This window comes from Geothrix campi (genome assembly GCF_024609265.1).
Taxonomy (GTDB): Bacteria; Acidobacteriota; Holophagae; order Holophagales; family Holophagaceae; genus Geothrix; species Geothrix campi.
This window is the reverse complement of record NZ_JANHMP010000003.1, coordinates 281197-334796: the sequence shown is the minus strand read 5'-3', so window position 1 is coordinate 334796 and position 53600 is coordinate 281197. Positions and strand designations below refer to the sequence as shown.

Below are 53600 nucleotides of genomic sequence, written 5' to 3'. Positions count from 1 at the left end.
TTCGGAGGGCTCATCCTGGACCGAGGCCGGGACCTGGACCTGGTGCCCGATCAGGGCGTGCTCGTGCCTGAGGGCATCGTGGGGCGCCTCTGGTCCGTGGGGCCCACCCAGGCCAAGGTGCTGCCCGCGGACGCGCCCAATGCCTCCGTGGCCGTGATGCTCATGCGGAGCCGCGCGACAGGCGTGCTTCAGGGCCTGGGCTCCGGGCGCGCCATGATCCGCTACATCAGCAACCAGGAAGTGGTGCAGGTGGGCGAGGCCGTGCTCACCTCGGGGCTGGATCGCGTGTTCCCGCGGGGCCTCCTGGTGGGGTACGTGGCAGAGGTGGCTCCCGGGGACCTGGAATTGCGGGTGCTCGTGAACCTGTCCGCCCCGCTGGATCGGATCTCCACGGTGCTCCTGCTGCCCTCTCAGCCGCCGCTGGAGGTGCAGGCGCCGTTCGTGGCGCCAGAGCAAAAACCGTCACGCAAGCGGGGAACGCCATGAGGATCCTCGCCCCTTCCGCCATCCGGCAGAACCTTCTCTGCGCCGCCGCCCTGGGCCTGGTGTTCCTCTCCGCCCCCTTCCCGCGGCTCCAGATCGTGATCCATGTCCTGCTGGTGCTGGCCCTGGCGCCCCGCGCCGGGTCTCCACTCTCCGGCGCCCTCTGGGCCGGGGCGGCGGGCTGGGCGCTGGAAGGATCCCTGCGGCTCTATCCCCACCTGGGGGGCACGGCCTGGGCCGACATGACCCTGACCCTGCTGGCCGGCTGGATGGCCGGCCGGTGGCCCCTGGAGGGCGTGAAGAGCTGGCTCGCGCGGCTGGCGGGACTGCTCGTGGCGCACACCCTTCTGGTCCACTTGGCGGTGCGCCTCGCTTCGGGACCGCACGCCTGGGGCTTCGGCTGGCTCTGGTCCCTGCTCAGCCTGCCCGTATGGGGCTGGGCCGTCTGGCGCCTGATGTACACCGGGCCCTCCCCCCGGCTGGGCTGATGGATCCCCGGCAGCGCCCCCTCCTGCACCGCCGCCTCGGGGTGTTCAAGGCCCTGAGCTGGAGCCTGGTGGCCACGTTGATCCTGATCTACGCCTGGCTCCAGTTGGTGCGGCACGGGGAATTCAGGCAGCTCGCCATGCAGCAGGCGGTGAAGGTGCGTCCCATCGCCGCTCCCCGGGGGCTGGTGCTGGACCGCAACGGCTACCGTCTGGTGGACAACCGCCGGGCCCTGCACCTCGTCATCCAGCGTGAGGATCTGCCCACCCGCCCCGAGGTGGTGCACGCCCTGGCCATGGCCCTGGAGCTGGAGCCGGCCGCCCTGGCGCGGAAGATCCAGAGCTACCGCATCGCGGGCAAGGGCCGCCCCCTGGTGTTGAAGGAGAACCTGGACGACGCGGGGATCGCCCTGGCGGAGCGGGTTCGGGCCCGGTTCCCCTTCCTCAGCGTGGATGTCGCGCCTCGGCGGGTCTACCTCGGCGACGAGCTGGCGGGCCACGTGCTGGGCTATGTCGGCGAGGTGGATGAGGAGTTGATGAAGGCCAAGCCGGGGGTCTTCCGGCTGGGCGAGACCATCGGCAAGGAGGGCTTCGAAGCCAGCGGCAACGACAAGCTCAAGGGCGTGGATGGCCAGAAGCGCATCCTGGTGGACCAGCTGGGCACCGAAGTCGCCAACTTCGGCCAGACCGACGCCACCTCGGGTCGCAGCCTCTACCTGACCCTGGATGCGGGTCTCCAGAAGGTGATGCAGGACGCCTACGGGGAGGAGGCCGGCGCGGCGGTGGTGCTGGATCTGCGGGATGGCGGCATCCTGGCCATGTACTCCAGCCCCTCGTACGATCCGAATCTGTTCCTCAACCGGCTCAGCCAGGAGATGGTGGACCGCTACCTGAACAACCCAACGCGGCCCATGCTCAATCGGGCCATCCAGGGCATCTACGCGCCCGGCTCCACCTTCAAGCTGCTGGTGGCGCTGGCGGGCCTGGAGAAGGGCGTCATCACGCCGCAGACCGTCATCTATTGCGCGGGGAAGAAAAACTTCTACGGCCGTGATTTCCGCTGCGACAAGCCCACGGGCCATGGTGGTCTGAACCTGGTGCAGGCCATCGCCCAGAGCTGTGACGTCTACTTCTACGAAGTGGCTTCGCGCCTGGACATCGATGACCTCTATGCCACGGCCGAGAAATACGGGTTCACGGATCGCACCGGCGTGGACCTGCCGCAGGAGAAGCGCACCCGCATCCCCAGCCGCGCCTGGAAGCGCAAGGCCTCGCCCCGGGACCCCAAGTGGTACGCCGGCGAAACCATCAGCGTGGGCATCGGCCAGGGCGCCGTGGGCGTCACCCCCCTCGGCCTGGCGCGCTTCTACGCACTGCTGGCCACCAAGGGGAAGGTTCTCACCCCCCATTTCTTTTATGGCTTCCGCAACGATCAGAGCAACGAGCTGGAACTCGCCCCGGTGCCGCCACCCAGAGACACGCCCCTGGATCCGAAGATCTGGTCGGTCCTTGATGAAGGGCTCTTCGAGGTGGTGCAGAGCGGGACGGCCGCGGCCAATCCCTTCATACGGGAGATCGCGCGGGAAGCTCCCTTCGTCGGCAAGACCGGCACGGCCCAGGTGGCCACCTTCGTGGACAAGAGCCACTACGCCCGCCAGGCCAAGCACCTGAAGGACCATGCCCTCTTCGCGGGCTACGCGCCCCGCGACAAGCCGCAGATCGCCTTCGCCGTGGTGGTGGAGAACGCGGGCTTCGGCTCCACCGCCGCCGCGCCCATCGCGGCCAAGCTCGTGAAGTACTGGTTCGTGGACCGCATGAAGAATCCTCTGCCGCCGCCGCGCGGCCGCATGGTGGATCCCTTCGCGCCCCCTCCGGAGGCGGCCGAATGAAGGATCGCGTCAGAGCCATGGATTCCCGGCTGCTGTGGGTCATTCTGGCCCTGGTGGTCCTGGGCACCCTGACCCTCTATTCCGCCGGACGGAATACGCCCCAGGCCAGTATCTGGATCAAGCAGAGCGTCTGGAACCTCATGGGCCTGGGGCTGATGCTCCTGCTGGCGGCCACGGACCCCCGCCGCATCCTCCGCTACAGTTTTCCCGCCTACCTGCTGGGCCTCGTGGCCCTGGCCGCCGTGCTGGTGGTGGGCAAGAAGATCGGCGGCGCCACGCGCTGGTTCGTCGTCGCCGGGCAGACCTTCCAGCCCTCGGAGCTCATGAAGTGGGTGACGCTGCTGTACGTGTCCCATCGCCTGGGGTCGCGGCCGGCGGACACCATCGGCCGTCTCGAGCTCTTCGGCGCCGTGGGACTGGTGGTCTTCCCCATGCTGCTCATCCAGCGCCAGCCCGACCTTGGCATGGCCCTGAGCTTCCTGCCCATCCTGCTGATCATCCCTCTCATGAAGGGGCTGCGGGTGCGCTGGGTGATCGCGCTGCTCCTGCTCGTCACCGTGGGCGGCCTCGGGGCCTGGAAGTTCGCCCTCAAGCCCTACCAGAAACAACGGGTGATGATCTTCCTGGATCCCTCCAGCGATCTCCAGGGCAAGGGCTACCAGGTGAACCAGAGCCGCATCGCCATCGGGGCGGGGGGACTCATCGGCCGGGGCTTCACCAGTGGCTCCCAGACTCAGCTGAATTTCCTCCCCGTGAAGACCACCGACTTCGCCTTCAGCGTGTGGGCGGAAGAGCGGGGCTTCCTGGGTGTGCTGCTCGTCCTCGGCCTGTTCGGCCTGCTGCTGAGTCGGATCCTCGACGCCGCCAAGGCCGCCCACACGAACGCCGAAGCCTACTTCTGCGCCGGGGCCACGGGCATCTTCGCCCTTCACCTGATGGTGAACGTGGGCATGGTGGCGGGGGCTTTGCCCAACAAGGGCATGGTGCTGCCCTTCTTCAGCGCCGGGGGGAGCAGCACGCTGAGCTTCTTCCTCGCGCTGGGCCTCATCATGGGAATCCTGTACCGGTCGAGGGTGAAGTGATGGACCTGCGGCAGCGCATGAAGGATCTGGCCGACGCGGTGCGGATGCATCGCCACCGCTACTACGTGCTGGACCAGCCCGCGGTCTCCGACGCCGAGTATGACGCTCTGGAGCGGGAACTGCGCGACCTGGAGGCGGCCCATCCCGAGCTCGCCGATCCGAACAGCCCCACCCTGCGCGTGGGCGCGCCGCCCATCGACGCTTTCGAGAAGCGCCGCCACGCCGTGCCCATGCTGAGCCTGGACAACGCCTACTCCGAGGCCGAGCTGCGGGAGTGGGAGGCGAAGTGGCACAAGCTGGTCCCGGACGCCGAGCCCCGCTACGCCGCGGAGCTGAAGGTGGATGGGTTGTCCCTGTCTCTCCGCTACGAGAACCGCGAGCTGGTGGAGGCCCTCACCCGCGGCGATGGCGAGACCGGAGAGCTGGTGACGGAGAACGCGCGGACCATCGCCGACATCCCCATGCGGTTGCCGGAGGATGCCCCGACTTCGCTCACGGTGCGTGGCGAGGTGTTCCTGTCCCGCAAGCGCTGGGAAGAGCTGAACCGGCAGCGGGACGCCCGGGGCGAGGCGCGCTTCGCCAATCCCCGCAATGCCGCCAGCGGCACCATGAAGCTGCTGGACAGCCGGGAGGTGGCCGCCCGCGGCCTCTCCTTCCTGCCCTGGCAGGCCCTCTGGAACGGCGGCGTGGCCGAGGATCACGCCCGCTCCATGACCCACCTCGGTGCCTGGGGATTCGGGGTCATGCCCGCCCATGCCAGCGGGGATCTGGAAGCCCTGCTGGCCTTCATTTCGACCCAGGCCGAGGCCCGCCTGAAGCTGCCCTTCGATACAGATGGCGTGGTGTTGAAGATCCTGGATGCCGCGCTCCAGCAGCGCCTCGGCGCCACGGATCGTGTGCCGCGCTGGGCCATCGCCTTCAAGTATCCGGCCACCCAGGTGACGACCACGGTGCTGGGCATCACCTGGCAGGTGGGCCGGACCGGGAAGCTGACGCCGGTGGCCGAGCTGGAGGCGGTGGAAGTGGCCGGCTCCACGGTCCGCCGCGCGACGCTGCACAACGCCGACGAACTGGGTCGTCTGGGCCTCAGCGTGGGCCATCGCGTGTTCATCGAGAAGGGCGGCGAGGTGATCCCCAAGGTGGTGGCCCTGGTGCCCGGCGAAGAGGAGCGCGGCCTGCCCCTGCCCGTCATCCCCACGACCTGCCCCGTGTGCAGGGGCGAGGTGGGCAAGGCAGACGATGCGGAAGTGGCCATCCGTTGCCTGAACCCCGAGTGCCCGGCCAAGCTGGTGGCCCGTCTGTTGCACTTCGGCGGCCGGGCGGCCCTGGACATCGAAGGCATGGGCGAGGCCCTGGTCGAGCAGCTCGTGGCCTCGGGGCGCTTCGAACAGCCCTGGGAGATCTTCTCGTTGCTGGGGGAACCCCTGCAGGGCCTGGCCTACTTGTCGGGTCTGGAGCGCATGGCCGAGAAGTCGGCCCAGAACCTCATGGATGCGCTGGCGGCAGCCCGCACCAAGCCGTTGTCCAGATGGATCCACGCCCTGGGCATTCCCATGGTGGGGGCCCGCACGGCGGAGCTGCTGGCGGAGGCGTACCCCGGCCTGGAGGCCCTGTGGGTGGCTGATGAAGGCCGCCTCCAGGCCGTGGAGGAGGTTGGCCCCAAGGTCGCCGCGGCCCTCCGGGCCTTTGCCGCGCTGCATCCGGACCTGCCGGCCCGGCTGACCGCCCTGGGCGTGCACCCGGCCTTGCCGGAACCCAGGGATCGGAGCGGCCTGCCCCTGTCCGGCCACGTGGCCGTGGTGACCGGCACCCTGCCCACCCTGTCCCGGGAGGAGGCGGAGACGCTGCTGAAGCGGCTGGGCGCGAAAGTCACCAACAGTGTCTCGGCGAAAACCACGCTCCTGGTGGCGGGAGAGAAGGCCGGGTCCAAGCTCGCCAAGGCGGAGGCGCTGGGCATCCCCGTCCAGGACGAGGCCTGGCTGCTCGGGCAGGGGGCCGACAAAGGCCTGGACGGGGACTCCGCGACCACCCCATGATCTAGGCCCGCATCCCTGGAAAGGTCCGTGCTGACGCGCCTCGGCAAGTTCGACATCATCCGGCTGCTGGCTCAGGGCAGCATGGGTGACGTCTACGTGGGCCGGGATCCGATCATCGGCCGCGAGGTGGCCATCAAGGTCATCCAGGCTTCGGCCGCCGCGGGGCCCGAGGCCCGGGAACGATTCGCCCGGGAGGCGCGGGCCGCCGGGGCGCTGAACCACCCCAACATCGTGACCATTCACGAGATGGGGGAGGAGCAGGGCGTGCTCTACCTCGCCATGGAGCTGGTGAAGGGGGAGGATCTGGGCACGCTCATCCGGGCCGGCACCCTCAGTCCCCGCGACATCCTCGAGGTCCTCGCCCAGGTCTGCGACGGACTGGCCGTGGCCCACCGACACCAGGTGCTGCACCGGGACATCAAGCCGTCCAACATCCGAGTGCTGTGGGATGGGAAATCCCTCCAGGCCAAGGTGCTGGATTTCGGCGTGGCCAAGATCTTCAACTCCGACACCACGGATGAGGGCACGGTGTTCGGCACCGTGAACTACATGGCGCCGGAGTACCTCCAGAGCGGACGTCCCGATGCCCGCAGCGATCTCTTCGCCGTGGGGGTGATCCTCTACGAGGCCCTGACGGGCATCCCGCCCTTCGACGGGCCCAACCCCGGCTCCGTGATCTACCGGTTGCTGCACGAAACACCGCCGCCGCTGCTCCCAACGGCCTTCCGGGACATCAGCCGGGATGTGCAGAGCCTCCTGAATTGCGCGCTGGCCAAGGATCCGGCACACCGGTTCCAGATCGCCGAGGATCTAGCCGCCGCCCTGCGGTCGGCCAAGGATCCCGCCTGGCGCTGGAGCCAGGAACGCCTCACCGCGACGCCCCAGGTCCCCCGGCCCGTCGGTGGCCCGCCCGTCAGCCCCACCAGCAACCCCCTGGGCCATCCTCAAGGCAGTCTCTCGAACCCGCCGCCAAAGGCCGAGCCTCCCGCGACTCCGCAGCGGGGTGGGGCGGCGCCCAGCCCCCGGAAAACCACACCGGCCATGGACCCGGTGCGAGAGGCCTCGGGCCCGCGCAGGGCGCCGGGCTCCGGCGAGTTCCTCCGCCCCGAGGGGTTCATCCGTCCGCCCACCGATGAGGCCCCACCCCCCAGGGAGGGTTCGGCCGGTCGGGCGGAGGTCCGCAAGGATGTCCTGGAGACCACCCGGCGGCAACTGCTCCAGGCCATCGCCATCGACCCCGGCAATGGCAGGGCCCATGCGCTGCTGCTGGTCACGCTCTACCGCCTGGGCTGGATGGACGCCATGATGCAGAGCCTGCGCCGGGCACGGAACGGCGGTATCCCCGCCCCGGTCCTGCTGGCGATCCCCCGCTGCGCGCAGCTCGTGGATGAGGAGGCCCGCGCCTGCCGGCTTCCGCTGGAGCTGCACCAGGAGTTCATGGCGTACCTGGGGGATTGAAGCCCCCCCGTTCAGCGTTCCTGGAGCTCCAGGAGCCGCCAGTCGCCACCCGCCTTCCGCCAGCGCAGCCCGAAGGAGCGCCGGGAGGCGTCCTGGGGAAGGAGGCCGCTCCGTCCCGTGAGGATCAGGTCCACCTCCTGAAGGGCCTCGTTCCCCCGCACGGCGACCTCGTTGCGGACCACGGTCACGCCCACCTTCTCCTGCCGGAGGATCCCCATGAGGAAGAGGCGCGCGGCCGCCTTGTCCATGCCTTCGGGCCCCCGGAAGGCGGCATCCAGGGGTTCGGCGGCGGCCGCGGGGTCACCGGCCTCCACGGCGGTCACGCAGGCACTGAAGGCCTTCCGCACCTGGTTCTCGGGTTTGTCGGATCGGCAAGCCAGGAGGGCCAGAACCATAGAAACCGAAGCGATGCTTTTCCTCATGGCGGCTCCCCCTCACACTGGTGGATCACGAAGGATGGTCCCATGAACTCCGAAGGCCGTTTCGACACCCGCTGCATCCACGCCGGCCAGTCGCCGGATCCCACCAGCGGCGCCATCATGACGCCGGTCTTCTTCACCAGCACCTATGTGCAGGAGGGCCTGGGCCAGAACAAGGGCTTCGACTACGCCCGTGTGCGCAATCCCACCCGCGACGCCCTGGAAGGCAACCTGGCCGCGCTGGAAGGCGGGGCCCACGGTATGGCCTTCGGTTCGGGCATGGCGGCGGTGCAGGCCATCTTCGAGCAGCTCTCCAGCGGCGATCACGTGGTGCTGGGCGACAACGTCTACGGCGGCACCTTCCGGCTGCTGGACAAGGTGATGACCCGCTTCGGCCTTACCTACACCCAGGTGGACACGGCCGACCTGGCGGCCTTCAAGGCGGCGCTGCGTCCCAACACCAAGCTGGTGATGCTGGAGACGCCCACCAATCCCATGCTGGGGATCACGGACATTCCCGGCGTCCGCCAGGTCATGACGCTGATGGGCTGCAAGGCCGTGCTGGCCGTGGACAACACCTTCGCCACGCCCTACAACCAGCGACCCCTGGAGCTGGGGGCCGACCTGGTCTTCCATTCCACGACCAAGTACCTGAACGGCCACAGCGATTCCATCGGCGGCATCGCCATCACCAACCGCGAGGACATCGCCGAGGGCCTGCGCTTCCACCAGAAGGCCGCCGGCGGCATCCTCTCGCCCATGGAATCCTGGCTCATCCTGCGCGGCACGAAGACCCTGCACCTCCGCATGGAACGCCACAACGCCAGCGCCCTCACGGTCGCCCGCTGGCTGGAGGGCCGCAAGGACCTGAAGGCGGTCTACTACCCCGGCCTGGAGTCCCATCCCCAGCACGCCCTCGCCAAGCAGCAGATGAAGGGCTTCTCCGGCATCGTGAGCTTCGATACCGGGGATGCCGAGCGCACCCGGCGGATGGCCTCCTCGTTCAAGGTGTTTTCACTCGCCGAAAGCCTGGGCGGCGTGGAAAGCCTCGTCTGCCACCCCGCGAGCATGACCCACGGCAGCGTGCCCGAAGCCGACCGCCAGCGTCTCGGCATCAACGACAATCTCCTGCGCCTCAGCGTCGGCGTGGAAGATGTGCAGGACCTCATCGAGGACCTGGAGCAGGTCCTGAAGGTCTAGCCCAGCCTGTGGGCCTCGTACAGCTCGGGATAGCTGCGGGGCTCGGCGCGGTCGGTGGCGAGGCCCAAGCCCTCCATGGCGGCGCGGATGGCCTGGGGGTCGCCTTCCAGCTCCAGGTAGCAGCCGAAGGGGGTCTCGTCGAGGCAGGCCTCGAGCTCGGCGCGCTCCCACACGGCGCGCACCTTCTCCATGCGCAGCACAGGCTCGTAGCCCAGGGCGCGGAGGATGGCCTCCAGAGCCTCCCCATCTTCGATGCCGGTTTCGTGCTCCGGGCGGATCTTGAGCATGGGGTCCGGGACCTTGGGGCCCTTCCAGGTCAGGCGGAAGCTCCCGGCGAAATGCCGCGTCCGCAGCGCGGAACCCGCGGCCCGCAACTCCCCCTCCCGGTCCCAGAGCACGCTCGTTTCTCCCTGCGCGGGGATGGTCTCGTGGAAGCCGAGGGCCTCCAGAAGGGGGCGGTAGGGCCCTGTGGCCGGGATGCGCAGTTTCAGCTCGGTTTCCACGGCGGGTTTGTGCTTCATCGCGGCGCGTCTCCAATCGGTCATGATGGTGCTTCCCTGCGGTACCATCGTGATCCCACAACGCTACATCATCGCCAGCCTCTTCATCGCCGCCATGCTGCTGCTCTTCGCGGTGGTGCAGGCGCCGCGTCCCGTGAGCGCGGGCGGCGTGTCCGCCGTGGATGTGCCGGCGGTCATGAACCTCGGCAGCTACGAGTCCCTGGCGGAATTGCGGCTGGAGGAGGGTTGGGCCCCCCGCTTCCAGGGGACTCTGGATCCGGACCAGTCCGACCCCTGGCCCTTCGAAGGGGGCTTCGGCACACCCTGGGAACCGGCTTCACCCTACCTCGGAGACCAGGGACTGGCCTTGAACGGGCCCCAGGGGCGCAGCGAGGTCGTGTTGTGGCGCGGCCTGGAATGGCGCCGCTACCGGTTCGATGCCCCCCTCGCCTCGGCACGGCTGGATCCCGCGAAGGGCAACCGCCTGCTGGTGACCCTCCAGATGGGGGACGGCCACTTCGAGACCCGGCTGCTGGAGGTCCCCGAGGGCCGCGTGATCTGGTCGACGGAATCCGGCCCGTGGAGCCGCTTCAGCTGGGATGGGAAGGCTGTACTGCTGGGCTTTTTCGAAAAGGTGGAGCCCAAAGGGGAATCCCGTCTTCTGGTCAGTGCCCTCCCGCTGGAGGCCGATTCGGGTGAGCCCACCCTCGCTGCCTGGGACGAGCCGGGCCTGCCGCCTCCGCCCCGCGGGCTGGCGACGAAGGTGGAGGCCTTGTCGGACGATGGCCGGGATCTTCCCGGGGCCCGCCTCGAACTGCCGTGGCACGAGGGGGACCGGCTCTGGTTCCCCCGGGCGGACCACCTCTGGTACGGCGGCGCCCAGGGCTGGTCGGCCTGGAGCCTGCAGGGTGGCCGGTGGCGCCGCGATGCGGCGGGCCCAGGCCTGCTGACCGCCCATCCACCCCTGAGCATGGCCCTGGTGTCACCCCTCCCGGACGAAGGCATGACCCGGCGCACCAGTCCGGTAACGGCGGTCGAGTGGACGCCTGTTCCCGAAGGGACGCTGCCCTGGCCCGCTTGGGATGCCGCCTGGGCCTGGCGCGGGAACGGGGCCTTCGATGCCTGGGACCAGCGCTGGAACGAAAGTGCCCTGCCACCGGAGCGTCAGCGCCAGGCCTTGTTCGAGGCCTACCGTCCGGAGTGGCGCACCGCCACGAACTTGCGGGTCTCCGTGAAGGGCTGGCTACCCGGGGGCCCTGAAGTCGCTCTGCGGGAGCCCCTCGCCACGGCGTGGATCTGGGTGGGGGACCGCGTGCTGCTGGTGCGACTGGTGGAAGCCGAACGGGTACGGCTCTTGAAGAAGCTGTTGCGCTAGGGTCGGATTCCAGACACCTCCCGATCCCAATCCATTACGTTGGAAGTGCACATTTCTGGTAGCGTTGTGCCCAGCCACTCTTTCTTCCTCCCGGCCTCCCGAGGTACCCAGATGCCCCGCCTCCTCCTCGTGGACGACAACCCCAGCATCCACCGCATCGCTGAATCCCTGCTGGCCCCCACGGATGTGGAACTGGTCTGCGTCGACTCCGCCGCGGAGGCCCTGGACCGGTTCGGCCGGGGAGAGCACTTCGATGTGGCCCTGGTGGATACAGCCATGCCCGGCATGGACGGGTGGACCTTGTTGGCCCGGCTGCGGGAGATGGAGGCGACCGCCCACCTGCCCATCGCCCTGATGGCCGGTGTGCTGGATCCGGTCGACCCGGTGAGGCTGGCCAAGGCGCCGATCCAGGGTTTCCTGAAGAAGCCCATCGAACTGCGTGAGCTGGGGGATCGTGTGAGAGCCCTGTTGGCCACGCCCGTAGCCACCGCGCCGTCAACCATCACCCCCGCGGCACCAACCATCGCCCCGGAGGCGCCAGCCTTCACCGCCATGCCCGCCCCGGTCGCGGATCTCGCCCGGACGGCCGAAATGGCCATGCCCCAGTTCACGCCGGAGGTCCCGCCTGTTGAAGCGGTCGAGGCCCTCCCCCCGCTGGATTTGACCTCCGAACCCGAGCCGCCGGGAACCGAGGATGACCTGCTGATGCTTTCCGCCGAGGATCTCTGGCCCGAGGAAGGCTTGGCCGAGGCTCCCGCAGGCTCTGCCGAGCAGCCCGCCGTAGTGACGACGGACGTGCACCTTGAGTTGGAGGAGTTGGATCTGGATAGCCTTCACGGCTTGGCCTCCGAGCCTCTTCGTGCCGGACCTCCGCCCATCGCCCCCATGTCACCCATGGCTGAACCCCAGGCTGTCGCGCAGGAACCTCTGCCGGTGGAAGCGGCAGCCCCTGTGGCCGAGGCTCTCGCCGAGGAAAGCCTTTCCTTCACCGACCTCGAGTCCCTCGACGAGCTGGGAAGCGGCATCGAGCTGCCGCCTCTGCCCGAGCCAGCCCGTGCGGCAGAGCCCCCTTCGGGCCTTCCCGTGGCCGGCCTTGCTGCCGCGGGCCTCGCGGCCGCAGCCATCCCCCTGCTGGAGAAGTCCCGGGAAGTCCATGTCGTGCCGGCGGAAGCACCCCCGGCGGCTCTCGCGCCCGTCCCCGAACCGTCCGTAGCCGCCTGGGCGATGCCCGCTGCGGTGCCCCAGACACAGCTGGCGCCTGCCGCTCCTGGGCACGCGGATGCCGCACCCGGTCAGGCCCCGCTCACGCCCGGGCAGATCCAGGCACTTCTGGCCGATCCGTTGCTGATGGACGCCCTCGTCAAGGCCGTGGTGGCACGCATGGGCGATCAGGTGGTCCGGGAAATCGCCTGGGAAGTCATGCCTGAACTGGCGGGAAGATTGCAGAGGTAGGCCCATGACGCCCCCTGCCTCCCCGTCCTCCAGGCTCTTTCCATGATCACCGGCTACAACACGGATGTCCGCCACGGGAATCGGGTCTACCACGTGCAGACCGAGGACAAGGGCCTGTCGAACCCCAAGATCGAAACCCTCATCTACGTGGGAGGGGAGATCCTCGACAACTACCGGTCCTCGTACGAGGACCTGACCTCCGCCCCACCCATTTCCGACGGCGCCATTCAGGACCGCATGGACGAGCAGCACCGGGCGGTGATCCGTGACATCAAGAATGGCAAGTACGACCAGACGCCACCCGACCTGCTGGAGCAGCAGGCCTTCAACGAGCGTCCCCTGGACCAGGCCATCCTCGAGTTCCTCCAGGCGGAGGGCGATGTGGATACGTTGGAGTTGGTGCTGGACCAACCCATGAAGCCCGCCTTCGGGGAGCCCTTCCGGGTGCAGGTGCGCGCGCGCCTCTGCCAGAGCCAGAGTCCGGTGGCCGATGCGGAAGTCTCGGTGAAGCTGGTCTCCAGTCTGAAGAAGGCCACCAACCTCCTGTCCGGGCGCACGGGAAGCGACGGCCAGTTCGACGGGGAGGTCCAGCTGCCACCCAGCCAGCCAGGGCAGTGCGCCGTGGTGGTCAGTTGCACCTGCGATCAGGGCTTCGACGAAGTGAAGGCGTTGGTCGTCGCGCTTTAAGGCAGCGACCGGCCATCAGCGATCCACCCCCGGCTATGGGGACGCGGGGCGGTCGGGGTCCCACTGACGGCGCAGGCGGTGCAGCAGCAGACGCACTTCCAGCAGCAGGGGGCGGGCCGCCAGGAACCACAGGAAGCCGGCGAGGGGCACGGTCACCTTGAAACCGATGTGCCGGAAACCCAGCGCTCCGGTGACCCCGCCAGCCATGAAGGAGGCCAGGATCAGCAGCAGGAGGGTCAGCTTCTGGCGATTGGCGACGATGCGTTCCCGGCCGTGCCGGTGGTGGACGTTCACGTAGGCCAGGCGGCTCAGCTCGATGCCGATGTCCGTGACCGTGCCCGTGAGGTGCGTGGTGCGCACCGCGGCGCCGGAGATGATGGACGTGACCGTATTGTGCATGCCCATGATGAAGCAGAGCAGCATCACGGTGCTGGGCAGGGTGAACCGGATCTCCTGTTGGAGACGGTTGCCCATGAAGCCGAAGACCATCATCAGGACGGCCTCGAAGACCAGGGTCAGGGCGTAGCGGCTGCGCATCCGGCGGCGCTGGCCAAAGCTGATCAGGGTGGTGCAGACGAAGGCCCCGGCGAGGAAACTCAGCATCATGGCGAGGGCTGCGAGTGCAGTGGCGAGGTCGCCGTCAGCCAGCTCATCAGCCATGGAGGAGACCACCCCGGTCACGTGGGAAGTGTAGTGGCTGACGGCCAGGAACCCCCCAGCGTTCACCGCGCCCGCCACGAAGGCCATGGCCCAGGCCAACTGGCGGTTCAGCAATTCCGAGCGCAGGGCGCCTTCCCGCACCAGGAGTTTCTCCTGGATGGGCAGGGTGGCCAGGGCTGTCTCCACCGCCGCCTGCAACTGATGGCCAGACAGACGTTTTCTCAACAGCCGCCGGAGGTAGCGGCCTGCGATCATCTGGAAATAGCGGGGAATGCGGCGCATGCAGAGGTTCCAGTCTACTGGGTCGGAGCGGCCTGGTGGCCTGAGACCCGGGTGCAGACGGTAGACTCCTCCTATGCGGACGATCCTTCTCCTCCACACGGGTGGCACCCTCGGCATGATGCCCAGCGGTGATCCAGCTTCCCTGGTCCCAGGGCGCTTCCTGGATCACCTGCTGGAGCAGGTCCCGGAGCTGGGCCAGATGGCGAAGCTCTCCGTGGAGGTGCCCTTCAACCAGGATTCCTCCTGCCTGGAGCCCGAGCACATCCTGGCGTTGGCCGCCCGGGTGCGGGCCTCGGCCCAGGACTTCGACGGCTTCGTCATCATCCACGGCACGGACACCATGGCCTTCACGGCCTCCTGCCTGGGTTTCCTCCTGGCGGACCTGGGCAAGCCTGTGGTGCTCACGGGCAGCCAGCGCCCCCTGGCGTTCGTGCGCAGCGATGCCCGCAGCAACCTCGTCAACGCCGTGGACCTGGCCTGCCGGGGCATTCCCGAAGTGGGGATCTGCTTCGGCACCCACTGGATCCGTGGTGTCGCGGCGGACAAGCTGAGCGTCCACCAGTTCGAGGCCTTCCAGAGCCCGAACCTGCCGCCCCTGGCCGAGATCGGCGCGGAGATCCGCCTGCACCCCGAGGTGGGTCAGTTCGTCCGCCAGGTGCCTGCCGGCCTGGGCGAGGGTCTGGACCTGGCCATCCACACCCTGACGCCCCATCCGGGCATGGCCTGGAGCCTGGCGCCGGCCGGCGCCAGGGCCCTCCTGATCCAGGCCTTCGGCGCCGGCAACCTGCCCATGGGCCGGGCGGACCTCCGGGCGATGCTGGAGGATGCGCGCGCGCGGCGGCTGCCCGTGGTGGTGATCTCCCAGTGCCCCTATGGCGGCGTGGACCTCTCCGCCTACGAGATGGGCCGGAGGATCGAGGAGCTGGGCGCCATCTCCGGGGGCCTGCACACGCGCTGGGCCGCGCTGGCCAAGTTGGGGCTGGTGCTGGGGGCCGGCGGCGGGATCGCTGAGGTGGTGGAGGCCTTCGGAGTGCCATGGGCCGGAGAGCCCATGCCGGAGGGGGCGTGGGCCCAGGCCTGAGCTTTCCCCGTTGATGAGCTCCAAAACGCGCCACGGGCGCGTTTTGGAGCTAGGTAAACTGATTGACCGTTAGGAACACACCATGATCGACGCCAACCTCCTGCGCAACGACCTCGACGCCGTGGCGGCGCGCCTGTCCGAGCGGGGTTACGCCTTGGACCAGGGGTGCTATCAGGAGCTGGACCAGCGCCGTCGGGCCGTGCTCCAGGAGGCCGAGGCCCTGAAGGCCGAACGCAACCGCGTGAGCGACGAAGTCGGCCGCCTCAAGCGGGCCAAGGAGAACGCGGATCACCTCATCGCCCAGCAGCGCGAGGTGGGCGACCAACTCAAGACGCTGGAGGCCGCCGAGCGGGAGATCGAGGCCGCCTTCAAGGATTTCCTGGCGGACATCCCCAACCCGCCCCACGTCAGCGTGCCCTCGGGCCGCGACGAGCACGCCAACGTGGAGATCAAGCGCTGGGGCCGGATCCCGCAGATTGACGCGCCGCGGGATCATGTCGACCTGGGCACGGCCCTCGGCATTCTCGACCTGGACCGTGCGGCCAAGCTCAGCGGCGCGCGCTTCGCCGTGCTGAAGGGCCTGGGCGCCAAGCTGGAGCGATCCCTCATCAGCTTCATGCTCGATCGCCAGACCGGCGCGGGCTACACCGAGGTGATCCCTCCCTACCTGGTGAACGCGGAGAGCATGTACGGCACGGGCCAGCTGCCCAAGTTCGAGCAGGATCTGTTCAAGACCTCCCGCGGGGACGGCGGCGCGCTGTACCTCATCCCCACGGCGGAGGTGCCCGTCACCAACCTCTACCGCGACGAGATCCTGCCAGCCGAAGCGCTGCCCTTGCGCCACTGCGCCTTCACCCCTTGCTTCCGCAGCGAGGCGGGCAGCTATGGCAAGGACACCAAGGGCATCATCCGCCAGCACCAGTTCCACAAGGTGGAGCTCGTCACCTTCGCCGCCCCGGACCAGGCCGAGGCCGAGCTGGAGCGACTGACGGAGAACGCCGAGGCGATCCTCGAGGCCCTCGGCCTGCCCTACCGCCGCGTGCTGCTCTGCACGGGTGACATGGGCTTCAGCAGCCAGAAGACCTACGACCTGGAAGTGTGGTTGCCCTCCCAGAACACCTACCGGGAGATCAGCTCCTGCAGCTGGTTCGGCGACTTCCAGGCCCGCCGCGCCAACATCCGCATGAAGGGGAAGGAAGGCAAGCCCGCCTTCGTGAACACCCTGAATGGCAGCGGCCTCGCTGTGGGCCGCACCTGGGTGGCCATCCTGGAGAACTACCAGCAGGCCGACGGCAGCATCCTGGTGCCCGAGGCCCTGCGACCCTACCTCGGTGCTGAGGTGATCCGCTGAAAGCCGCTCCTCTCCTGTGCGCTGAAGGCTTGCGCCTCCAGCGCATGGGGAAGGACATCATCAGGGATGTTTCTTTTGCGATCGCCCAGGGCGAAGCCTTGGGCGTGGCCGGGGCGAGCGCCGCGGGGAAAACAACGCTGCTGAACCTGGTGCTGGGGCTCCTGGAGCCCACGGAGGGCCAGATCCTGCTCGAGGGCGCGCCCTGGTCGCCCCTGCCGGAGCGGGAGCGCCGCCTCCGCCGCCCGCGGATCCAGGCCGTGTTCCAGGATCCCCAGGCCAGCCTGCCGCCCCATCGCACGGGCTGGGAGATCCTCCAGGAGCCCCTGGAGATCTGGAATCGGGGGACGGACATGGAGCGGCGGGAGGCCGCGGCTCGCATGGCCGCGCGCGTGAAGTTCCCGGAGGCGGCCCTGGAGCAGCGCCCCTCGGCCTGGTCCGGCGGGCTGGCCCAGCGGCTCTGCCTGGGCCGGGCCCTCATGCTGGAACCGGCGCTGCTGGTGCTGGACGAGCCCTTCTCGGCCGTGGACCCCACCCTCGCAGGGCACCTGATGGCCCTGCTACTGGACTTGAAGGCCGCCGGTACGGCCCTGCTCTTCGTGAGCCACGATCTGGCTTCCGTACGGGTCCTATGTGATCGGCTGCTCGTGTTGCAGAGCGGCCGGCCCCTGTGCCAAGGGGCTGTGGAACCCCTGCTGTCGGATCCCCCGCATCCCCACCTGGGGGCGTTGATGGCCAGCAGCTCTTAGCTGCCGGCTTTCGATGCCTGAAAGCCGGCAGCCGGGACCTACTCCTCCACCGGCACCTGCACGGCATCGGCGTTCACATAGATGCCCCCGAAGTGGCCCCAGAAGCTGCTGAGGCCGGGGCGCAGGCGACCTTGCTGGTCCAGGGACTGGAGCTCGGCGGATAGGAGCTTCTGGGCCTCGGCGGTCTGGACGTCCTGGATGAGGGCCCGGCGGCCTTCGAAGTTGAGGGCCGGGGCGGGTTCCCGGGACATGATGCGGGCCACCCAGAGTTTGCCGTCCTGGGTCCAGAGCAAGGGTGTGGCCTGACCCACGGGGGTTTCGAGCAGGGCCTTGCGGATGCCGGGGTGGGCCACCAAGTCGCGCAGGCCGCTGAGGGGGGCCGCCGCCTGGTCGGTGATGGGGCCCACGGCCTGCAGGCCGCCGGACTGGAGGGCCTGCTGGGCCTTGGCCAGGGCCTGCTTCCTGGATTCCTCGAGACGATAGGCGGCCAGCACCTTGGCGCGGACCTCCTTGAAGGGCGGCACGGCCTCGGGCAGCTCCTCCTGCACGCGGAAGAGGATGTGGCGATCGGCGAAGCGCATGGGCTTGGAGACCTCGCCCACCTTCAGGCGGAAGGCCTCGCTGGCGATCTGGGGCAGCTCGGCCAGACCCTCGGACTGGGCGGCCGCCTCGTTGCTGAAGGGCTGGCTGAGCTGGGCCTGGCTGCCGAGACTCTTGGCGGCCGCGGCCAGGTCGCCGCCATTGGCGCGCTTGCGGATCTGCTCCAGCCGCTCCTGGGCGCGGGTGTTGAAGCGATCGTCCGAGATCTCCTTGGCGAGCTGGTCCTTGACGTCCTCGAAGCGCTTCTCGCGGCGGCCCTCCAGCTTGATGAGGTGCATGCCGTAGATGGTCCGCACCGGCTGGCTGATCTCGCCGGGCTTGAGGGTAGCCGCGGCCTCGGAGAAGGGCTTCTGCATCTGGGGGAAGCGGAACCAGCCCAGGTCGCCACCGTTGCCCTTGGCGCTGGGATCCTCGCTGAGCTCCTCGGCGGCCTTCGCGAAATCCTGGCCCTTCACGAGACGCTCGCGCAGCAGCTGGGCCTTGGCGGTGGCCTCCTGGATCTGGGTGTCGCCCTCGGCCTTGAAGAGGATGTGGCGGGCCTTGAATTCGATGAAGTCGTTCTTCCTGGCTTCGAAGGCGGCCTTGAGGGTGGCGTCGTCCACCTGGACCTCCTTGCCCAGGGCGGCGCGGTCCACGGCCACGTACTGGATCACGCGGCGGGGAGGCTGGAGGAACCGCTGCCCGCCGGCCTTATAGAAGGCCTCCAGGGTGCTGTCGCCGGGATCGGCCACCAGGGCGGGATCCACGGCGAGCGTGGCCTGCTGGAAGGCGACCTTTTCGTTGCGCAGGCGGTTCTCCACGCCCAGCCAGGCCTCGTCCACGGGCACCTGGAAAGCCGCCTGCTGGATGAGCTTGGTGCGCAGCAGCTCGCTGCGCAGGTTCCGCTCCTGGATGGCCGGGTTGAAGCCGGTCTCCTGGAAGATCTGTTTCAGTTCCGCCGTGGACTTCAGGTTGCCCTGGGCGTCCAGGAGGATGGGGTACTGCTTCAGGAAGGCCCGCAGGCGGGCGCCGACCTCCTCGTCGGTCACCACCACGTGGTGCCGTTCCGCCAGCTCCTCCATGAGCTTCTGGTTCATGAGGTCGCGCAGGGCCTGGGACTGGACGAAGGGCTTGAGGGCCTCCGGGCTGGCCTGCTTGCCGTAGCGCTGGTAGAGCTCCTGCATGTGCTCCGCCATGTCGCGCAGCAGCACCTCGCGGCCATAGACCCGCGCCACCACCGTATCCGGCGTGTCCACCCGGCCGGACGGGGCCAGATAGGCCACCAGGCCCAGGAGGACCACGATCATGACCGCCGCCATGGGCGTACGGTTGGATTTGAAGACCTGACGGAAAGAACGCAGCATGCGGGGCTCCGGTGGACGGACCTCCCAGATTAACAAGGGATGGGCGATGGATTACACTGGAATGCTGGAGCGTTTGCATGGCCGTCCTGCCCGTACTGACCTGGGGCGATCCCCGCCTGAAAAAGAACAGCGAGGATGTGGGGGTCTGGACCCCTGAGCTGGAACAGCTCGTGACCGACATGTTCGAGACGGCCCTGGACGAAGAGGGCGTGGGCTTGGCGGCGCCGCAGGTCGGCGTGAATGTCAATCTCGCGGTGATCGACTGCTCCTGTGGCGAAGATCCCACCCAGAAGCTCGTCCTCATCAATCCCGAGATCCTCCGGGAGGAAGGCAGCCAGGTGGGACCAGAAGGTTGCTTGTCCATTCCCGGCATCCGGGAAGTGCTGGAGCGCCCCCAGAGGGTGGCCATCCGCAACCGGGCCAAGGACGGCAGCTGGCATGAACTGGAGGGCGAGGACCTGCTGGCCCGGGCCTTCTGCCACGAGATCGATCACCTGCGGGGGCGCCTCTTCGTGGAGTATTTCGGCCCCGTGAAGCGCCAGGTCATCCAGCGCAAGTATCAGAAACAGGCCCGCGGATGACCCGCATCGCGTTTCTCGGCACTCCCCGTGCGGCCGTCCCGGCCCTGCGGGCCCTGGCTGAGGAGGGCGTCGAGGCGGTGTTCTGCAATCCGGATCGGCCCGCGGGCCGGGGCCGCCACCTGGAGGCCCCGCCGGTGAAGGTGGCGGCCCTGGACCTGGGCCTGGCCGTCCACCAGCCCCCGACCTGGAAGGCCCCCGAGGCCCGTGACCTGTGGGAGCCCCTGAAGATCGACTTGGCGATCGTGGTGGCCTACGGTCATCTGCTGCCCCGCTGGATGCTGGATTCCTGCCCCAACGGCGTCTGGAATCTGCACTTCTCCCTGCTGCCCCGCTGGCGCGGCGCCGCCCCCGTGAACCACGCCCTACTGGCGGGGGACGAGGAGACGGGCGTCAGCCTCATGAGGATCACGGAGGGGCTGGACGAGGGTCCGGTCCTCGCCCAGTGCCGCCGCCCCATCGGCCAGACGGACACGGCCGAAAGCCTGCTGGCGGCGCTCTCGAAGGACGCTGCCGACCTGCTCATGGACCAGCTGCCCCTGCTGCTCTGTGGCTGCGGCCATCCGGTGGAGCAGCGCCAGGATGGCGCCACCTATGCCTCGAAGCTCCGCAAGGACATGGGTCACCTGGACTGGCGGCACCCCGCGGCGGACCTGCACCGCCAGGTGCGCGCCCTCTGGCCCTGGCCCGGCTCCGAACTGCAACTGGATGGCCAGCCTCTCAAGGTGTGCGGCGTGGGGGCCCTCCGGGCCTGCTACCGCGATCCCGGCCAGCTGGTCTGGGGCAAGGAAGGCGCCTGGCTCACCACGCCCGATGGGGCCCTGGAGCTCACCCAGCTGCAGCGCCCCGGCAAGCCCGTCCAGCCCGCCCTCCAGGCCCTCCAGCCCTGGGGTGCCACCGGCAGCCGGACGCTGACCTAGCCCGCCGCGCACCCGAGCGAAGGCCGCGGGCGTCGGATGGGATAGAAGCCCTCGCCCGGCTCTGCCGGGCAAGGGCGCGGGGGTCCGGGGGTGTGCGCGCAGCGAAGCGGAGCGCGGGACCCCCGGAAAGTATCAGGCCAGCCGTGCGGCCACGTCGCGGTAGTCGGGATCCATGGCGTGGACGGCCTTGAACTCGGTCGCGGCGAGGGCGGCCTGCCCCTGCTGGAGGTAGATCTCGGCCAGGTCGTAGCGGAGGCCGATGCTGTCCTCGGGGGGGAAGCCAGGGGCTTCGATGCCCTGGCGCAGCCACGCCACGGCGGCGTCGAGGTCGCCCCGATCCTGCTCGCAGATGCTGAGCATGGAGCAGCATTCGAGGGTCCGCTCGGGGTCGCCCATGGCGATCTTGAACTCCTCGATGGCCGGTTCGATGAGCACCATCTCCTTGTAGGCGATGCCCAGGTTGTAGTGGGTATCGTAGTCGTCGCCCTTGACCTGCTTCTCCACGCCTTCGCGGAAGGCGCTGAAGAGTTCGTCGACGCTCTGGATCTTCTCCACCACATGGGTGGCGTCGTGCATCTCCTCGTCCTCCCCCTCGTTCATGAGGGCGGTCCCCAGCACGTCCGTGAGGTCGAAGAAGGAGTTGGCGAAGTCGCTTTCGTCGAGGGCGTTGGCCTTGGCGGCCAAGCCCAGCTTCTGGAGGGCGCTCGCGGCGCGTTCCAGACGGGCCTGCAGTTCCGGATGCCCGGGGAACTGCTGGAAAGCCGCATCGATTTCGTCCTTGGCCTCCTCGGGGCTGCCGTAGTCCAGCTGGAAGTCGATATCGCCCAGGAGGCTCACCAACTCGTCCGGGAGAGCGGGTTCCTCTGGAGGCGCCCAGGCTTCGGCCGCGGAAAGCGGCGGCAGGGCCTCGACCACTTCCGGTGAAAGGATGCCGGTGGGCATGGGAGGAAGCGGGGTGGTGGGGGCCGAGAAGGGCACCGATTCAGCCGCCAGATCCGAAAGGGTGTCATCCATCCAGCTCAGGTCGGAGGCGTCCAGGGCGGCCGGTTCCGGCAGTGAAGGAGGAACCCCGGCGGCGGGTGCGAACGGCTCCGGCAGGACGGGCTTGCCCTCGCCCAGGGGGATGGCCTCCCGTGCGGGGGGGAGAGCGGGGGCCTTGGTCGGCGGCGGCCCGGCGGCGGTGACATCCAGCTCGATGCGCGGTTCCGCTAGGCTGGGGGGCTGCGGCAGGGCGATGGGGGTGACCGGTCGGGGAGGAGGCGGGGCTGGGATGGGCGGGGCGGGCTCGGGCAGCCGGGCCCCGGGCTCGGGCAGGCCCAGGGTCCGTCGGTGGATGCGGGTGGACCCGGGGAAGAGCTGCTCCGCCATGTCCAGCAGCTGGGCGGCCTCGCGCTTCTTGCCGAGTTGGACCAGGGCCTGGGCGCTCTGCACGTACTGCATCTGCACCTTGGTCAGGTGCCCGGTGGTGCGGTGCACGGCGACGATGGCCTCGATGAGCGCCAGGTCCGACGGATCCAGCTCCAGGGCCTTCTTATAGGTTTCCACCGCGCGCTCAGTGCTGCCGCTCCGGAGCAGGGCCTCGGCCTCCCGGGAGAACTGCTCCATGCGGAGCCGCCGGATGGGATCCAGCTCGGTCTCCCCGACGCCATGCAGGGTTCCCTCCTGGATCGCAGGGGCCTGGAAGCCGCCGGAGAATCCGGGCTGGGGGAGGGCGGCGGCCGGCGGTGCCGAGGCGTCAGGCACGGCGCCCAGGGCGCGCAGCTGGCCGGAGAGATGCCCGATCAACGACTGGTCGTTGGCATGGTGGGCCAGACCGTAGGCGCTCTGGAGGGCCTGGATCTGGTCGGTCCGGTTGCCGCTCTGATGGGCGATCTCCGCGAGGAGGATCCAGGCCTCGACGCTCATGTGGTTCTGCAGGGCCCCCCGGAGGCTTCGGCCCACGGTGTCACCCGAGCCGCGTCGGGCGAGTTCCCGGGCGATGGGCGCGAACAGCCGGAGGCCTTCCTCGGCACGATCGGCGTTCACCAGGTTGCGGAGGGCCTTCTCGCAAAGCGGGAGGGACTTTTCCGGAATCTGCGCGATCTCCGTCAGCGCCTCCAGCGCCCGGTCGGGGTGGCCGCTGCGGAGCTCGATCTCCGCGAGGGCCTCCAGCAGTTCCGTGTCCCGCGGATTGCTCGCCAGGCCTTCCCGCAGGTGCTGGGCTGCGGTGGCGTAATCACCCTGGATCACTCCCAGCCGGCTCTGGGTGAGAAAGACCTGGGGCGTGGAGATCATCGCCTTGGCGCGTTCGAGGATCTGGTTGGCCTCGCCGTGCATCTGCTCCATGGCGAGGGACTCGGCCACCTCGAGGTAGATGCCCGCAGCGCGGTCCTTCATCCCCTCCTTGTTGTAGAGGTCCGCGAGCTTGACCTTCATCTTTAGGTTCTTGGGATCGAGGTCGACGACCTTGTTGAACTCCTCCAGGGCCCGCTTGATGAGGCCTTTCTTCTGGAAGTGCTCGGCCACCTGCAGGTGGACCTTCACCGCATCGGTGACCTTGTTCATCTGGCGGTAGAGGTCCGCCAGGCGCTGGGCCGCGTCGATGTCTTCGGGCGCGTTGCGCACGACCTTCTGGAAAATGGCGGCCGCACGCGCGTGGAACCCGTCCCGTTCATAGGCGGTGCCGAGCCGCTTGTGGATCTCCACACCTTCCCGGGTCCGCCCGATCTGCACATAGAGATCGCCGATCTGGTTCAGGGTGGAGTAGTCCTTGGGGTTGTCGTCGACGAGCTTGTGGAACTCCTCGATGGCCCGATCGACCTTGCCCGCCGTCAAGAGCTTGTCGGCTTCCTTCTTGACTTTGACGCGATCAATGGCCATTCACTGCCTCGGGATGCCTGCGGGGTTCGGAAAGTGTAGGCGGGGGGGGACGCCTTGGATAGATCCAGAGAACTAGGCCCTGTTTTCAAGACCGGCCCTAGCTGAAGTTGCGGCCCGTGAAGCTGTGGGGCAGCAGGTCCTCCAGGCGGTGGAGTTCGCGGGCGCCGCGGTTGGCAAGCAGGACCGGCAGGCCCTCGGCAAATTCGGCCAGAGCCTGACGACAGGCACCGCACGGCGGGGTGAGTGCCGCCACGTCGGTGACCACGACGGCCGCCACCAGGCCTCCAGGCTGCAGGCCTGCGGCCACGGCCGCGCTGAGGGCGCCCCGTTCGGCGCAGAGGGTGACGGGGTAGGCGGCGTTCTCCACATTGCAGCCCGGCACGATGTCGCCCGAGGTGGTCAGCAGGGCCGCCCCGACCAGGAAGTGGGAATAGGGGGCGTGGGCATTCGCCCGGGCCTTCCAGGCCGCCTCCAGCAGGGGCGTCCAGGCGGGGGATTGGGGATCGTCGAACACCGGCGCCTCCTGCGTGGTCTTCAGCTTAACGGAGGTTCCCCCGGGCCAGGCCGGTCCCCGGTACCCTCGGCCTGGGCCAGGGCGAGGGCTCGCCAGCAGGGGGTGTGCCCCCGCACTTCGCGGGCCGCCGCGGAGCCATGGAGTTCCAGGCTGACGTCCCGCTTCTGGAGGCGGGCCTGGAGCACGGCGCCGGAGAGCCGCTCCAGCTCCCGTTCGAAGGGGCGGCCCGGGGCCCAGGCCGCGAGGTCCAGGCGCAGGTGCAGGCCCTGGGGCCGCTCCTCCTGGAAGGTGCGCACCCAGAGTTGGCTGCGCTGGGCCGAGCGTTTCCAGTGAACCCGACCAGGAGGGTCCCCCGCCCGCCAGGGGCGTGCCCCTTCTGGGCTGCTGGTCCCCTCCTGGGTGACGGTGCGATGGCCCTCGCCCCGCCAGCCGGCAGGCGGGGCCGGCGGCGTGCGGGGGTGGGGCAGGATGAGCAGATCCTGATCCAGCTCGATGAAGCGGGCTTTCTCCACGAGGCCAAAGGGGAAGCGCGTGCGGAGTTCGAGGCGGCGCACCCGGGCCCAGCCGCGGTGTCCGGCCCGGGCATGGAGGACCACCTGGGTCTCGCCCTTTGGGTCAGTCTGGCCCAGGAAACCAGGCTCCACCTGGCCGTCATCCAGGGTGAGGTGGAGTTCCAGGCCCCGGATCCGTCGTCGTCCGCCGTCCTGGAGGCGGAGCCGGAGGCCGCCCCGCACCCGGGCGAAGAGGTTGCCCTCCTCCAGGCCCACCACCTTCAAACCCTGAAGGGCCCGGCGGCTCAGGATGCCCGACACCAGGAACAGCCCCAGCATCAGGGAGAACACCAGGTAGAGCAGGTTGTTGCCCGTGTTCACGGAAAAGGCGCCCACGGCCAGCAGGGCCAGCACGCACTGCACGCCCAGGCCCGTGAGGGACAGGCGCAGGCGGCGGTCGCTCCACAGTTGCATGGCTTCCAGCCTACCCTCCCGAGCCTGCCTGCTAGCATGGACCTTCTCCCCAAGGCCCCCATGTCGATCCGACTCTTCCGCACGAAGTCCCTGGAACAGCTGCGCGCCAGCGCCGACGAGCCGGAGCACCAGCTCAAGAAGAACCTCACGGCCTTCGACCTCACCATGTTCGGGATCGGCGCCATCATCGGCGCGGGCATCTTCTCCAGCATCGGCACGGCGGCCGCGGGGAACATGGTTGACGGTCGGCTGCCCGCCGGGCCCGGCCTGGTGCTCAGCATCCTCATCGTGGCCCTCATCTGCGGCTTCACGGCCCTGGCCTACGCCGAGCTGGCCTCCATGATCCCCGTGTCCGGCAGCGCCTACACGTACGCCTACGCGACCCTGGGCGAGCTGATGGCCTGGATCATCGGCTGGGACCTGCTGCTGGAATACGCCATCTCCAACGTGGCAGTGGCCATCTCCTGGGGCGACTACGCCCGCAGCTTCCTGTCCACGGTGCTGCACGTGGACATCCCCGGCTGGCTGGGCATGGATCCACGCTCCGCGCTGAAGCTCGTGGAAGGCGTGCCCGCCATGGAGCTCGGCGCCAAGCTGCACGCCCTGGCCCAGGCCAAGGCTGGTCTCGCCAACGGCGCCGCCACCTTCCTCAACTGGGACGTGGTGAAGGCCGCCCCCACCGTGGCCGGCTTCCCCATCACCATCAACCTCCTGGCGGTGATCATCACCGTCCTGATCACCTGGCTCTGCTACATCGGTATCAAGGAAAGCGCCCGGGTGAACAGCGTCATGGTGGTCATCAAGGTGATCATCCTGCTAGCGGTGGTGGGCCTCGGCATCCGGTTCATCAACCCCGGCAACTGGCATCCCTTCGTCCCCCACGGCTGGAAGGGCATCCAGGCGGGGGCCGCCATCATCTTCTTCGCCTTCATCGGCTTCGATGCCGTGAGCACCACGGCGGAGGAATGCCGCAATCCGGGCCGCGACCTACCCCGGGGCATCCTGGGCTCCCTGGTCATCTGCACCGTCATCTACGCCGCCGTGGCCCTGGTGGTGACGGGCATGCTGCACTACACCAAGCTGGGGGGCATCGCGGATCCCCTGGCCTACATCTTCACCCAGCACAAGATGGCCGGCATCGCGGGGGTCATCAGCTTCGGGGCCGTCATCGCCACCACCGCCGCCCTCCTCGTCTACCAGGTGGGCCAGCCCCGCATCTTCATGAGCATGAGCCGGGATGGCCTCCTGGGGCCCTGGTTCGGCAAGGTCCATGACCGCTTCAAGACCCCTTCCAACGCCACCGTGCTCACGGGCTTCCTGGTGGCCATCCCGGCGGCCCTGCTCAACATCGACGAGGTGGTGGAGCTGGCCAATATCGGCACCCTGTTCGCCTTCGTCATCGTCTGCGCCGCCGTGCTCATCCTGCGGAAGCGGCGACCGGAGGCGCCCCGGAAGTTCGTCATGCCCTTCGCCTGGCTCGTGGCGCCCCTGGGCATCCTCGGCTGTTTCTGGATCGCCAAGGGCCTGCCCGCCATCACCTGGTACCGCTTCTTCGGCTGGCTGGGCATCGGGCTGGTGATCTACTTCTTCTTCGGATCACGGAACAGCAAACTGGCGGCCCCGGCTGCGCCATGATGATCAGGACGCCTGCGAAAGGGGGTCCTCCATGTTCACCGGCCTGATCCGCCACCTCGGCACCCTCGAATCCCGGTCCTCGCGGCCCGGCGGTGCCCGGCTCCGCATCGCGGCTCCGGCGGATCTGCTGGCCCGCGCCGAGCAGGGCGCCAGCATCGCCGTGAACGGTGCCTGCCTCACCAGCGTGGCTGCGGATGGCCGGGCCTGGGAGGCGGACCTCAGCGAGGAGACGTTGCAGAAGACGACCCTGGGCCGCCTGCCGCTGGGCGCGGCCCTGCACCTGGAGCCCGCCCTGCGGGTGGGCGATCCCCTGGATGGCCACCTGGTCTCCGGCCACGTGGATGGTGTGGGGCAACTGCTGGCGCGTCCCCGCTCCCAGGCTGGCGTGGACGAGGGCATCTGGCGCTTTTCGATGCCTCCGGACCTGGCGCCCATGACCGCCGCCAAGGGCTCCGTCGCTGTGGACGGCATCTCCCTCACCGTGGTGGACTGCGGCAGCGACTGGTTCACCGTGGCTCTCATCCCCGAGACCGTCACTCGCACGGCGCTGGACGCCATGCGCCCCGGCGACCCCGTGAACCTCGAGGCCGACCCCATCGGCCGCTTCGTGGCCCGCGCCCTGGCCCTCCGGGGCAGCGACGAGAAGCTGGCCCGCTTCGCCCAGGGCGGATGGAACGGCTGATCCGCGGACGCGGTCCGGGATTGATCCTGCGGCGAGCTGGTTTTGACGGAGGCCGCTCCGCGCGCTACATTGGCCGCGACACGCCCCCACAAATCGCGCCGAGGCCCCATGCACCCTCGAGCCCTCCTACCGATGCTCTCCTTCGGCCTCGCCTTCGGGGTGGCCTGTGTCAGCCCCAGCGTCACCCAGGGAAAGATGCGGGCCTTCGAGGCTGGACTACTGGGATCCATCCAGGATGGCCAGACCACCCGCCAGGAGGTTCTGCTGCGGCTCGGCACGCCCTCCTCGGCCTTCGAGGGGGGCCGGATCCTCACGTACGATTTCGCGGCGAACCTGGGTGGGGAGTGGGAGCGGGCAGGTGGCGGCCAGGTGAGCGAGTGGGCCTATCCCCATCCGCGGGCTGCAAGCCTCGTGCTGGTGTTCGGCCCGGATGACCGCCTGGTCAGGCACAGCCTGGTGAAGCACCGGCGCCAGCCCGATCCTCCCGTCCAAGAGGCGGTCTCCCAGCCGTCGGACTAGGTTCAAAAGGAGTCTGCCTTGGGTCAGGATCTTCCGCTCGGCCCCCTTCTGGGCGCGCTTCTAGGCTTGGTGCTCTCGGTGGGCTGCACCCCGCCGATGCTGAGGCAGGCGGGGCCGGCCGAGTTGCAGGTGGAGTGGCTGGCCTTCCTGGTGGATGGGAAGACCTCGCGGGAAGACGTGCTGCTCCGGCTCGGAACGCCCAGCGCGCACCTCGAGGGGGAGCGGATCCTCACCTATGCCTTCTCGCCCAACAGGGCCGGCGCCTGGAGTCCGGCGGCGCGGCGCTGGGACCCGACCCAAAAGATCTATGTCTACTCGGGCTACCGCATCGGCAGCCTGGTGTTGGTCTTCGCCGGGGATGGCAGGCTGGTCCGCCACGGCCTCGTGGTGTCCCAGTGAGAAGCTCACCCGGACTGCTCCTGGCGGCCGTGGCCCTGTCCCTCCAGACCGGCTGCCTGATCTGGCCCTTTCCCACGGGAGACCTGCTCGCCGGGCGGGGTCGGATCACCCAGAAGTACGCCGCCCCCCTCCAGGTGGGGGTGGCCACGCGGGAGGACGTGCTGCTCCGCCTGGGAGAACCGGATGAGGTGCAGGCTGGCGGGAAGGTCCTCGTCTACCGCTGGACCGAAATGCGAGGGTTCGTCGCCGTGGGTGCCTATGGCTCGGCAGCGGCGGTTCCCCTCCGAGGTCACCGGGCGTTGAGGCTCGAGTTTGGGGACGACGCGCGCTTGGTTCACCTTGCCTTCGAGAAGGGAGCGCCTGGAACGCCGGCCGAGCCGCCCCCCGCCGAAAATCCCTGAGGCCGCGCCGGGAGCGGGCTACTCCCGCGCGCCCTTGCGGATGCGGTCCATCTCGCGCTTCTGCTCGCGCTGTTTCAGGGCCTCGCGCTTGTCGCCCACGGCCTTGCCTTCGGCCAAGGCGACCTTCACCTTGATCTTCCCCTGCTCGTTCAGGTAGATCGCGAGGGGGATGATGGTGAGGCCCTTGCGCACCACCTTGGCGGTCATCTTGGTGATCTCGGCCTTGTGCAGCAGCAGCTTGCGGGGCCTCAGCGGGTCGTGGTTGGCGTAGGTGCCGAACTCGTAGGGGGAGATGTGGGCCTGCTTCAACCACAACTCACCGGCCACCGCATCCACGTAGGCGTCCTGGAGCTGGCCCAGGCCCGCCCGCAGGGCCTTCACTTCGGTGCCTTGCAGGGCGATCCCCGCCTCCCAGGTCTCGAGGACGTGGTAGTTGTGGAAGGCCTTGCGGTTGCGGACGAGATCCTCACTCATGGGACCAGTGTAACTCCCCGTTAGACTTGTTCTTTTGGGACACAAGGGCCTGCCTTCAGACTGGGGGCGTGCCGCGCAAGGGGCGCCGCCCAAGCGAGACAAGGAGAGCGACGATGGCAATAGCGGCACTATTGATGAGGAACTTGACGCAGTATCGCGCCGGGCGCCGCCTCTTGCCCTCCGGGATGTGGCCAGCCGCCCCCCTGGCTTCGTTATCGGCCTCGAACGATGTCCCGCATCGCCCTTCGGCCGCTGCCTCGCCATGGGTGCGGCTGGCCGGCGTCGCGGCTCACTCCCAGTCTGAAGGAAGGCCCTAGATGCTGCAGAAGATCCTTGCCCCTGTCATCGCCTGGATGCTGGTGGTCATGGCCGCCATGGGCCCGCTGGGGGTCATGCTGCTCATGGCCATCGAGAGTGCCTGCATCCCGCTGCCCAGCGAGGTCATCATGCCTTTTGCGGGCTATCTGGCCTTCCAGGGCAAGCTCACCTTCCTGGGTCTCGGCGCGGGCAGTCCGGTGGCGCAGATCTGGATCGCGGGCGTGTTCGGGGCGCTGGGCTGCAACCTGGGCAGTGTTCCCGCCTATGAGATCGGCGCCTGGGGCGGGCGCCGCGCCATTGAGAAGTACGGCCGCTACATCTGGCTGCACACGGGCCACCTGGACCAGGCCCACCGGTTCTTCGAGCGGTTCGGCTCCGAGGCCATCATCATCGGCCGCCTGCTCCCGGTGGTGCGCACCTTCATCGCCCTGCCCGCCGGCATTGCCCGCATGAACCGCACCCGCTTCCACCTGTACACCTTCGCCGGCAGCCTGCCCTGGTGCCTGGGCCTCGCGTGGATCGGCTACAAGCTCGGCGAACGCTGGAACACCCTGGGCCAATACTTCCACAAGCTCGATGCCGTCATCGGCGCGCTGATCGTGGCCGGCGTCGCGTGGTTCGTGTACGACCACTTCAAGAACAGAAGCAAAGGCTGATCAGCCTGCGAAGCGATCCGTCGCGGCGACCAGGGCCCGCGAGATGCCGGGTTCGTAGGCGCTGTGGCCGGCGTCGGGGACGATGACGAGGTCGGCTCCTGGCCAGGTTTGGGAGAGGGCCCAGGCGCTTTCGATGGGACAGACCATGTCGTAGCGGCCCTGGATGATGGCACCGGGGATGCCCTTGAGCTTTGGGGCGTCGCGCAGGAGCTGGGCCTCGTCCAGCCAACCCTTGTGGAGGAAGTAGTGGCACTCGATGCGGGCGAAGGCCAGCGTCGTGGCCTCGTCGCCGTAGGAGGCGATGAAGTCGGGATCGGGGATGAGCTTGCTGGTGGCGCCCTCCCAGATACTCCAGGCTTTCGCAGCGGGCAGGTTCACGGCGGGGTCCTCGCTCAGCAGGCGTTTCGCATAGGCCTGGAGGAAGTCACCGCGCTCGGCCTCGGGGATGGCGTCGCGGTAGGGCTCCCAGGCATCGGGGAAGATGCGGCTGGCGCCCTCCTGGTAGAGCCAGTCCACCTCGCGTTGGCGCAGCAGGAAGACGCCCCGGAGGATCAGCTCGGTCACACGCTCCGGGTGTTTCTCGGCGTACGCGAGCCCCAGAGTCGCGCCCCAGGAGCCGCCGAAGACCATCCAGCGGTCGATGCCCAGGTGCTCGCGAATCTGCTCGATGTCGGCCACCAGGTCCCAGGTGCCGTTCTCGCGCACCTCGGCGTAGGGGGTGCTCTGGCCGCAGCCGCGCTGATCGAAGAGGATGATGCGGTACTTGTCCGGATCGAAGTAGCGCCGGTGCTTGGGGCTGGTGCCGCCACCGGGCCCGCCGTGGAGGAAGATGACGGGCTTGCCGGCCGGGTTGCCGCTCTCCTCCAAGTGCAGCTCGTGCAGGTCCGAGACCTTCAGGCGCTGGACCTTGTGCGGCTCGAGGGCCGGGTAGAGCCAGCTGACAGGGTCCTTGCGCAGGGACATGGGAGCGCTCCTTACACGAAGAATAGAGCTGCGGCGCCGGCGAGGGCCAGCAGGGTGCCCAGGATCGCATGGCCGCCGACCTTCTCCTTGAAGACGAAGTGGGCCACGGGCAGCAGGATGACCGGCGACAGGGACATCAGCGTGGCCGCCACGCCCATGGGGGCCTTGGCGATGGCGACGAGGGACAGAACCACGCCCAGCACCGGGCCCGTAACGGCGCCGAGGCTGATGAAGGCCGTGGCGCGGCCATCCCGCAGGCCGCCCAGGGTGCCACGCAGGCGCCCCGTGGCTCCGAAGTAGAGCAGCAGGGCCGCCAGGCCCGCGGTCACGCGGATGAGGTTGGCCGAGATGGGCGGGAAGTCTCCCGCCAGACCCTTCATGCTGAAGACGAGACCGACCGATTGCCCCAGGGCGCCACCCGCACCCAGGAGGACGCCCCGCCACAGGTGGGGGTGGGCCTCGTGCTCGCCATCGCCCCACACCACCCAGGCGATGCCACCGAGGGTGACGAGCATGGCGAGGATCTTGGGCAGGCTCAGGTTCTGGCCGAGGAAAAGCCAGGCCAGCAGGGCGCTGAAGATGGGCGAGAGGGTCATGAGCAGCATCGCCAGCCGGGGGCCGATGAGCAGGAACGACTCGAACAGCACCGCGTCGCCCAGGGCGAAGCCGATGAGGCCCGACACGCCCAGCCAGCCCAGGCGTGCGCCGCCCGCCTGCAGGGGGAAGAGGGTGCCGTAGAGGCCCAGGTGAAGCAGGAGCAGCACACCCCAGGCCATGAGCAGGCGGGTCAGGTTCACGCTGGCTGAACCCACGCGGCGTCCGGCCACCGTGAAGCAGACGGAATTGAGGGCCCAGCAGGCAGAGGTAAGAAGGGCGGCACTTTCGCCGAGATACGTCATACGAACATCTGCAGGATCCCGTTGCTCATGAGCATGCCCCGGGCGCTGAGGCGCACCCGGTCGCCCTCCCAGACCGTGAGTCCTTCTTTGGCCAGGGCTCGCAGGCGGGCCTCCCAGCCATCACAAAGGGGCCGCAGATTCAGGGCCTCGGCCTTCCGGTGCAGGGCGCCCCAATCTACGCCGCGGTGCAAGCGCAGGCCGAGAAGGGGGATTTCGGCCAGGGTTTCCGCGGCATCCAGCTCCTGGAAGTCGAGCTCACCGCGCCCTTCGGTCCAGGCGGGGATGACGGAGGATTCGGTCCACCGGAAGTCCCCTAGTTGCGAGGCCGCGCTCGGGCCCAGGCCCAGGTAGGGCCGGCGCTCCCAGTAGCGCGTGTTGTGGATGGACTCTCCGCCAGGCCGGGCGTAGTTGCTGATCTCGTAGGGCGCCAGGCCGAGGCGCGGCAGCTCCTCCTGGAGGGCCTCGAAGACATCGGCCACCTCGTCCTCGGAGGGCAGCGCCAGGCGGCCCGCGTCGATCTCGGCGCGGAGGGGGCAGGCCTTGTCCAGGTCCAGGAGGTAGACGCTGAGGTGATCGATACCCGTGGCGGTGAGGGTCCGGGCGTCCTCGACCACTTTGGACAGCGATTGTCCAGGGATGCCCACCATGAGGTCGGCGCTGCGCCGCCGGAACCCGGCTTGCAGCGTGAGGTCCAGGGCATCCAGGGCCTGGGCGGCGCCATGGATGCGCCCCAGCCGCCCCAGGAGGCCATCGTCCAGGGCCTGCACGCCCAGGCTGACGCGGTCCCAGCCCAGGTCCCGGGCACCCTGGAGCCAGGCCAGGTCCACGGTGCCCGGATTGGCCTCGAAGGTGGCTTCGACGAGCGGCGTCAGATCGAAGGCATCGTGCAGGGCGGTCGTGAGATCGGCCAGCTCCCGGGCGGACAGCAGGGAAGGCGTGCCGCCGCCCAGGTAGAGCGTGTCCACGGCAGGGCGGTCGAGGGCGGCGCCCCAGGCCCGCACCTGGGCGATGAGGCGGGCGGTGGTTTGCGGCTGGAGGCTCCGGTCCCGGGTGGTGGCGAAGGAGCAGTAGGTGCAGCGATCCAGGCAGAAGGGCACGTGCAGGTAGAGCCCAATGGGCTCCGACCGGGCGGCGATCCTGAGCCCCGACAGCCTTTCCGCCAGGGGGGGCGGAAGGTCAGGGATCAACCATCACCTGCTTGACTGTTTCGCGGAGGGCGCGGACCTCCCCCGGAAACCGCCAGGGGACCTGGGTGGGTTCGGCGGCCTGCGCAAGCGCCTGGTAACGCTGCTGCAGGAGTGCATGGCGTTCGGGGCGGGGCATCCGTCCGCCCATGTGGACCTCGAGCAATTCCAGATTCTGCTGGAGGCGGGCCGACTGGGGATGGTAGAGGAAGACGTTCAGGAGCAGGTGCCCAAAGGCGAGCCCCAGGAGCAGGAATCCGCCCACCACGGGGAGGCGCAGCCCGGGGGCCTGCCCGAGGGCCAGCCACCAGCCCAGGAGGCCCATGAGGGCGAACGCCAGGAAGGGGACCAGGGGCATGGCCCACAGCCCGTTGCCCCACAGGCAGTCGTGGATGAGGGAATCGGCCACGGCCTCGAGGGTGCGGCGGTCACTGGCGGTCCGCGCCTTGAGCAGGTGCTGGTCCAGGGCGTCCCAGGCCTGCTTCTGGATGGGATTGAGCACGACCCGGCGCCCGCCGGCGCTTTCGCTCGGACGGATGGGTTGGATGCGCTGCCGCCGCCCTGGTTCCACCCCGGGCGGCGGCGGGGGGTCCAGGATTTCCGCGTCAGCCGGTGGCGGCGTGTTGGTGACGTGGGTCTGCCCGCTGGCATCACGCCAGTAGTAGGTCGGCGACGGCTGACCGAGGAGGGCCAGGACGAGCAGCCCGGCAGCGGCGGTCACCATGCGGCCCCAGAGTGCCTGACAAAACCTCCACGGGGCCGCGCGAGGTCCGCCGGGCGAGCGAGGCGAGGAAGGCGAGGAGATGCGTAGCGGGCACTACGCGCGACGAGCGTGACGAAGCACCGCGACGCCCGCCGGCCCTCGCCCGGAGGGATGAAGCCAGGCAGGCGCCCCGCGGCGTCAGCGCCCTTGAACGATGTCCCGCATCGTCCTGCGTGCCCTTCCTTGCGGTGCATCCTGCCTGGCGTCATCGCGGCCTCGTCGGGGTTTTGTCAGGCACTCTTAGAACTGGGCATCGAGGGCCTCGCACCAGAAGTGGTAGATCATCTGGTGGATTTCCTGGATGCGGGCCGTCACCGTGGACGGCACCACCAGGACATCGTGCATCAGACCCGCCAGCTTGCCGCCATCGCGCCCCAGGAGGCCCAGGGTGTGCAGGCCCAGCTCTTTCGCGGTGGCCACCGCGCGGATGACGTTGGGGCTGTTCCCGCTGGTGCTGATGCCGATGAGGAGATCACCGGGCCGGCCCAGGGCTTCCACCTGCCGGGAGAAGATCTGGTCGAAACCATAGTCGTTGCCGATGGCGGTGAGGGCGGAGGTGTCCGTGGTGAGGGCGATGCCCGCCAGGGCACGGCGCTCCTTCAGATAGCGTCCGCTCAGCTCGGCGGCCAGGTGCTGGGCGTCGGCGGCGCTGCCGCCATTGCCGCAGACGAGGATGCGGCCGCCCCGCTTCAGGCGTTCGGTCATATCGTCCGCCTGGGCGAGGATATGGTCCAACTCCTGCTCGAAGAAGGTCTGCTTCAGCTGGATGGACTCCTGGACGTGCTGGAGGAGGATCTGCTTCATGCCGCCGATTGTGACAGGAATTCCACTCCCGGGATCCGCCAAGCCCTGGCAGACTGCGGTGAGTCTTGCCCCTTCCGAGCGTGGGTCCCATGGAATGGATTGCCCTCAAACACGCCCTGCTGTCCCACCTCCCGGTGGCGACCGGACTGCTGCTGCCTTGGGCCCTGTTCGCCTCCCAGCGGGCCGGGCGCGGGATCCGGCCCTGGTGGACCGTATGCCGCTACCTCGGTTGGGTGGGCCTGCTGGGCCTGCTCGCCGCCCTCATCAGCGGCTCCGCCGCCGGGCGGGCGTTCGGCCTGATCCCCGCCGGGCGGATCTTCCCCCTGCCGGCTTCCGGCTACGGGGCGGACGCCCTGCTGTTCCGGCATGCGGTGATCGCCACCAGCGCCGCCCTTTTCGCGGTGCCAGCGCTCTGGGCCATGAACCGGGCGCGCAAGGACCACCAGAGCCTGGGCGTCCTGGCCCTGGTGTTGGGGCTTGGCTGGTCCGCGCTGCTCCTGGCGAACGGCTACTCGGGCTATGTGCTGGCCCACCCGGGCCGTCCCGTCCCCGTTCCGCCCACCGTGGCGAAGGTCGTTGAAGCTCCCGCGCCTCCGGTGGACCCGGAGGCGCAGGCTCCGCTCCGGGCGCTGGACTACGCCGCGTTGGAGGCGCTCCACGCCGAGCCGGTGAAATCCGCCGCTCACGGCAGTCGTTGGATCCGCGCCTGGGCCAATCCGGCCGCTGCGTCGGCCTACCGGGCCGGCCGGGCGCTGCCATCGGGCGCCCTGGTGGTGCTGAGCAGCCTGGAAGACCGCTGGGGCCGACCCGGGACCGAGCCCGGTCCCCTGTATGTCCTGGAGATGAAGGGGGAGGCTCCCTCGCTCACCTTCTACTGGCCCCAGGTGCCCGTGGACCGCCGTCGGGAAACCGGGGGTGAGACGCGAGCCTATTGGCGCGGCCAGGATCCCCACTTGGACGCCTGTCGCGCGTGCCACGCCGGCGGCATGGCCGATCCCGCCCAACGCAGCCGGTGGCGCGTGCCGCGCGTCCGGCAGAGTCCGACAAATTAGGCCCGCTCCACCAGTGGGAACAGCCGGGCCTTCTCCTGGTCGATGCGCTGCCTGAGGGTCTGGAGCAGGTCCTTCGAGGTCTGGATGAAGGCCTCCGGCGCCAGCCGAATGGTTTCCGCGCTGGTCCAGTGGTGACTGAACTGGCGCAACCGGGCCTTCAGCTCGCCCAGGTCGGCTTCCAGGCCTTTGGCAGCCAGCTGGATATCCGCATCCAGGGCGCCGAGCAGGGCCGGGTAGAGGACCGTGTTTTCCATGGACAGGTGGGCCTTGACCGAGGCGACGAGGTGCTGCGAAGCGGCCAGGTACAGATCCGGATGGCTGCGCACCAGCGCGGGAGCCAGCCGGGCTTCATGCTCACGGGCCAGGCGGAGCAGTTCAAGGTGGTGGAGATGGTAGGGGGCGAGACTGGCATCCATGACAGCTCCTCGTGTACAAGGTATCGGTAGCGACCCACGGTGCTTGAATCGCGATGCCAAAAAAGGGCCGACCCGAGGGCCGGCCCTTTCCCGGCGGCCCGGCCCTCAATCGATGGTGAACTCGCCGCTGTCGATGATGGTGATCTCCGCGGGCAGGAAGCGGACGTCGTAGCCCTTCTCCTTCAGCAGGTGGTAGGCCAGCTCGGCGCGGATGCCGGTGGAGCAGTGGCAGAGGATCTTCGCATCCTTCGGGAGCTCGGAAAGGCGGGCCAGGAGCTGCGGTTCGGGGATCGTGAGGGCGCCCTTGATGATCCCGTTCCTGGTCTCGTCGGGGTTCCGCACATCCAGGATCACCACGCCGCGCTGGGCGGGGGCCAGTTCCGCGAGCTTCGTGAAGTCCGCGGGCGAGATGGAGCCCGGGCGGGGCTTGGGCACGAAGGTGGCCTTGGTGGCCAGGGCGCCGGTCTCGATGGGCAGCGCCGCGGCCTGCCAAGCCTGGAAGCCCCCGGACAGAATGTTCACGCCCACATAGCCAGCTTTGACGAGGTCCGTGGCCACGGCCTTCGCGGCCTCGCCGCCCGTGGCATCCACCACCACCACGGGAGGCTTCAGCCTGGCCAGAGGGAAGGTCTCGAGCAGGCCGGCCGTCTTCGCGGGATCCGCGGCCACGGCGCCCCTCAGGAAGCCCTTGGCAGCCTCGGCGGCGGGCCGTGCATCGAGGATCACCAGGGGGGTGTTGGTATCCAGGTAGGCGGCCTTCAGCGAGGCGGGGCTCAGCACGCCGAAGTTCTTCCGGGTCCAGGCGGGCATGCCGTCCACGAACACCTTGGCGCGCGTGTATCCCAGCTTCTTGGCCTTGGCGAGCGAACCGGGGCTCATGTTGCAGGTCTTCCCGCTGCAGTAGAAGATCACCAGCGCCCCTTTGTCGGCGGGCAGTTTGTCGACGTTCTTGTCGAAGGCCGGGAAGGGCAGGTTCACGGCCGTGGGGATGGCGCCCTCCATGAAGCGCGGCGCGGGCCGGGAATCGAAGAGGAAGTATTTCCCTTTCTCGGGTCCCATGGCCACCAGCTTCTGGACCTCCTCCAGGGTGGCGATCTCCTCCGCCGCGAGCTTGACGGGGGGCTTGGCGAACACCGCCACGGCGGTCTTGACGCCCTCTTTCTCGGTGTACTCGACCCGCATCTCGTGGCCCTTGGCGATGGACTTCAGCGCCGCTTCTGCATTGGCGGCGGGCTCGGGCGTGACGACCTTCAAGGTGGCCATGTCGAAGCGCAGCACCTCCGTGCGCTCGTCGATCTTCACCTGGAACGAATGGTTCATCAGGAGCAGGTTGTCGAAGTGGCCGCGCAGGTTGCCGGGGGCCGTGGTGTGGCAGGTGGCGCAGATCTTCGCGGAGGCGGGCTTCGGGGCCGGCGCGTCGGCGGCGGACACCAGGGCGCAGGCGGCGGCCAGCACGAGGATGAGGCGGTTTCGGGATGCCATAGACTCTCCATCGGTCAAGTACGATTGGAGTCTATGGTTGTTTGCCCATGCGTGCAGGTGGATTGTGACCACGGTCTATGGACACCGTGGTGGAAGCTTCAGCCCACCTTGCGATGGAATGAAAATACAGGCGTGACGAGCCGGTCAGACTGAGATCAGTTCTCGTCCGTGAACAGGCTGGGCGGTTCCACCTTCTTCTTGCCCAGGAAGGACTGGGCGTCCACCAGGGAGCAGGCCAACCACTGGAACCGGTACTTGTCGCGCTCCTCCAGATCCCGCGCCCCTCCCGCGGCTCGGACAACCCCAAGCGCACGAGAAAGGGGAACCACCGATGCACACTGATGAACACCGATAAAAGAATTGAGAACGGCAGGATGGTCCCGAGGCGTCGACCCATTCACGCCCGTGCTGCGGCGCGAGCGACCCTTCCGATCGCCTCCCCCGTCTTCTTGATCCGCTTTCAATCGGTGTCCATCGGTGGCAAACATGCTATTTGCTTTTCTCTGCGTCTTCTGTGCGCCTCTGCGGCTCTGCGTTCCAGCTCCTTAGCGCTGGAAGCGAAGCCCAAGCGCATGTGCCTATTCGGCCTCGACCAGGACTTCCCGCGGTTTGCCTGCGCCCCGGTCCGGCCCGACGATGCCCTCTTCTTCCATGCGGTCGATCAGCCGCGCCGCCCGGCCATAGCCCAGGTTCAGCTTGCGCTGGAGCAGGCTGGTGCTCGCCTTCCGTTCCCGTCGCACCACGGCGAGGGCGCGCACGTAGATATCGTCGCCGCCGCCCATCTCCGCCTCGTCGAAGAGGGCGGTCTCCTCCTCGGTCTCCATGGCGCTGATGAGGGCCTGGTTGTAGTCGGGCCGGCCGCGTTCCCGCAGCCAGGTGACGAGGCGCAGGGTCTCCTCTTCCGTGAGGAAGGGCGCGTGGATGCGCTTCGGATGGCTGGCGCCGTTGGGCAGGAAGAGCGCGTCGCCGGCGCCCAGCAGCTGTTCGCCGCCGCCGGAATCCAGGATGGTGCGGCTGTCGATCTTGGTACGCACGCGGTAGCTGAGGCGGCTGGGCAGGTTGGCCTTGATGACGCCGGTGACCACGTCCACGCTGGGCCGCTGGGTGGCGAGGATGAGGTGGATTCCCACGGCCCGGGCCTTCTGCGCGATGCGCGCGATGCTGTCCTCCACCTCGCTGCGGGCCACCATCATCAGGTCCGCCAGCTCGTCGATGACCACCACCACGTGGGGCATGAGCTCCAGCACGGAGGGCCGGTCGGGCCAGCGGGGATTGGGCGTGCGTTCGGAGATGTCGAGCGATCCACCGGCCTCGGCCACCTTGGTGTTGAAGCCCTTCACGTCACGCACGCTGAGCAGGGCCAGGCGGCGGTAGCGGTCCTCCATCTGGGCCACGACCCACTTGAGCACGCGGCCCGCCTCCTTCATGTCCGTCACCACCGGCGCCCAGAGGTGCGGGATGTCCTCGTAGACGCCCAACTCCACCATCTTGGGATCCACGAGGATGAGCTTCACCTCGTCGGGCTGGGCGCGCACGAGGCAGGAGCAGATCATCGCGTTCACGCCCACGCTCTTGCCGCTGCCGGTGCTGCCGCCGATGAGCAGGTGGGGCATCTTGTTGAGATCGGCCACCACGGGCTTGCCGGAGATGTCCTTGCCGAGGGCCAGCTGGAGCAGGCCCGGCGCATCGCGGAAGGCCGGGCTGTCGATGACCTCGCGGAAGGTGATGATCTCCCGCCTGGGGTTGGGCACCTCGATGCCCACCAGGTTCTTGCCCGGGATGCGGTCCATGCGCACGGCCTCGGCCTGCAGGGCCAGCGCCAGGTCCTCCTCCATGCCCAGGATGCGGGACAGCGGGATGCCGGGATCGGGCTGGAACTCGAAGACCGTGACCACCGGGCCCGGCTGCATGCCGGTGACGGCGCCCTTGATCTTGAATTCGGACAGTTTCTGTCCAATCACTTCCTTGATGGCTTCCAGGGCCGCCAGGTCAGCCTTGGCGTGCTGGCCCGGGGGATCGAAGAGGCGACGGGGCGGGAGGGTTTCCCGGGCGGCGGGGCCTGGCTCCGCATCGGGCGGAAGGGCGGGCAGCGGGCGCGACGGCGTGGGCTCCATGAGGGGCAGGGGCGGCTGGACGATTTCCCGGCCGAAGCGGTCCTTCGCGACCTGGGGCTTGGCCACGGTGGGCCTTGGTTTGGGCGGTGCCGGGGCCTCGGCCAGCAGCTTGGCCCGGAAGGGGGCGTCGGCAGTCGGCGCGGAGGTCGCCGGAAGGGGCTGCGCCTCGATGAGGGTCTGGGCGGTGTCGAGGTTGATGGACTGGATGGCGGGCAGCAGGTCTTCGGTCCGGACCGGGGGCCGCTTCTTCCGGGCTTCCGCCGTTTCCAGCTCGGCCTTGAGGAGGGCTTCGCGCTGGGCCTCCAGGGCCTGCTGGCGCTGGGCCAGGGCCAGCAGGGCGGCGCCGTCTGAAGCGTCAAGGTCGGGCTGGTCGGGGTTGCGGCCGCGGAGGAAGGGGCGCTTCACCATGCCGAGGAAGCCCTGGAATCCCTTGACCGGCATGGGCTTCATCCAGGGCCAGGCGGTTTCACCCAGCCAGCGGTGCAGCAGTCTCCCCAGCGCTCGCGTCAGAGAGGGGGCCAGTACCAGGGCGCAGATGAGGGCCACCAGGAGCAGCAGCAGGGGCAGTCCGATGGGGCCGAGGAACCGGCGCTGCGCGGGCCAGAGGGCACTGCCCAGCCAACCGCCCCAGCGGAACTCCACGGTGCCGCCACCTTCAAGCCCGGTCCAGGTCCGGCTGCCGAAGGCGCCCAAGGCGGTCCATACGACCAAGCCCAGGCCCAGCCAAGCCAGGCGGCCGGGCCAGCGGTGCCCTTCCCTGGGCCAGGCCTCCCAGAGCAGGTAGGGCGGAGCGATCCACGCCCCCATGCCGATGAGGGTCTGCAGCAGGCCCGCCACCGTCGCGCCCACGACGCCGCAGAGGTTCTGCACGCCCGCCACCGCGGCGCCCTGGGTGAAGGGGGTCGGATCCAGCGGATGGAAGCTGGCCAGGGAAAGCAGCAGCACCAGGGCCACGAAGCCCAGCACCGCCCGCAGCATCCAACGGCCGAGTCCCTGCAATGCGCCTCCACTGTGTCTGGGCATCAGTGTAGCCCAGCGGCGCCGAGGTCAGCGGGCCTGGGCCGCGAAGCCGGGAGGTTGCAGGAGGGCGAGGCGCAGCTGCGGGTCCCAGGCCGGCTTCCCCAGGTCGTGCAGGAAGGTGCCCGCCGGCACGAAGGTCCACCCCTCCTGCCGCGCCCGGTCCATGAAAGCGCCGAGACCGGCCGAGGGACGATCCTTCTCGACCCGTTCCGAGCCCAGGTGCATCAGGACGATGATGCCATCGCCGTCGCGATTCAGGCGTTGCTGGAGGCGGCGGAGAATCGCGTCGCCACTGCGGTAGAGGCGGCGCTCATTCGGCGTGGCCCAATCGAGGGTGTCCGCGCCTTCGCTCCAGCCCACATGCCGGTAGCCCAGCTCCTCGGCCCAGCGGCGGATTTCGGCCGTGTGCTCGCCGTAGGGAGCCCGCCAATAGGGATCCATGGGCCGGCCCAGGAGGCGCACCAGGGCCGCATCGGCCTCCAGCAGCTCCCGCTGCACCCGCTCCCGGGTCCACTTGGGATCGCGCTTCATGCCCGGCGCAAAGTGAGGATGGTTCATGGTGTGGTTGCCCAGCTCGTGCCCTTCGGCCGCCATGCGTTTCACCAGGGCGGGGTACCGCTGGATGAAGGCCCCGGTGAGGAAGATCGTGGTGCGCACGCTCCGGGCCTTGAGCGCGTCCAGCACTTCGGTGGCGACCTCGGAGGTGGAGCCGCCATCGAAGCTGAGCAGAAGCCGCTTCTGCCCCCCGGGGCCCCGGGTGAGGTTGAGGGCCTCGCCCATGCCGGGCCAGGACGTGGCCTGGGAGGCCGGAGTGAAGGGCCCGGGCGAAAGCTGGAACGGGGATCCCGGTGAGGGGGGGACGCGGGTCAGGTTGGTGGCGGAGGCTGGCGCTGCCGGGAGGGCCTTCGGTGGCCGTGCCGTCTGGGCTGTCACTGGCGTGGTCGCGAAGCGGGCCCTGGCGAGGGTCGGGAGGCTGGTCTGCGGAGCCGGCGGTGGGACGGGAGGAGCGAGCCTGTCCCCGGACGCCGTTCGGTGGGTGGCTCTGGGGGCAGGAGGGCGAGAGAAGTCGAAGCGGGCCAGGATCTGGCCGGACCCTGTGCGCAGGACCGCAGCCTCGCCTTCGGGTGGCCGGAAGAGTTCCCAGCGCACGGCCCCTGCTTCGGCGAAGCGCACCTCCCGGATGGAGCGCCCTTCCAGCACCAGATCGGTGGGACCGGCCACTTCGCCCTCCACGAGGGCCAGCCCGCCCAGCGGACGCCAGGTCCAGCCGACATTGGATGCGGCGGGGGGCTTGGGCTTGGCTGCGGGAGGCGGCGCCTGCGATCCCGGGGTCGCCTGCTGGTCGCAACCCGCCAGCGCCAGGAGCAGGCCCAGGAGCAGGGTCGGAAGCAGCGCGGTGGCGCGGGCGTGCTTCATGGTTCCGTGCTTTCCCGGCAGAGGGCCCAGTAGTTGGCCTTCTCGCGGATTCGCACGGACACAGGCCGCAAGGCGGCGTTCTGCAGGTGGCGGAAGGCCAGTTCGGCGAGAGCCTCGGCGGTGGGATTGCGCCCCTCCAGGGCGGTCATCTGGTTCAGCAGGTGGTAGTCGACGGCCTCCACCCACATGTCCAGGGCCTTGGTGAAGACGATCTCATCCGCCTCCGCAAGGACTTCCACCGTGGCCTCCACTTCCCAGTTGTGCCCGTGGCGATCCTCCTGGAAGCCAGGAAGGTCATGGAAATGATCGGCCACGAAGGGACGGCGGAGGGAGAGGGTGGAGGGCATGGCTGAGTATAGCTATCGGCCATTCAGGAGCGGGCATTAGGTCTTGACGATCGGCCCCGGGGCGCCGGGCAGGAGTTCGGCGCGGAGGGCGTCGAGGTAGGCGGTCATGGTGCGCTGGCGGGCCCCGGCCCGGCGGCGCCCCGCGGCAGTGGTCATGCCGGCGGCCAGTTTGAGGAGCTTGCGTTCGAAGTGATCCAGGCTCCAGGCCTTGTCGTCCAGCTCCCGGCCCTCGGCCCAGGGATCCTCCGGGTGCCAGAGCCCCGCGCCGAAGCTGGCGCCGGTGGCGAAAACCCGGGCGATGCCGATGGCGCCCAGGGCCTCCAGGCGGTCGGCATCCTGGAGCACGGCTGCCTCCAAACTGCCGGGGGCCTGGCCCCCACTCCAGCTGTGGGTGGCCACGGCGGCGGCGATGACCTCCGCCTTCGCCTCCAGGCCCGGCGTCTCCCGGCACCAGAGGGGCACCTGCTCGGCGGCCAGGCGGGCTGTGAGGGGGGATTCGGGATGGTTCTTGGGGCGGTAGACCAGGTCGTGCAGCAGGGCCGCGGCCACACAAACCTCGACATCGGCTTTCTCCTCGGCAGCCAGCTCTCCGGCCAGACGCGCCACCCGCAGGATATGGCCCAGGTCATGGGCCGCGTCCCGGAGGAAGGGCTCGCTGGCCAGATGGGCGCGGAGCCTGGTCAGCAGCGGGTCGAACCAGGGGAAGGGGGAGTCTGGCGTCATGGCTCCAGGCTACCGGTTGTGCCGATGATCACGATATTTAATATTGAGACTCTATCTCGTTTGATTAAAATGGGGATTGAGGCCGGACATGTTCCTCTGCGTCTGCAACGCCATCACCGAAGACCAGGTCGTCTGGGCCGTGCGGGAGCGCGGCGCGGAGTCGGTGGCGGCGGTCTTCGAGGCCTTGGCCGCCAAGCCGGACTGCGGCCGCTGCCTGGGCGCCATGGCGGAGGCGGTGCTGGCCATCCGGGCCGGGGAGCCTGTGCGGGTGGCTCAGGATCCGCTGGCCACGCCCTGGGGCTGCCGAGGCCGTTGCCGGCCCACCTGGGGGGAAGCGGCTGGAATCGCCAAGGCCAGTTGAAAGTCGTTGTGAAGAACCGGCAAAAGTCGCTATCGTGAGCCCCTTTCCCGAGGAGGCCCCATGCAAGGCGACGCCACCCTCATCCAGCACCTGAACCGGTTGCTCCGCAACGAACTCACGGCGATCAACCAGTACTTCCTCCACGCCCGCATGTGCCGGAACTGGGGCCTGAAGGAGATGGGGGAGCACGAATACAAGGAATCCATCGATGAGATGAAGCACGCGGACCGCCTGATCGAGCGGATCCTCTTCCTGGAGGGTCTGCCCAGCATGCAGGACCTGCACAAGCTCCGCATCGGCCAGAACCCCAAGGAGGTCCTGGAAGGCGACTTGGCGTTGGAGATGGACGCCATGAAGGATCTGCGGGAGACCATCGCCTACGCCGAGGGCATCCGGGACTATGTCAGTCGGGATCTCGCCCGGGAGATCCTCGCCAGCGAAGAGGAGCATGTGGACTGGTTGGAGACCCAACTGGACCTCATCGGCCAGATGGGCCTCCAGAACTTCGTCCAGCGCGCGGCAGGCGGATTCTCCTGACCCGGCCCACCGGGGCTTCCACCAGGATGGCCGGTGGAGCGGCTTGAACGTGGCCATGTAAGATGGGCCTTCCTGGAGGACCCATGCGGAGCCTGACCACGCTGCTGTTGAGCCTGCTGTTGGCGACTGTCGCCTGGGCTCAGAGGGCGGATGCGTCCTTCGACCCCGTGAAGAGCGTGGACCTCGGGTTCCAGAAGGGGGCCGTGGTGCTGACCGTGCCCGCCGGTGCGCACCTGAAGGCCTCCTTCATGGAGGTGGCCAAGAAGAGCGGGGCCGGCTCCCTCAAGGTGGGCCCCTTGCCCGCCACGGATGCCAAGGATGAGATCGGCGATGGCATCTGGCACGGCACCGTGCGCATCCCCCTGCGGGGCGAAGGGCTCACCGGCACCGTGAAGCTGGAGATCACCTACCAGCCCTGCACCGAGGGTGAAGGTGGCGTCTGCTTCCCACCCACCACGCGGACGCTGGAGGTGAAGGCGGGGGAGATTCCGGCTGCCGCTTCGGCGGCCGTGGTGCTGGAGAAACCCGCGGTTTCTCCGGTGGAAAAAGCTGTAGAACCTGCAGCCCCCGTGGCTTCCTCTCTTCCCCCGGCGCAGACGGCCACGCCTGCGCCCGCATCCGAGCACTCGGGTCTGGTCTGGTCCCTGCTGCTGGTCTTCCTCGCGGGCATGGGGGCCTCACTTACCCCCTGCGTATACCCGATGATCCCCATCACCATGGCCATCGTGGGGGCCAAGGGCAGCGGCAAGGCCAAGGGCTTCGCGCTGTCGGCCATGCTGGTGCTGGGCATGGCGGTCACCTACACGACGCTGGGCGTGCTGGCGGCCCGCAGCGGCGCGGCCTTCGGGGCCTTCGCGCAGAAGCCGGCCTTCCTCATCCCGGTGTCCCTGCTTTTCGCGGCTTTCGCGCTGTCGCTCTTCGGGGCCTTCGAGATCGCCCTGCCCCCGGGCCTCGCCATGAAGCTGCAGGGCGACGGTTCCCGCAAGGGTTTCGGCGGCGCCTTCCTCATGGGCCTGGTGTTAGGTCCCATCTCGGCACCCTGTGTGGGCCCCGTCATCGGCGCGGTACTGGTGGGCATCGCTCAGCGGGGGGATGTCTTCATGGGCGGCCTCCAGCTCTTCGTCTTCGCCCTGGGCATGGGCGTGCTGTTCCTGGCAGTGGGCACCTTCTCGGCGGCGCTGCCCAAGAGCGGCGAGTGGCTCACGCGGTTCAAGCAGGGCATGGGCCTGGTGGTGCTGGGCTTCGCGGCCTGGAACGTGCGACTCGTGGTGCCGGACTGGGCGAACTTCGCCATGTGGACCCTCGTGATGCTCGCGGGCGCGGCGGTGTTCGGCGCCTTCGAGGCGGCCGAAGGGCTGGTGGGCCAGCTGCGCAAGGGCTTTGCCCTCCTGATGCTGGCGCTGGCCCTGCTGCTGGGCGTGCGCACCGTGGAAACCTACCTGAAGGTGGACCTGCTACCCAAGGGCGGCGCGGCGGTCCTGGCGGACGAGCACGCCGGCTGGATGGAGCAGGATCTCGAAGGCGCGCTCGCCAAGGCCAAGGCCGAGCACAAGGTCGTGCTGGTGGATATCTACGCCGACTGGTGCGCCCAGTGCAAGGAACTGGACGAGAAGACCTGGCCCGACGCCGCGCTGAAGCAATGGATCACCGCGAACGCCGTGCCCATCCGCATCGATACCGACGCCAAGCGCAAGGACCTGGCCGCGAAGCTGCAGATTCGCAGCTACCCGACCGTGCTCCTGCTCGACGCGGACGGCAAGGAACTGCGCCGCATCCTCGGGTTCCAGAAACCCGAGACCATGAAGGCCTGGCTCGAAGGCAAATAAGGAGGGCCCGCGGACGCGGGCCCTATCTGAATCCGCACAGCGGATTCAGCCGAATGCTACTTGCCCAGGAACTGCTCCAGCGTCTTCTCCAGGTTCTCTCCTCGCAGCTGGGCTCCGGCCGCCACGATCTTCCCATCGGGGCCAATGAGCAAAGCCTTGGGGATGCCCATCACGCCGTAGGCGTCGGCCAGGGGATTCTTGAATCCGCCCTCGATGTAGGCGTGCTTCCAGGGCATGGGCGTGGCGGCTTGCTGGCGGAAGGGCGCCACGTGTTCGAGGCGGCGGTCGAAGGAGAGGGAGAGGATCTCGAAGGGCTTCGCCTTGAACTTGGCCCAGGCGGCGTGCAAGCCGGGCAGCTCGACCCGGCAATCCGGGCACCAAGTGGCCCAGAAGTCGATGAGCACGTACCTGCCCTTGAAGGTGTCGAGCGTGTAGGTGGTCTTGGGATCATCCAGGGCCTTCAGGCTGAAGGCTGGGGCGGGACGGCCCGGTCCTGTCTTGGCTTCCGCATCCAGGAAGGTCTGGGCCCTCTGGGCCAGGGGGCTGCCGGGGAACTGGGTCTGGATGGCGTCGAAAGCGGCCTTCCAGCCGGCTTCGTCCCCCGCCTCCAACCGCGCCAGGAAGTGGTCGAAGAGCAAGGTGCGGCGGAGGCCGGCATCCGCATGCTTCATGCGGGCCTCAGCCACATAGGCGTCCCAGCCCTTGGGATCGGCGGCGGCGCGGGCTGAGAGCAGACCGGGATCCAGGCTCCAGGCGGCAGCGGTGGGGGGGACCTCCTGGCGCACCTGGTCGAGGAGGGCGGGCGTCGGCTGGGCCTTGGCCAGCTGCAGGTGGAACAGCTTGCTGACCAGCAGGGCCTGCCGCATGTCGAGACGCTTTTCGACGGCCAGGCGGGCATCAAGGTCCGCCAGTTCCTTGCCGCAGTCGCCCTTGAAGTCCTTGGTGTTGCCGCCGGCCTTCATGAAGGCGGCGCGGGCTTCCATCACGGTTTTGACTTTCGCCCTGGCGGCATCAAGCACGGCCCGAGGGCCCGCCGCGGGGGCCGGGGCCTGGAGCGCGGGCAGGGCCGTCATCAGGCAGATCAGGGGCAGGGGCATGGATCCTCCGGCGGGGTCAGGCTCGCTGGTCATAATACCTCGATTGACGAGGCTATGGCTGGCCGGGCTTCACGGCTTCGGTCGCCATCCGAGCAGGGGTCAGGACCCGCTCCAGGAGCGCCCGCATGAGCGCGTGGCCGACAAAGCCATCCGTACAGCCGATGTGCAGCTCCGCGTGCGGCAGGACAGGCAACCCCTCTCGAGGGGCGTGGACCGCCCTGGCTATCGGAAGCCTCGCACCAGGTCGAGGCCCGCTTCCGTCCTGCTGAGGTACCAGGTCAGGGCCTGGCCATCCATGAGGTGCACGGCTGCGTGTGGGAAGCGCCTCTGCAGCTCCGCCTGGTGCCGGCGGTTGAAGCGGTAGGGCTCGGTGGGGAGGAGGATGACCTCGGGGGCGAGGACCTCCAGGTCCGTTTCCGACAGCACGGGGTAACGGTCTGGGCCGATGGGCGTGAAGCCGCCTTGGCGCAGCAGGTCGCCCAGGTAGGTATCGGGCCCGGCGCTCATCCAGGGCTCCTTCCAGATGAGGACCAGGGCCCGGGGGCCCTTGCGGCGGCGGCCCTTCAACGAGGCTTCCAGGGCGGTGGCGCGCGCCTCGCCGGCCTCGGGTACTCCCAGGCGGATGCCGAGTTCCCGCAGGGCGGCGACGCAGTCTTTCACCGTGCGGATCTCCAGGGCCAGCCAGGGAAGGCCGAGGGCCGTGAGGGCGTCGGCCACCTCTTTCGGGTTCTCGTCCCGTTCGAGGATTACGAGATCCGGTGCCAGGTCCCGGATCCGGTCCAGGTCGGGGTTCTTGGTGCCGCCTACGGCGGGCACCGTATTGCGGATCCACTTGGGTTCGATGCAGTAGCGCGTGCGCCCCGCCAGTCGGGCCGCCAGCCCCCACTGCACGAGCAGTTCCGTCACCGACGGCACGAGGCTCACGATGCGTTGGGGGGCGTCATCCGTTGGAACCTGCGTGGCGGGTGCCGCGGCCCGAGGCCTGGGGACTGAAGCCTGAGGACTGGCCAAAGCCAGCCTCACACCCAGGTGCGGATCCTTCATCTGCCCGAGCCCCGTGGGGCAGAGGTCCAGCAGGGGGCAGGCGGCGCAGTCCGGGCGGCGGGCGTCGCAGATGCGGCGGCCGTGGAAGATGAGCTGATGGTGCAGCTCGATCCAGTCTTCCCGGGGGAAGAGGCGGCAGAGATCGGCTTCCACCTTCTCGGGCGTGGTGGCCTTCGACAGGCCCAGCCGGCGCGCCACGCGGAAGATGTGGGTGTCCACCGCCAGGGCCGGCACGCCGAAGGCGTTGGCCAGGACGACATTGGCCGTCTTCTGGCCCACACCCGGCAGGGCTCCCAACGCAGCGGGCGCCGAGGGCACCTGACCACCATGTCGCGCCATCAGGGCCTGTCCGAGTCCGATGAGGTTCTTCGCCTTGTTGCGGAAGAATCCCGTGGATTTGATGAGGGCTTCCACGTCCTCCTGGCGGGCCTCCGCCAGGCTTGCCGCGTCGGGAAAGCGGGCGAAGAGGGCGGGTGTGGTGAGGTTCACCCGGGCGTCCGTGCACTGGGCGCTGAGGATGGTGGCCACCACCAGCTGGAAGGGATCCCGGTGGTCGAGGGCGCAGCGGGCGTCGGGATAGGCGGTGCGGAGCCGGGCCTGGAGCTCGCGGGGTTGAGGCTTGGATGAACGCATGGCACCAGGATAGAGCCCCGCCCTCCGGAAGACGCGCCGGACGGATAAACTGAAGGGTGAGGTGCCGTATGCCCACCACGCTCACGGGGAAGCTCGACTGCCAGGAGACCGCCCGGCACTACCTGGACCTGGTGCGCTCAAGCGTGAAGAAGCTGGGCTTCTCGCCGGGCCTGGGGGTCATCCTCGGCAGCCACGATCCCGGCAGCGTCACCTACCAGCGTTGGCTCATGAAGGATTGCGAGGATCTGGGCATCAACGCCGCGGACCTGCGCGTGGAGAACGGCATGCAGCTGGTGAAGCTCATCGCCCGTCTGAACCAGGACGAGAAGACCCACGGGGTGTTCATCTTCTATCCCCTGCGCTACCCCGAGATCAAGGACGACGAGGTGATGGACCTGGTGGATCCCGGCAAGGACATCGAAGGCCTGCACTCCATCAACATCGGCTACCTGAACAAGTACCGGAAGCGCATGGACGACGGCACCCAGCACCGCTGCATGACGCCCTGCACGGCCCGGGCCATCGTGAAGACGCTGAAGCGCGGGTTCGGGGAAGGCTGGCTGGTGGGCAAGACAGTGCTCGTCATCAACGACAGCCTGCGCATCGGCCGACCCCTCACGGCCATGGTGGCCAACCTCAAGGCCACTCCCATCCTCTGCCACGCCGCCACCAACCAGGCGCACCTCGAAGGCTTCATCCGCATGGCCGATGTCATCGTGAGCGCCGTACCCGCCCCCGGGTACCAGATCCGCACGGAGTGGATCAAGGATGGCGCCCTCTGCTTCGACCTCAGCGGCGACGGCAACTTCGATTATGAGGCCCTGGACCGTCGTGGCATCCCCTACACCGATACCACCAAGAACAGCGTGGGCAAGGTGACCCGGGCCATGGCCCTACTGAACCTCACCTACGCGGCGGGGCTGGAGTAGGTTCCACGCGGAGCCCTTATACTGGCCGATGCTCCCCGAGGCCAGCATGCGTCCCGTCATCTGCGTTTTGTGTTGCCTGTGGTTTGGTTCCCCGGCGGCGGCCCAGGCCCCGTCCGACACGGTTCGCGTCCAGGCGGGGCCCCTCGGCGAGCCCGTGGGGACGGCTCCCGTGCCTTGGGAATTCTCACGCCTCGTCGCGCGCCACCACCCACCGGCGCCGATCTACCCGCCGCTGGCCCGCCTCGCGAACGTTCAGGGGACGGTCCTCTTGAGACTCACGATCGGAGTCAAGGGAGGCGTGGAACGGGCCCAGGCTCTGGAGGGACCGGCGCTGCTCCGCGGCGCGGCAGAAGCTTTCCTCGGTTCCTGGATCTTCCAGCCAGTCACTATCGATGGCCAGCCGGCCAGAGTGCAATGCGATCTCCAGGTACCCTTCCATCTGACGGATATGCCAGCCTCCGAGTCCGGAACGGTGCCAAGCAAGGTGGTCTTCCAGGTCATGCAAAAGCCCTTGGACGGTGCGGCGACCTTGCCTCTGGAGCAGCTGCAGGCAGAGATCCAGGCCCTGCTCGACCGGAGTGGCCTGAGGCAGGTCGAGGCTTCCGAAGCGGCCCCTCGGGACACGTTCCACGTGAAGCTCGAGATCCAGACCGTCCGAGTGGGAGCGGATCTCTACCTGTGCCAGACCAGTGAACGCTGCTCACTCTGGGCCGACCGCGAACTCGCGGCGAACGAGCCCGGGAAGCCCCAGCGCATCGGGTTCCTCGGGCATGTGGTGGGCCAGAAGGGCGAGGGCCAGTTCCAGGAATTGCTCCGGGCCACGGTCCGCCGAACCCTCGCCGAACTCCTGGTCAGCACACCCCGGCCTTCCGCACCGAAGACGGCCCAGGGGTCGGTGGCCGCCAGCACGCCCAAGACCCCTCCCGCTGCTCCGACCGGCAAGGCAGTCGACTTCGATTTCAGCCAGATCCGGGTCAAGTACCAGCCGCCCGCGCCGCCTTATCCGACCTCCGCGAAGATGCATCGCGTGCAGGGAACGGTGGTCATCGAGCTGGTGGTCGATCCCGAGGGCCTGGTCTCTCGGGCCGAGGCACTGGAGGGCCCGGGCCCCCTGCTCCTGACGGCCATCGGCTATGCGCTGGACTGGAAGTTCCAGCCAGCCCTACTCAATGGCATGCCCCAGTACGCGCGGTTCAAGCTGACGATGCCCTTCCGGTTGCGCTAAGGCTTCCACTCCCCGGCCAGCAACCCGTAGACGGCGTGGTCCACATAGCGGTCTGCAAGGCGTTCCGCCTGCCGCAGGGTGCCCTCATGGCGGAAGCCCAGGCGCTCGGGGATGGCACGGCTGCGGCGGTTGCGGACGCCCGCGCGGATTTCAATGCGATTGAGCTTCAGGACGCGGAAGCCATGCCGGAGCAGCGCGGAGACGGCGGCGGTCATCAGGCCGCGCCCCTCCACATCCTGGGTCAGCCAGTAGCCGATGGCGGCGCTTCTGTTGGCGGGGTCGATCCATACGAAGCCTGCCACGCCCACCAGGCTTCCCTTCCACCAGAGCCCGAAGGGGAGGGCGGCGCCCAGCTTGGCCTGGGCGCGCACGCGCAGGATGTAGGCGCGGGAATCCTGCAAACTGCGGTTTGCCTCGGGCCAGGGCAGCCAGCGGCGCAGGCGGTTCCGGTTGGCGTCGACCAGGGCGAACAAGGCCCTGGCGTCGCGCAGGCGCAGGGGGCGCAACTCCAGGGCGCGCCCGGCCTTGACCGGCTCGGCCATCACCGCCCCCTCACTGGCCGGCGGGATCGAGCTGTGCCGCGGCGCGGCCCGCCCTCCAGAGCACCAGCAGCTCGTCCAGCAGGGCGCCGAACTGCTCCAATCTCATGGCGTTCGGTCCGTCGCTCCAGGCCTTTTCGGGGCAGTCATGCACCTCGAAGAAGAAACCATCCACGGCCGTAGCCGCGGCCCGGGCCAGGGTGGGGATCATTTCCCGGGCCCCGCCGGTGGTGGCCCCCAGGGAACCGGGTTTCTGCACGCTGTGAGTGGCGTCGAAAACCACCGGGCAGCCGGTCTTCCGCAGGTGGGGAAAGCTCTGGAAATCGACGACCAGGTTGCCGTAGCCGAAGCTCGACCCGCGCTCGGTCACCCAGACCGGGCCGTGGCCGGGGACGGACTTCAGCTTCTCCACGCCGTGCTTCAGATCCCAGGGCGCGAGGAACTGGCCCTTCTTCAGGTTCACCGTGCGTCCGGTGGCTGCGGCGGCCAGGAGCAGGTCGGTCTGGCGGCAGAGGAAGGCCGGGATCTGGAGCACGTCCACGGCCTGGGCCGCCGGGGCGCACTGGTCGCTCTCATGCACGTCGGTCAGCACCGGCACGCCATAGCGGCTGCGGACCTCCGCCAGGATGTCGAGCCCCCCCTCCATGCCGGGTCCCCGGTGGCTGTCGCGGCTGGTACGGTTGGCCTTGTCGAAGCTGGATTTGTAGATGAAGGGGATGCCCCGGGCCTCCGCCAGATCCCGCAGGCTGGAGGCCATCAGGTGGGCGTGCTCCCGGCTTTCGATGACGCAGGGCCCCGCGATCAGGAAGAAGCTCTGGCCAGTGAAGGGTCGGGTGAAGTCCATGTGCACCTCTGCCTGCATTTTACCTCGACCTGGGTCATTTACGGGTTGTCATCCGTATTGATGGGTAGTCTTGCACAGTGTTCAATAGATCTCACAAACCCCATTTCCAGGAGTCCGGCATGGCGAAGACGTTGATGGAAGACGATCTGAACCGGCGTCTGGTGGCCCTGCTCCAGCAGGAAGGCCGCATGAGCCACGCTGAATTGGCGGAGCGGCTCGGCGTGAGCCGTCCCACCATCATCGACCGCGTGAAGCGGCTAGAGGCCGAGGGCGTCCTCGCGGGCTACGCGGCCCGGGTGGCACCGGCGGCGGTGAACAAGCCCAACGTGGCCTTCGTGGCGGTGCGCTACAAGGACAACAACGAGGCCATCGAGCAGCGCTTCATCAAGGCGCTCGAAGATGAACCCGACATCCTGGAGGCCCACACGGTGGCCGGCGAGGATGCCCTGATGTTGAAGGTCGTGGCGGATACGCCCGCGGGCATCGCCGAGCGCCTGCGCCGCATCCGGGCCCTGGGGCCCATGGTCACCACCCGCACGACCATCGTGCTGGAGACGCACTGGGAGAAGGCCGGACCGAGCCCCTTCCCCGGCGATGGCCAGGGGAAGAAGGCCAAGAAGTGATCGCGGCGACACCCGAGCCGCCCTACTTCGCCGTGATCTTCAGCAGCCAGCGGACGGAGGGTGATCAGGGCTATGGGGCCATGGCCGAGCGGATGGTCGAGCTCGCCCGCACTCAGCCGGGCTTCCTCGGGGTGGAGAGTGCCCGGGATGCCGATGGTTTCGGCATCACCGTGTCGTATTGGAAGGACGAGGCCGCCATTGCGGCCTGGAAGGCCCACGCTGAGCATGCGGTGGCCCAGCGCCTGGGGCGGGAGCGGTGGTATGGCGCCTTCCACCTGCGGGTCTGCCGCGTGGAGCGTGCCTCCGGTTCCGGATCCAACCCGGAGAGGTCCTGATGCTTGGCTGGCTCGCCTACCTCACCGTGGCGGTGGTCTGGGGCTCCACGTACTTCGCCATCGCCCTGGGTCTGGAGTCCTTCACGCCCTACGGCCTGGTGGCGGCGCGCTTCTCCCTTGCCTCGGTGCTCGCCCTGGCGATGGGGCGGCTGCGGCGGGAGCCCTGGCCCCCGGCCCGGGAGCTTCCCCACCTCATGATCGTGGGGGCCTTGCTGCTGGGAGGTTCCAACGCGCTGGTCTCCTGGGCTGAGCTGCACGTCTCATCGGGCCTGGCGGCGGTGCTGGCGGCGCTGGTGCCCCTGTGGCTGGCGGTCTTCTCCATGGCGAAACAGCCGTTGGGCCCCAAGGGCTGGATGGGGCTTCTGCTGGGGCTGG

General features: G+C 68.8%; 55 protein-coding genes and 1 pseudogene (2 of these 56 only partly in view). 31 read left to right on the top strand and 25 right to left on the bottom strand.

The features are described 5' to 3' along the window. The 6 genes in view from mreC to NOV65_RS13370 are tightly spaced (at most 27 nt apart) and all read left to right on the top strand, a layout consistent with a single transcriptional unit that may run on beyond the window. Nucleotides 1–486, top strand: partial view of a rod shape-determining protein MreC gene (gene mreC / locus NOV65_RS13395; protein WP_257306969.1) — the 3' portion only. It extends 402 nt beyond the left edge of the window; 486 of the gene's 888 nt are visible here — the last part of the coding sequence; its start codon lies beyond the left edge, outside the window; its stop codon occupies nt 484–486. After that, nucleotides 483–971 (top strand): hypothetical protein, encoded by a 489-nt coding sequence (locus tag NOV65_RS13390; RefSeq protein ID WP_257306968.1) that lies wholly within the window; start codon nt 483–485, stop codon nt 969–971. Before mreC ends, NOV65_RS13390 begins: the two co-directional genes overlap by 4 nt. Further along, nucleotides 971–2857 carry a penicillin-binding protein 2 gene (gene mrdA, locus NOV65_RS13385; RefSeq protein WP_257306967.1) on the top strand — a complete coding sequence of 629 codons (1887 nt, stop codon included), beginning with the start codon at nt 971–973 and terminating at the stop codon, nt 2855–2857. Before NOV65_RS13390 ends, mrdA begins: the two co-directional genes overlap by 1 nt. Continuing rightward, nucleotides 2854–3939 carry a rod shape-determining protein RodA gene (rodA, locus tag NOV65_RS13380; protein WP_257306966.1) on the top strand — a complete coding sequence of 362 codons (1086 nt, stop codon included), beginning with the start codon at nt 2854–2856 and terminating at the stop codon, nt 3937–3939. Before mrdA ends, rodA begins: the two co-directional genes overlap by 4 nt. Beyond that, the gene (gene ligA, locus NOV65_RS13375; RefSeq protein ID WP_257306965.1) at nt 3939–5975 is read left to right on the top strand and encodes an NAD-dependent DNA ligase LigA; all 2037 of its coding nucleotides are present in this window, start codon (nt 3939–3941) and stop codon (nt 5973–5975) included. The genes rodA and ligA overlap by 1 nt, the downstream gene beginning before the upstream one ends. A gap of 27 nt (nt 5976–6002) precedes the next feature. Further along, nucleotides 6003–7433, top strand: coding sequence for a serine/threonine-protein kinase (locus tag NOV65_RS13370; protein ID WP_257306964.1), 1431 nt, complete (start codon nt 6003–6005; stop codon nt 7431–7433). 11 nt (nt 7434–7444) lie between these two features. On the opposite strand, the gene NOV65_RS13365 is transcribed toward NOV65_RS13370, so the two are convergent. Then, a complete protein-coding gene (locus NOV65_RS13365; RefSeq protein ID WP_257306963.1) occupies nt 7445–7855 on the bottom strand; it encodes a hypothetical protein in 411 nt (136 codons plus the stop codon). Between the two features lie 42 nt (nt 7856–7897). Between NOV65_RS13365 and NOV65_RS13360 the strand changes: the two genes are divergently transcribed. Next, a complete protein-coding gene (locus NOV65_RS13360; RefSeq protein ID WP_257306962.1) occupies nt 7898–9052 on the top strand; it encodes a trans-sulfuration enzyme family protein in 1155 nt (384 codons plus the stop codon). On the opposite strand, the gene NOV65_RS13355 is transcribed toward NOV65_RS13360, so the two are convergent. Further along, nucleotides 9049–9597, bottom strand: coding sequence for a class IV adenylate cyclase (locus tag NOV65_RS13355; RefSeq protein ID WP_257306961.1), 549 nt, complete (start codon nt 9595–9597; stop codon nt 9049–9051). The genes NOV65_RS13360 and NOV65_RS13355 overlap by 4 nt on opposite strands. Between NOV65_RS13355 and NOV65_RS13350 the strand changes: the two genes are divergently transcribed. The 3 genes from NOV65_RS13350 to NOV65_RS13340 all read left to right on the top strand — a co-directional run bounded on the left by NOV65_RS13350 (nt 9596) and on the right by NOV65_RS13340 (nt 13066). Then, a complete protein-coding gene (locus NOV65_RS13350) occupies nt 9596–10927 on the top strand; it encodes a hypothetical protein (protein ID WP_257306960.1) in 1332 nt (443 codons plus the stop codon). The two genes, NOV65_RS13355 and NOV65_RS13350, sit on opposite strands and share 2 nt — an antisense overlap. 111 nt (nt 10928–11038) lie before the next feature. Next, nucleotides 11039–12379, top strand: coding sequence for a response regulator (locus NOV65_RS13345; protein ID WP_257306959.1), 1341 nt, complete (start codon nt 11039–11041; stop codon nt 12377–12379). A gap of 42 nt (nt 12380–12421) precedes the next feature. Then, entirely contained in the window at nt 12422–13066 is a 645-nt protein-coding gene (locus NOV65_RS13340) for a hypothetical protein (RefSeq protein ID WP_257306958.1), read from the top strand. Nucleotides 13067–13099: 33 nt separating this feature from the next. Here the strand turns inward: NOV65_RS13340 and NOV65_RS13335 are convergent, their stop codons facing one another. Next, nucleotides 13100–14008, bottom strand: coding sequence for a YoaK family protein (locus tag NOV65_RS13335; protein WP_257306957.1), 909 nt, complete (start codon nt 14006–14008; stop codon nt 13100–13102). Nucleotides 14009–14081: 73 nt separating this feature from the next. Here NOV65_RS13335 and NOV65_RS13330 point away from each other — a divergent pair, with 73 nt between their 5' ends. The 3 genes from NOV65_RS13330 (at nt 14082) to NOV65_RS13320 (ending at nt 17186) form a co-directional block, all read left to right on the top strand. Then, a complete protein-coding gene (locus NOV65_RS13330) occupies nt 14082–15089 on the top strand; it encodes an asparaginase (protein ID WP_257306956.1) in 1008 nt (335 codons plus the stop codon). Between the two features lie 82 nt (nt 15090–15171). After that, a complete protein-coding gene (gene serS / locus NOV65_RS13325) occupies nt 15172–16440 on the top strand; it encodes a serine--tRNA ligase (RefSeq protein WP_257306955.1) in 1269 nt (422 codons plus the stop codon). Nucleotides 16441–16469: 29 nt separating this feature from the next. After that, nucleotides 16470–17186: an ABC transporter ATP-binding protein gene (locus NOV65_RS13320; RefSeq protein ID WP_257306954.1), complete on the top strand. Its 717-nt coding sequence runs from the start codon at nt 16470–16472 to the stop codon at nt 17184–17186. Between the two features lie 38 nt (nt 17187–17224). On the opposite strand, the gene NOV65_RS13315 is transcribed toward NOV65_RS13320, so the two are convergent. Further along, on the bottom strand, nt 17225–19129 hold the full coding sequence (locus tag NOV65_RS13315; protein WP_257306953.1) for a peptidylprolyl isomerase: 1905 nt from the start codon (nt 19127–19129) through the stop codon (nt 17225–17227). Between the two features lie 77 nt (nt 19130–19206). On the opposite strand from NOV65_RS13315, the gene def reads away from it, so the two are divergent. Continuing rightward, nucleotides 19207–19710 (top strand): peptide deformylase, encoded by a 504-nt coding sequence (gene def, locus NOV65_RS13310; protein WP_257306952.1) that lies wholly within the window; start codon nt 19207–19209, stop codon nt 19708–19710. Beyond that, nucleotides 19707–20627, top strand: coding sequence for a methionyl-tRNA formyltransferase (gene fmt / locus NOV65_RS13305; protein ID WP_257306951.1), 921 nt, complete (start codon nt 19707–19709; stop codon nt 20625–20627). The genes def and fmt overlap by 4 nt, the downstream gene beginning before the upstream one ends. A gap of 132 nt (nt 20628–20759) precedes the next feature. On the opposite strand, the gene NOV65_RS15505 is transcribed toward fmt, so the two are convergent. From NOV65_RS15505 to NOV65_RS13290, 3 genes are all read right to left on the bottom strand, one after another. Then, nucleotides 20760–23486, bottom strand: coding sequence for a tetratricopeptide repeat protein (locus NOV65_RS15505; protein ID WP_306672138.1), 2727 nt, complete (start codon nt 23484–23486; stop codon nt 20760–20762). A 97-nt stretch (nt 23487–23583) separates the two neighbouring features. Next, complete coding sequence (locus NOV65_RS13295) at nt 23584–24000, bottom strand: cytidine deaminase (protein WP_257306950.1); 417 nt, start codon at nt 23998–24000, stop codon at nt 23584–23586. A 20-nt stretch (nt 24001–24020) separates the two neighbouring features. Then, nucleotides 24021–24965: a DUF58 domain-containing protein gene (locus NOV65_RS13290; RefSeq protein WP_257306949.1), complete on the bottom strand. Its 945-nt coding sequence runs from the start codon at nt 24963–24965 to the stop codon at nt 24021–24023. Between the two features lie 60 nt (nt 24966–25025). Between NOV65_RS13290 and NOV65_RS13285 the strand changes: the two genes are divergently transcribed. The 5 genes from NOV65_RS13285 to NOV65_RS13265 all read left to right on the top strand — a co-directional run bounded on the left by NOV65_RS13285 (nt 25026) and on the right by NOV65_RS13265 (nt 28601). After that, the gene (locus NOV65_RS13285) at nt 25026–26600 is read left to right on the top strand and encodes an APC family permease (protein ID WP_257306948.1); all 1575 of its coding nucleotides are present in this window, start codon (nt 25026–25028) and stop codon (nt 26598–26600) included. Between the two features lie 31 nt (nt 26601–26631). Beyond that, entirely contained in the window at nt 26632–27282 is a 651-nt protein-coding gene (locus NOV65_RS13280; protein WP_257306947.1) for a riboflavin synthase, read from the top strand. Nucleotides 27283–27390: 108 nt separating this feature from the next. Next, nucleotides 27391–27801, top strand: a complete 411-nt coding sequence (locus NOV65_RS13275) for a hypothetical protein (protein ID WP_257306946.1) — start codon at nt 27391–27393, stop codon at nt 27799–27801. Nucleotides 27802–27819: 18 nt separating this feature from the next. Then, on the top strand, nt 27820–28200 hold the full coding sequence (locus tag NOV65_RS13270; RefSeq protein WP_257306945.1) for a hypothetical protein: 381 nt from the start codon (nt 27820–27822) through the stop codon (nt 28198–28200). After that, entirely contained in the window at nt 28197–28601 is a 405-nt protein-coding gene (locus tag NOV65_RS13265) for a hypothetical protein (protein ID WP_257306944.1), read from the top strand. Before NOV65_RS13270 ends, NOV65_RS13265 begins: the two co-directional genes overlap by 4 nt. An 18-nt stretch (nt 28602–28619) precedes the next feature. On the opposite strand, the gene smpB is transcribed toward NOV65_RS13265, so the two are convergent. After that, on the bottom strand, nt 28620–29075 hold the full coding sequence (gene smpB, locus NOV65_RS13260) for an SsrA-binding protein SmpB (protein ID WP_257306943.1): 456 nt from the start codon (nt 29073–29075) through the stop codon (nt 28620–28622). Between the two features lie 317 nt (nt 29076–29392). On the opposite strand from smpB, the gene NOV65_RS13255 reads away from it, so the two are divergent. Further along, on the top strand, nt 29393–30049 hold the full coding sequence (locus tag NOV65_RS13255) for a DedA family protein (RefSeq protein ID WP_257306942.1): 657 nt from the start codon (nt 29393–29395) through the stop codon (nt 30047–30049). Here the strand turns inward: NOV65_RS13255 and pip are convergent, their stop codons facing one another. From pip to gmhA, 5 genes are all read right to left on the bottom strand, one after another. Further along, a complete protein-coding gene (gene pip / locus NOV65_RS13250; RefSeq protein ID WP_257306941.1) occupies nt 30050–31012 on the bottom strand; it encodes a prolyl aminopeptidase in 963 nt (320 codons plus the stop codon). Nucleotides 31013–31023: 11 nt separating this feature from the next. Beyond that, on the bottom strand, nt 31024–31911 hold the full coding sequence (locus NOV65_RS13245) for a DMT family transporter (protein WP_257306940.1): 888 nt from the start codon (nt 31909–31911) through the stop codon (nt 31024–31026). Continuing rightward, on the bottom strand, nt 31908–33098 hold the full coding sequence (hemW, locus tag NOV65_RS13240) for a radical SAM family heme chaperone HemW (protein WP_257306939.1): 1191 nt from the start codon (nt 33096–33098) through the stop codon (nt 31908–31910). Before hemW ends, NOV65_RS13245 begins: the two co-directional genes overlap by 4 nt. Continuing rightward, nucleotides 33088–33819, bottom strand: a complete 732-nt coding sequence (locus NOV65_RS13235) for a DUF4124 domain-containing protein (RefSeq protein ID WP_257306938.1) — start codon at nt 33817–33819, stop codon at nt 33088–33090. Before NOV65_RS13235 ends, hemW begins: the two co-directional genes overlap by 11 nt. A 279-nt stretch (nt 33820–34098) precedes the next feature. Continuing rightward, nucleotides 34099–34662 (bottom strand): D-sedoheptulose 7-phosphate isomerase, encoded by a 564-nt coding sequence (gene gmhA / locus NOV65_RS13230; protein ID WP_257306937.1) that lies wholly within the window; start codon nt 34660–34662, stop codon nt 34099–34101. Nucleotides 34663–34751: 89 nt separating this feature from the next. Between gmhA and NOV65_RS13225 the strand changes: the two genes are divergently transcribed. Next, nucleotides 34752–35714, top strand: coding sequence for a hypothetical protein (locus NOV65_RS13225; protein ID WP_257306936.1), 963 nt, complete (start codon nt 34752–34754; stop codon nt 35712–35714). Here the strand turns inward: NOV65_RS13225 and NOV65_RS13220 are convergent. From NOV65_RS13220 to NOV65_RS15495, 7 genes are all read right to left on the bottom strand, one after another. Beyond that, complete coding sequence (locus NOV65_RS13220) at nt 35711–36130, bottom strand: hemerythrin domain-containing protein (RefSeq protein ID WP_257306935.1); 420 nt, start codon at nt 36128–36130, stop codon at nt 35711–35713. The two genes, NOV65_RS13225 and NOV65_RS13220, sit on opposite strands and share 4 nt — an antisense overlap. A gap of 105 nt (nt 36131–36235) precedes the next feature. Next, nucleotides 36236–37612, bottom strand: a complete 1377-nt coding sequence (locus NOV65_RS13215) for a rhodanese-like domain-containing protein (RefSeq protein WP_257306934.1) — start codon at nt 37610–37612, stop codon at nt 36236–36238. A gap of 155 nt (nt 37613–37767) precedes the next feature. Beyond that, nucleotides 37768–37941, bottom strand: coding sequence for a hypothetical protein (locus NOV65_RS13210; protein ID WP_257306933.1), 174 nt, complete (start codon nt 37939–37941; stop codon nt 37768–37770). A 249-nt stretch (nt 37942–38190) separates the two neighbouring features. Then, a complete protein-coding gene (locus NOV65_RS15500) occupies nt 38191–40725 on the bottom strand; it encodes an FtsK/SpoIIIE family DNA translocase (protein ID WP_306672137.1) in 2535 nt (844 codons plus the stop codon). A gap of 48 nt (nt 40726–40773) precedes the next feature. Further along, a complete protein-coding gene (locus NOV65_RS13195; protein WP_257306932.1) occupies nt 40774–42162 on the bottom strand; it encodes a polysaccharide deacetylase family protein in 1389 nt (462 codons plus the stop codon). Further along, entirely contained in the window at nt 42159–42509 is a 351-nt protein-coding gene (locus tag NOV65_RS13190) for a 6-pyruvoyl trahydropterin synthase family protein (protein WP_257306931.1), read from the bottom strand. The genes NOV65_RS13195 and NOV65_RS13190 overlap by 4 nt, the downstream gene beginning before the upstream one ends. Nucleotides 42510–42545: 36 nt before the next feature. Then, nucleotides 42546–43232 carry an HD domain-containing protein gene (locus NOV65_RS15495; RefSeq protein ID WP_306672136.1) on the bottom strand — a complete coding sequence of 229 codons (687 nt, stop codon included), beginning with the start codon at nt 43230–43232 and terminating at the stop codon, nt 42546–42548. Between the two features lie 88 nt (nt 43233–43320). Here NOV65_RS15495 and NOV65_RS13180 point away from each other — a divergent pair, with 88 nt between their 5' ends. The 3 genes from NOV65_RS13180 (at nt 43321) to NOV65_RS13170 (ending at nt 45956) form a co-directional block, all read left to right on the top strand. After that, nucleotides 43321–43593, top strand: a complete 273-nt coding sequence (locus NOV65_RS13180) for a (2Fe-2S)-binding protein (RefSeq protein WP_257306930.1) — start codon at nt 43321–43323, stop codon at nt 43591–43593. Between the two features lie 60 nt (nt 43594–43653). Beyond that, nucleotides 43654–44130, top strand: a complete 477-nt coding sequence (gene bfr, locus NOV65_RS13175) for a bacterioferritin (protein WP_257306929.1) — start codon at nt 43654–43656, stop codon at nt 44128–44130. An 83-nt stretch (nt 44131–44213) separates the two neighbouring features. Beyond that, the gene (locus NOV65_RS13170) at nt 44214–45956 is read left to right on the top strand and encodes a protein-disulfide reductase DsbD family protein (RefSeq protein ID WP_257306928.1); all 1743 of its coding nucleotides are present in this window, start codon (nt 44214–44216) and stop codon (nt 45954–45956) included. A 56-nt stretch (nt 45957–46012) separates the two neighbouring features. Here NOV65_RS13170 and NOV65_RS13165 read toward each other — a convergent pair whose 3' ends face one another. Genes NOV65_RS13165 through nth form a run of 3 tightly spaced genes read right to left on the bottom strand, consistent with a single transcriptional unit; the run spans nt 46013 to nt 48730 of the window. Further along, nucleotides 46013–47053 carry a TlpA family protein disulfide reductase gene (locus NOV65_RS13165; protein WP_257306927.1) on the bottom strand — a complete coding sequence of 347 codons (1041 nt, stop codon included), beginning with the start codon at nt 47051–47053 and terminating at the stop codon, nt 46013–46015. 52 nt (nt 47054–47105) lie between these two features. Next, nucleotides 47106–47246, bottom strand: coding sequence for a hypothetical protein (locus NOV65_RS13160; RefSeq protein ID WP_257306926.1), 141 nt, complete (start codon nt 47244–47246; stop codon nt 47106–47108). Nucleotides 47247–47275: 29 nt separating this feature from the next. After that, nucleotides 47276–48730: an endonuclease III gene (gene nth / locus NOV65_RS13155; RefSeq protein WP_257306925.1), complete on the bottom strand. Its 1455-nt coding sequence runs from the start codon at nt 48728–48730 to the stop codon at nt 47276–47278. Between the two features lie 68 nt (nt 48731–48798). On the opposite strand from nth, the gene NOV65_RS13150 reads away from it, so the two are divergent. The 3 genes and pseudogenes from NOV65_RS13150 to NOV65_RS13145 all read left to right on the top strand — a co-directional run bounded on the left by NOV65_RS13150 (nt 48799) and on the right by NOV65_RS13145 (nt 50884). Continuing rightward, complete coding sequence (locus NOV65_RS13150; protein WP_257306924.1) at nt 48799–49659, top strand: bifunctional 5,10-methylenetetrahydrofolate dehydrogenase/5,10-methenyltetrahydrofolate cyclohydrolase; 861 nt, start codon at nt 48799–48801, stop codon at nt 49657–49659. 28 nt (nt 49660–49687) lie between these two features. Then, nucleotides 49688–50089 (top strand): annotated as a pseudogene (locus NOV65_RS15640) (energy transducer TonB); the annotation flags it as partial. 69 nt (nt 50090–50158) lie between these two features. Beyond that, the gene (locus tag NOV65_RS13145) at nt 50159–50884 is read left to right on the top strand and encodes an energy transducer TonB (protein WP_257306923.1); all 726 of its coding nucleotides are present in this window, start codon (nt 50159–50161) and stop codon (nt 50882–50884) included. Here the strand turns inward: NOV65_RS13145 and NOV65_RS13140 are convergent. Together NOV65_RS13140 and kdsA are read right to left on the bottom strand one after the other, a co-directional pair. Further along, nucleotides 50881–51426 (bottom strand): GNAT family N-acetyltransferase, encoded by a 546-nt coding sequence (locus tag NOV65_RS13140; RefSeq protein WP_257306922.1) that lies wholly within the window; start codon nt 51424–51426, stop codon nt 50881–50883. The genes NOV65_RS13145 and NOV65_RS13140 overlap by 4 nt on opposite strands. 10 nt (nt 51427–51436) lie before the next feature. Next, on the bottom strand, nt 51437–52267 hold the full coding sequence (gene kdsA / locus NOV65_RS13135) for a 3-deoxy-8-phosphooctulonate synthase (protein ID WP_257306921.1): 831 nt from the start codon (nt 52265–52267) through the stop codon (nt 51437–51439). A 119-nt stretch (nt 52268–52386) separates the two neighbouring features. Here kdsA and NOV65_RS13130 point away from each other — a divergent pair, with 119 nt between their 5' ends. The 3 genes in view from NOV65_RS13130 to NOV65_RS13120 are tightly spaced (each overlapping or abutting the next) and all read left to right on the top strand, a layout consistent with a single transcriptional unit that may run on beyond the window. Next, a complete protein-coding gene (locus NOV65_RS13130) occupies nt 52387–52890 on the top strand; it encodes an Lrp/AsnC family transcriptional regulator (protein ID WP_257306920.1) in 504 nt (167 codons plus the stop codon). After that, nucleotides 52887–53225 carry an antibiotic biosynthesis monooxygenase family protein gene (locus tag NOV65_RS13125; RefSeq protein WP_257306919.1) on the top strand — a complete coding sequence of 113 codons (339 nt, stop codon included), beginning with the start codon at nt 52887–52889 and terminating at the stop codon, nt 53223–53225. The genes NOV65_RS13130 and NOV65_RS13125 overlap by 4 nt, the downstream gene beginning before the upstream one ends. Then, nucleotides 53225–53600: the 5' portion of an EamA family transporter gene (locus NOV65_RS13120; protein ID WP_257306918.1), read on the top strand. Its footprint extends 497 nt past the window's final position; 376 of the gene's 873 nt are visible here — the first part of the coding sequence; the start codon lies at nt 53225–53227; its stop codon lies beyond the right edge, outside the window. Before NOV65_RS13125 ends, NOV65_RS13120 begins: the two co-directional genes overlap by 1 nt.

Excerpts from the sequence above, each read along its gene's own strand:
- NOV65_RS13330 (WP_257306956.1), top strand. The coding sequence starts at position 14,082 with ATGCGGACGATCCTTCTCCTCCACACGGGTGGCACCCTCGGCATGATG.
- NOV65_RS13165 (WP_257306927.1), bottom strand. The coding sequence starts at position 47,053 with ATGCCCCTGCCCCTGATCTGCCTGATGACGGCCCTGCCCGCGCTCCAG.
- NOV65_RS13390 (WP_257306968.1), top strand. The coding sequence starts at position 483 with ATGAGGATCCTCGCCCCTTCCGCCATCCGGCAGAACCTTCTCTGCGCC.
- fmt (WP_257306951.1), top strand. The coding sequence starts at position 19,707 with ATGACCCGCATCGCGTTTCTCGGCACTCCCCGTGCGGCCGTCCCGGCC.
- NOV65_RS13355 (WP_257306961.1), bottom strand. The coding sequence starts at position 9,597 with ATGACCGATTGGAGACGCGCCGCGATGAAGCACAAACCCGCCGTGGAA.
- gmhA (WP_257306937.1), bottom strand. The coding sequence starts at position 34,662 with ATGAAGCAGATCCTCCTCCAGCACGTCCAGGAGTCCATCCAGCTGAAG.
- NOV65_RS13365 (WP_257306963.1), bottom strand. The coding sequence starts at position 7,855 with ATGAGGAAAAGCATCGCTTCGGTTTCTATGGTTCTGGCCCTCCTGGCT.
- smpB (WP_257306943.1), bottom strand. The coding sequence starts at position 29,075 with ATGAGTGAGGATCTCGTCCGCAACCGCAAGGCCTTCCACAACTACCAC.
- nth (WP_257306925.1), bottom strand. The coding sequence starts at position 48,730 with ATGCGTTCATCCAAGCCTCAACCCCGCGAGCTCCAGGCCCGGCTCCGC.
- def (WP_257306952.1), top strand. The coding sequence starts at position 19,207 with ATGGCCGTCCTGCCCGTACTGACCTGGGGCGATCCCCGCCTGAAAAAG.
- NOV65_RS13290 (WP_257306949.1), bottom strand. The coding sequence starts at position 24,965 with ATGCAACTGTGGAGCGACCGCCGCCTGCGCCTGTCCCTCACGGGCCTG.
- serS (WP_257306955.1), top strand. The coding sequence starts at position 15,172 with ATGATCGACGCCAACCTCCTGCGCAACGACCTCGACGCCGTGGCGGCG.
- NOV65_RS13285 (WP_257306948.1), top strand. The coding sequence starts at position 25,026 with ATGTCGATCCGACTCTTCCGCACGAAGTCCCTGGAACAGCTGCGCGCC.
- NOV65_RS13225 (WP_257306936.1), top strand. The coding sequence starts at position 34,752 with ATGGAATGGATTGCCCTCAAACACGCCCTGCTGTCCCACCTCCCGGTG.
- rodA (WP_257306966.1), top strand. The coding sequence starts at position 2,854 with ATGAAGGATCGCGTCAGAGCCATGGATTCCCGGCTGCTGTGGGTCATT.
- NOV65_RS15505 (WP_306672138.1), bottom strand. The coding sequence starts at position 23,486 with ATGGCCATTGATCGCGTCAAAGTCAAGAAGGAAGCCGACAAGCTCTTG.
- NOV65_RS15495 (WP_306672136.1), bottom strand. The coding sequence starts at position 43,232 with ATGACGCCAGACTCCCCCTTCCCCTGGTTCGACCCGCTGCTGACCAGG.
- NOV65_RS13180 (WP_257306930.1), top strand. The coding sequence starts at position 43,321 with ATGTTCCTCTGCGTCTGCAACGCCATCACCGAAGACCAGGTCGTCTGG.
- NOV65_RS13275 (WP_257306946.1), top strand. The coding sequence starts at position 27,391 with ATGCACCCTCGAGCCCTCCTACCGATGCTCTCCTTCGGCCTCGCCTTC.
- NOV65_RS13360 (WP_257306962.1), top strand. The coding sequence starts at position 7,898 with ATGAACTCCGAAGGCCGTTTCGACACCCGCTGCATCCACGCCGGCCAG.
- NOV65_RS13190 (WP_257306931.1), bottom strand. The coding sequence starts at position 42,509 with ATGCCCTCCACCCTCTCCCTCCGCCGTCCCTTCGTGGCCGATCATTTC.
- bfr (WP_257306929.1), top strand. The coding sequence starts at position 43,654 with ATGCAAGGCGACGCCACCCTCATCCAGCACCTGAACCGGTTGCTCCGC.
- NOV65_RS13150 (WP_257306924.1), top strand. The coding sequence starts at position 48,799 with ATGCCCACCACGCTCACGGGGAAGCTCGACTGCCAGGAGACCGCCCGG.
- NOV65_RS13335 (WP_257306957.1), bottom strand. The coding sequence starts at position 14,008 with ATGCGCCGCATTCCCCGCTATTTCCAGATGATCGCAGGCCGCTACCTC.
- NOV65_RS13215 (WP_257306934.1), bottom strand. The coding sequence starts at position 37,612 with ATGGCATCCCGAAACCGCCTCATCCTCGTGCTGGCCGCCGCCTGCGCC.
- NOV65_RS13255 (WP_257306942.1), top strand. The coding sequence starts at position 29,393 with ATGCTGCAGAAGATCCTTGCCCCTGTCATCGCCTGGATGCTGGTGGTC.
- NOV65_RS13345 (WP_257306959.1), top strand. The coding sequence starts at position 11,039 with ATGCCCCGCCTCCTCCTCGTGGACGACAACCCCAGCATCCACCGCATC.
- NOV65_RS13315 (WP_257306953.1), bottom strand. The coding sequence starts at position 19,129 with ATGCTGCGTTCTTTCCGTCAGGTCTTCAAATCCAACCGTACGCCCATG.
- mrdA (WP_257306967.1), top strand. The coding sequence starts at position 971 with ATGGATCCCCGGCAGCGCCCCCTCCTGCACCGCCGCCTCGGGGTGTTC.
- kdsA (WP_257306921.1), bottom strand. The coding sequence starts at position 52,267 with ATGGACTTCACCCGACCCTTCACTGGCCAGAGCTTCTTCCTGATCGCG.
- NOV65_RS13350 (WP_257306960.1), top strand. The coding sequence starts at position 9,596 with ATGATGGTGCTTCCCTGCGGTACCATCGTGATCCCACAACGCTACATC.
- pip (WP_257306941.1), bottom strand. The coding sequence starts at position 31,012 with ATGTCCCTGCGCAAGGACCCTGTCAGCTGGCTCTACCCGGCCCTCGAG.
- NOV65_RS13280 (WP_257306947.1), top strand. The coding sequence starts at position 26,632 with ATGTTCACCGGCCTGATCCGCCACCTCGGCACCCTCGAATCCCGGTCC.
- NOV65_RS13220 (WP_257306935.1), bottom strand. The coding sequence starts at position 36,130 with ATGGATGCCAGTCTCGCCCCCTACCATCTCCACCACCTTGAACTGCTC.
- NOV65_RS13340 (WP_257306958.1), top strand. The coding sequence starts at position 12,422 with ATGATCACCGGCTACAACACGGATGTCCGCCACGGGAATCGGGTCTAC.
- NOV65_RS13235 (WP_257306938.1), bottom strand. The coding sequence starts at position 33,819 with ATGGTGACCGCCGCTGCCGGGCTGCTCGTCCTGGCCCTCCTCGGTCAG.
- NOV65_RS13170 (WP_257306928.1), top strand. The coding sequence starts at position 44,214 with ATGCGGAGCCTGACCACGCTGCTGTTGAGCCTGCTGTTGGCGACTGTC.
- NOV65_RS13130 (WP_257306920.1), top strand. The coding sequence starts at position 52,387 with ATGGCGAAGACGTTGATGGAAGACGATCTGAACCGGCGTCTGGTGGCC.
- NOV65_RS13145 (WP_257306923.1), top strand. The coding sequence starts at position 50,159 with ATGCAAAAGCCCTTGGACGGTGCGGCGACCTTGCCTCTGGAGCAGCTG.
- NOV65_RS13195 (WP_257306932.1), bottom strand. The coding sequence starts at position 42,162 with ATGAAGCACGCCCGCGCCACCGCGCTGCTTCCGACCCTGCTCCTGGGC.
- NOV65_RS13140 (WP_257306922.1), bottom strand. The coding sequence starts at position 51,426 with ATGGCCGAGCCGGTCAAGGCCGGGCGCGCCCTGGAGTTGCGCCCCCTG.
- ligA (WP_257306965.1), top strand. The coding sequence starts at position 3,939 with ATGGACCTGCGGCAGCGCATGAAGGATCTGGCCGACGCGGTGCGGATG.
- NOV65_RS13245 (WP_257306940.1), bottom strand. The coding sequence starts at position 31,911 with ATGACGTATCTCGGCGAAAGTGCCGCCCTTCTTACCTCTGCCTGCTGG.